Origin of the sequence: Cupriavidus gilardii, from assembly GCF_008801915.1 — a bacterium.
Classification (GTDB): domain Bacteria; phylum Pseudomonadota; class Gammaproteobacteria; order Burkholderiales; family Burkholderiaceae; genus Cupriavidus; species Cupriavidus gilardii.
In genome coordinates, this window is sequence record NZ_VZOV01000029.1 from 1 (window position 1) to 50142 (window position 50142).

At 66.9% G+C, this 50142-nt stretch carries 37 protein-coding genes, 2 tRNA genes and 1 pseudogene; 27 read left to right on the forward strand and 13 right to left on the reverse strand.

Annotated features, from left to right (window positions below; translation table 11 throughout):
* Together F7Q96_RS23090 and aceE are read right to left on the reverse strand one after the other, a co-directional pair.
* Positions 1-332, reverse strand: a 332-nt coding sequence (locus F7Q96_RS23090) for a biotin/lipoyl-containing protein (RefSeq protein ID WP_322789919.1), incomplete at its 3' end; no start/stop codon positions are given.
* Positions 333-508: 176 nt separating this feature from the next.
* Complete coding sequence (gene aceE / locus F7Q96_RS23095; protein WP_053821994.1) at positions 509-3196, reverse strand: pyruvate dehydrogenase (acetyl-transferring), homodimeric type; 2688 nt, start codon at positions 3194-3196, stop codon at positions 509-511.
* A 446-nt stretch (positions 3197-3642) separates the two neighbouring features.
* Between aceE and F7Q96_RS23100 the strand changes: the two genes are divergently transcribed.
* The 6 genes from F7Q96_RS23100 (at position 3643) to F7Q96_RS23125 (ending at position 13289) form a co-directional block, all read left to right on the forward strand.
* Positions 3643-6222 (forward strand): PAS domain S-box protein, encoded by a 2580-nt coding sequence (locus tag F7Q96_RS23100; RefSeq protein ID WP_390885698.1) that lies wholly within the window; start codon positions 3643-3645, stop codon positions 6220-6222.
* A gap of 122 nt (positions 6223-6344) precedes the next feature.
* The gene (locus F7Q96_RS23105; protein ID WP_006578226.1) at positions 6345-6977 is read left to right on the forward strand and encodes a response regulator transcription factor; all 633 of its coding nucleotides are present in this window, start codon (positions 6345-6347) and stop codon (positions 6975-6977) included.
* Positions 6978-7235: 258 nt separating this feature from the next.
* Positions 7236-8087: a bifunctional methylenetetrahydrofolate dehydrogenase/methenyltetrahydrofolate cyclohydrolase FolD gene (gene folD, locus F7Q96_RS23110; RefSeq protein WP_053821996.1), complete on the forward strand. Its 852-nt coding sequence runs from the start codon at positions 7236-7238 to the stop codon at positions 8085-8087.
* A gap of 146 nt (positions 8088-8233) precedes the next feature.
* Positions 8234-10321 carry a M3 family metallopeptidase gene (locus F7Q96_RS23115; protein ID WP_053821997.1) on the forward strand — a complete coding sequence of 696 codons (2088 nt, stop codon included), beginning with the start codon at positions 8234-8236 and terminating at the stop codon, positions 10319-10321.
* A 104-nt stretch (positions 10322-10425) separates the two neighbouring features.
* Entirely contained in the window at positions 10426-11223 is a 798-nt protein-coding gene (gene xth / locus F7Q96_RS23120) for an exodeoxyribonuclease III (protein ID WP_053823120.1), read from the forward strand.
* 335 nt (positions 11224-11558) lie between these two features.
* The gene (locus F7Q96_RS23125) at positions 11559-13289 is read left to right on the forward strand and encodes a SulP family inorganic anion transporter (RefSeq protein WP_151023374.1); all 1731 of its coding nucleotides are present in this window, start codon (positions 11559-11561) and stop codon (positions 13287-13289) included.
* Between the two features lie 102 nt (positions 13290-13391).
* Here the strand turns inward: F7Q96_RS23125 and F7Q96_RS23130 are convergent, their stop codons facing one another.
* Entirely contained in the window at positions 13392-13655 is a 264-nt protein-coding gene (locus F7Q96_RS23130) for a DUF1488 family protein (protein ID WP_006579010.1), read from the reverse strand.
* Between the two features lie 214 nt (positions 13656-13869).
* Between F7Q96_RS23130 and F7Q96_RS23135 the strand changes: the two genes are divergently transcribed.
* Positions 13870-13945 (forward strand) — tRNA-Lys (locus tag F7Q96_RS23135).
* A gap of 141 nt (positions 13946-14086) precedes the next feature.
* On the opposite strand, the pseudogene F7Q96_RS23140 reads toward F7Q96_RS23135, so the two are convergent.
* Together F7Q96_RS23140 and F7Q96_RS23145 are read right to left on the reverse strand one after the other, a co-directional pair.
* Positions 14087-15464 (reverse strand): annotated as a pseudogene (locus tag F7Q96_RS23140) (8-oxoguanine deaminase).
* A 155-nt stretch (positions 15465-15619) separates the two neighbouring features.
* The gene (locus F7Q96_RS23145) at positions 15620-16531 is read right to left on the reverse strand and encodes a LysR family transcriptional regulator (RefSeq protein ID WP_053821998.1); all 912 of its coding nucleotides are present in this window, start codon (positions 16529-16531) and stop codon (positions 15620-15622) included.
* A 154-nt stretch (positions 16532-16685) separates the two neighbouring features.
* Between F7Q96_RS23145 and F7Q96_RS23150 the strand changes: the two genes are divergently transcribed.
* From F7Q96_RS23150 to F7Q96_RS23170, 5 genes are all read left to right on the forward strand, one after another.
* Positions 16686-16761: transfer RNA gene (locus F7Q96_RS23150), tRNA-Lys, on the forward strand.
* Between the two features lie 236 nt (positions 16762-16997).
* Positions 16998-17990, forward strand: a complete 993-nt coding sequence (locus F7Q96_RS23155; RefSeq protein ID WP_390885690.1) for a Bug family tripartite tricarboxylate transporter substrate binding protein — start codon at positions 16998-17000, stop codon at positions 17988-17990.
* Between the two features lie 398 nt (positions 17991-18388).
* Positions 18389-23248, forward strand: a complete 4860-nt coding sequence (locus F7Q96_RS23160) for an NAD-glutamate dehydrogenase (protein WP_053821999.1) — start codon at positions 18389-18391, stop codon at positions 23246-23248.
* Positions 23249-23460: 212 nt separating this feature from the next.
* Positions 23461-25293 carry an FAD-dependent oxidoreductase gene (locus tag F7Q96_RS23165; protein ID WP_144425812.1) on the forward strand — a complete coding sequence of 611 codons (1833 nt, stop codon included), beginning with the start codon at positions 23461-23463 and terminating at the stop codon, positions 25291-25293.
* Positions 25290-26279, forward strand: coding sequence for an aldo/keto reductase (locus F7Q96_RS23170; protein WP_144425813.1), 990 nt, complete (start codon positions 25290-25292; stop codon positions 26277-26279). The genes F7Q96_RS23165 and F7Q96_RS23170 overlap by 4 nt, the downstream gene beginning before the upstream one ends.
* Positions 26280-26339: 60 nt before the next feature.
* Here F7Q96_RS23170 and F7Q96_RS23175 read toward each other — a convergent pair whose 3' ends face one another.
* Complete coding sequence (locus F7Q96_RS23175; protein ID WP_006576038.1) at positions 26340-26618, reverse strand: hypothetical protein; 279 nt, start codon at positions 26616-26618, stop codon at positions 26340-26342.
* A gap of 114 nt (positions 26619-26732) precedes the next feature.
* On the opposite strand from F7Q96_RS23175, the gene F7Q96_RS23180 reads away from it, so the two are divergent.
* From F7Q96_RS23180 to F7Q96_RS23210, 7 genes are all read left to right on the forward strand, one after another.
* Complete coding sequence (locus F7Q96_RS23180) at positions 26733-27113, forward strand: YkvA family protein (protein WP_151023356.1); 381 nt, start codon at positions 26733-26735, stop codon at positions 27111-27113.
* A 141-nt stretch (positions 27114-27254) separates the two neighbouring features.
* Positions 27255-27479 carry a DUF2188 domain-containing protein gene (locus F7Q96_RS23185; protein ID WP_151023358.1) on the forward strand — a complete coding sequence of 75 codons (225 nt, stop codon included), beginning with the start codon at positions 27255-27257 and terminating at the stop codon, positions 27477-27479.
* A gap of 76 nt (positions 27480-27555) precedes the next feature.
* Positions 27556-27765, forward strand: coding sequence for a DUF2188 domain-containing protein (locus F7Q96_RS26905; RefSeq protein ID WP_006576036.1), 210 nt, complete (start codon positions 27556-27558; stop codon positions 27763-27765).
* Between the two features lie 56 nt (positions 27766-27821).
* Complete coding sequence (locus tag F7Q96_RS23195; protein WP_151023362.1) at positions 27822-28109, forward strand: DUF2188 domain-containing protein; 288 nt, start codon at positions 27822-27824, stop codon at positions 28107-28109.
* Between the two features lie 87 nt (positions 28110-28196).
* Positions 28197-28829: a sugar O-acetyltransferase gene (locus F7Q96_RS27420; RefSeq protein WP_151023364.1), complete on the forward strand. Its 633-nt coding sequence runs from the start codon at positions 28197-28199 to the stop codon at positions 28827-28829.
* Positions 28813-29421 carry a GNAT family N-acetyltransferase gene (locus F7Q96_RS23205; protein ID WP_211923520.1) on the forward strand — a complete coding sequence of 203 codons (609 nt, stop codon included), beginning with the start codon at positions 28813-28815 and terminating at the stop codon, positions 29419-29421. The genes F7Q96_RS27420 and F7Q96_RS23205 overlap by 17 nt, the downstream gene beginning before the upstream one ends.
* A gap of 33 nt (positions 29422-29454) precedes the next feature.
* Positions 29455-29889 (forward strand): DUF930 domain-containing protein, encoded by a 435-nt coding sequence (locus tag F7Q96_RS23210; RefSeq protein WP_151023366.1) that lies wholly within the window; start codon positions 29455-29457, stop codon positions 29887-29889.
* Between the two features lie 17 nt (positions 29890-29906).
* Here F7Q96_RS23210 and F7Q96_RS23215 read toward each other — a convergent pair whose 3' ends face one another.
* On the reverse strand, positions 29907-30632 hold the full coding sequence (locus F7Q96_RS23215; RefSeq protein WP_170265958.1) for an acyltransferase: 726 nt from the start codon (positions 30630-30632) through the stop codon (positions 29907-29909).
* A 420-nt stretch (positions 30633-31052) separates the two neighbouring features.
* On the opposite strand from F7Q96_RS23215, the gene F7Q96_RS23220 reads away from it, so the two are divergent.
* From F7Q96_RS23220 to F7Q96_RS23235, 4 genes are all read left to right on the forward strand, one after another.
* Positions 31053-32006 carry a glycosyltransferase family 2 protein gene (locus tag F7Q96_RS23220; protein ID WP_053822003.1) on the forward strand — a complete coding sequence of 318 codons (954 nt, stop codon included), beginning with the start codon at positions 31053-31055 and terminating at the stop codon, positions 32004-32006.
* Positions 31996-32397, forward strand: a complete 402-nt coding sequence (locus F7Q96_RS23225; RefSeq protein WP_053822004.1) for a GtrA family protein — start codon at positions 31996-31998, stop codon at positions 32395-32397. The genes F7Q96_RS23220 and F7Q96_RS23225 overlap by 11 nt, the downstream gene beginning before the upstream one ends.
* Positions 32390-34456, forward strand: coding sequence for a DUF6311 domain-containing protein (locus tag F7Q96_RS23230; protein WP_151023369.1), 2067 nt, complete (start codon positions 32390-32392; stop codon positions 34454-34456). The genes F7Q96_RS23225 and F7Q96_RS23230 overlap by 8 nt, the downstream gene beginning before the upstream one ends.
* A gap of 71 nt (positions 34457-34527) precedes the next feature.
* The gene (locus F7Q96_RS23235) at positions 34528-35757 is read left to right on the forward strand and encodes an FkbM family methyltransferase (protein WP_053822006.1); all 1230 of its coding nucleotides are present in this window, start codon (positions 34528-34530) and stop codon (positions 35755-35757) included.
* Positions 35758-35857: 100 nt separating this feature from the next.
* On the opposite strand, the gene typA is transcribed toward F7Q96_RS23235, so the two are convergent.
* On the reverse strand, positions 35858-37678 hold the full coding sequence (gene typA, locus F7Q96_RS23240; RefSeq protein ID WP_053822007.1) for a translational GTPase TypA: 1821 nt from the start codon (positions 37676-37678) through the stop codon (positions 35858-35860).
* A 210-nt stretch (positions 37679-37888) separates the two neighbouring features.
* Between typA and F7Q96_RS23245 the strand changes: the two genes are divergently transcribed.
* From F7Q96_RS23245 to F7Q96_RS23260, 4 genes are all read left to right on the forward strand, one after another.
* On the forward strand, positions 37889-38362 hold the full coding sequence (locus F7Q96_RS23245; protein WP_053822008.1) for a MarR family winged helix-turn-helix transcriptional regulator: 474 nt from the start codon (positions 37889-37891) through the stop codon (positions 38360-38362).
* Positions 38363-38455: 93 nt separating this feature from the next.
* A complete protein-coding gene (locus tag F7Q96_RS23250) occupies positions 38456-40012 on the forward strand; it encodes an AdeC/AdeK/OprM family multidrug efflux complex outer membrane factor (RefSeq protein ID WP_151023371.1) in 1557 nt (518 codons plus the stop codon).
* 72 nt (positions 40013-40084) lie between these two features.
* Entirely contained in the window at positions 40085-41368 is a 1284-nt protein-coding gene (locus F7Q96_RS23255) for an HlyD family secretion protein (protein ID WP_053822009.1), read from the forward strand.
* Between the two features lie 2 nt (positions 41369-41370).
* A complete protein-coding gene (locus F7Q96_RS23260; protein WP_151023373.1) occupies positions 41371-42984 on the forward strand; it encodes a DHA2 family efflux MFS transporter permease subunit in 1614 nt (537 codons plus the stop codon).
* A gap of 249 nt (positions 42985-43233) precedes the next feature.
* On the opposite strand, the gene truB is transcribed toward F7Q96_RS23260, so the two are convergent.
* The 5 genes from truB to rimP form a co-directional block, all read right to left on the reverse strand.
* A complete protein-coding gene (truB, locus tag F7Q96_RS23265) occupies positions 43234-44205 on the reverse strand; it encodes a tRNA pseudouridine(55) synthase TruB (protein WP_053822011.1) in 972 nt (323 codons plus the stop codon).
* Positions 44206-44280: 75 nt separating this feature from the next.
* Positions 44281-44649, reverse strand: a complete 369-nt coding sequence (gene rbfA / locus F7Q96_RS23270; RefSeq protein WP_053822012.1) for a 30S ribosome-binding factor RbfA — start codon at positions 44647-44649, stop codon at positions 44281-44283.
* Positions 44650-44756: 107 nt separating this feature from the next.
* Positions 44757-47633, reverse strand: a complete 2877-nt coding sequence (infB, locus tag F7Q96_RS23275) for a translation initiation factor IF-2 (protein WP_053822013.1) — start codon at positions 47631-47633, stop codon at positions 44757-44759.
* Positions 47634-47708: 75 nt separating this feature from the next.
* Positions 47709-49184: a transcription termination factor NusA gene (gene nusA / locus F7Q96_RS23280; protein WP_053822014.1), complete on the reverse strand. Its 1476-nt coding sequence runs from the start codon at positions 49182-49184 to the stop codon at positions 47709-47711.
* Positions 49181-49669 (reverse strand): ribosome maturation factor RimP, encoded by a 489-nt coding sequence (gene rimP, locus F7Q96_RS23285; protein WP_053822015.1) that lies wholly within the window; start codon positions 49667-49669, stop codon positions 49181-49183. The genes nusA and rimP overlap by 4 nt, the downstream gene beginning before the upstream one ends.
* Positions 49670-50142 lie beyond the last annotated feature (473 nt).

Below are 50142 nucleotides of genomic sequence, written 5' to 3' on the forward strand. Positions count from 1 at the left end.
GCGGCGGCCGGAGCCGGTGCCGGGGACGGTGCCGCGGCGGGCGCCGGGGCCGGGGCAGCCGCCGCCGGAGCCGGTGCGGGAGCGGCGGCGCCCGCGGGTTCGAGCATCACCAGCACCGAGCCTTCGGCCACGTTGTCGCCGACCTTGACCTTGACTTCCTTGACGGTACCGCCCTGCGGCGACGGCACGTCCATCGTCGCCTTGTCCGATTCCAGCGTGACCAGCGCATCTTCGGCGTTGATCGTGTCGCCCGGCTTCACGTGGACTTCGATGACGGGAACGGCGTCGTAGTCGCCGATATCCGGCACCTTGATTTCAATCGCTTGACTCATTCAGTGTCTCCTGGACAGGACGGCGCGCGTGACAACGAAGCGTCGAGATTACTTTGACGCACGTGCCTTGTCACGCCGCGGCGCCCCGGCCATTTACTGGACAACGCCCAGGCAAGGCCCGGGCGACCCGGGCACGGCACTGCCATGCCCAGGGGTTCGCGGGAGTGACAGCCGGATCAGACCGTCATCGGGTTCGGCTTGTTCGGATCGAGGTTGTACTTCTTGATGGCCTCGGCGACCTTGTCGCGCGCAATGGCGCCTTCGTCGGCGAGCGCCTTCAGCGCGGCCAGCGTGACCCAGTGGCGGTCCACCTCGAAAAAGTGGCGCAGCTTCTCGCGGGTATCCGAGCGGCCGAAGCCGTCGGTGCCCAGTACCACGTAGCGGCGCGGCACGAACGGGCGGATCTGCTCGGCGAACGCGCGCACGTAGTCGGTCGACGCGATCACCGGACCGCGCACCGACTTAAGGCACTGGGTCACGTGCGATTCGCGCGGCGTTTCGGTCGGATGCAGCAGGTTCCAGCGCTCGGCGGCCTGGCCTTCGCGGGCCAGCTCGGTGAAGCTCGGGCAGCTCCACAGATCCGACTCGACGCCCCAGTCCTTCTTCAGCAGTTCGGCGGCGGCGATCACCTCGCGGAAGATCGTGCCCGAGCCCAGCAGCTGCACGCGCGGCGCGTTGCTGTTCTCGGCGCCCTTGCGGAACGCGTACATGCCCTTGACGATGTCCTTCTCCACGCCAGCCGGCATTTCCGGATGCTCGTAGTTCTCGTTCATCACCGTCAGGTAGTAGTAGACGTCCTCCTGCTCCGCGTACATGCGGCGCAGGCCGTCCTGCATGATCACCGCCAGCTCGTACTGGAAGGTCGGGTCGTACGAGATGCAGTTCGGGATCACCGCGTGGAACACGTGCGAGTGGCCGTCCTCGTGCTGCAGGCCTTCGCCGTTCAGCGTGGTGCGGCCCGAGGTGCCGCCCAGCAGGAAGCCGCGCGAACGCATGTCGGCGGCGGCCCAGCACAGATCGCCGATCCGCTGGATGCCGAACATCGAGTAGTAGATGTAGAACGGGATCATCTGCACGCCGTGCGTCGAGTACGACGTGGCGGCCGCGATCCAGTCGCACATCGCGCCGGCTTCGTTGATGCCTTCCTGCAGCACCTGGCCAGTCTGCGATTCCTTGTAGAACATCAGCTGGTCGTGGTCTTCCGGCACATACTTCTGGCCCTGCTGGTTCCAGATGCCGATCTGGCGGAACAGGCCTTCCATGCCGAAGGTGCGCGACTCGTCCGGGACGATGGGCACCACATGCTTGCCGATCTGCTTGTCCTTGAGCAGCGTGTTCAGGATCCGCACGAAGGCCATCGTGGTCGAGACCTCGCGGCCCTCGCCGGTGGCCTTGAGCAGCGCCGAGAACGCCGACAGGTCGGGCACCGGCAGCGGATCGGCCTTCTGGCGGCGCGTCGGCAGATAGCCGCCGAGCTCCATGCGGCGGGCGCGCATGTATTCGAGTTCCTTCGAGCCTTCCTCGAAGGTCAGGTACGGGACCTCTTCCAGCTTGTCGTCCGGCACCGGCAGATTGAACTGGTCGCGGAAGCGGCGGATCGCCTCGACCGGCATCTTCTTCTGCTGGTGGGTGATGTTCATCGCCTGGCCGGCATCGCCCATGCCGTAGCCCTTGATGGTCTTGGCCAGAATCAGCGTCGGCTGGCCCTTGTGCTCGGTGGCGGCCTTGTAGGCGGCGTAGATCTTGTGCGGATCGTGGCCGCCGCGGTTCAGGCGCCAGATGTCGTCATCGGACCAGTCGGCCACCATCGCCTTGAGCTCGGGCGTATTGAAGAAATGCTCGCGCACATAGGCGCCGTCCTTGGCCTTGAAGGTCTGGTACTCGCCGTCGACGCATTCCATCATGCGCTTCATCAGCAGGCCCTTGGTATCGCGTGCCAGCAGCGAATCCCAGCGGCTGCCCCAGATCACCTTGATCACGTTCCAGCCGGCGCCGCGGAACTCCGACTCCAGCTCCTGGATGATCTTGCCGTTGCCGCGCACCGGACCGTCCAGGCGCTGCAGGTTGCAGTTGATGACGAAGACCAGGTTGTCCAGCTGCTCGCGGCCGGCCATGCCGATCGCGCCCAGCGATTCCGGCTCGTCGGTCTCGCCGTCGCCGAGGAAGGCCCAGACCTTGCGGCCTTCGGTATTGACCAGGCCGCGGCTCTGCAGGTACTTCATGAAGCGGGCCTGGTAGATCGCCATGATCGGGCCCAGGCCCATCGATACGGTCGGGAACTGCCAGAAGTCCGGCATCAGCCACGGATGCGGGTACGACGAGATGCCCTTGCCGTCGACTTCCTGGCGGAAGTTGTCGAGCTGCTCGGTGGTCAGCCGGCCCAGCAGGAAGGCGCGCGAATAGACGCCCGGCGCCGAGTGGCCCTGCACGAAGACCAGGTCGCCGCCGTGCTTGTCCGACGGGGCATGCCAGAAGTGGTTGTAGCCGACGTCGTACAGCGTGGCCGCCGACGCGTAGGACGAAATGTGGCCGCCGACGTTGGTGTGCTTGTTGGCCCGCAGCACCATCGCCATCGCGTTCCAGCGCGAGTACGAACGGATGCGGTGCTCGATGTCCTGGTCGCCCGGGATGCGCGCCTGCTGCTCGACCGGGATCGTGTTGATGTACGGGGTTTCCGCGTGGAACGGCTGGGTCACGCCGTTGACGCGGGCATATTCGATCTGCTTGTCGATCAGGAAGGCCGCGCGCTCGCTACCTTCCGCGCCGATCACGCCCTGCAGGGCCTCCAGCCATTCTTGGGTTTCCTGCGGGTCGGCGTCGTTGGCGCCGGCTGCGCCGAGGATCTGCTCTGGTACGGCTGACATGGATCGTCTCCTGTGGAATGCGTGCGCCAGCAACGGCCGCTTTCGTGGGTGGCTGGCCTGGCGCTGTCTGACGGGGGTGCGGAGCGAAGCGTGGATGGGCGGATGGGCTGGCCTGTCACCGGCACCCGGACAAGGTCCGACCGCCTTCCTCCCGCATCGTTCGGTCGGCACCGATTCTATGGAAGGCCATTTCCCAGCACAAGCGAAATTTTCAAATTACGGTATCGTTTCTCATGATGCGAAATATTGCGGCGACGCACCACGAACCCGCCAGCCGCGCCACCATGCGGCCTGCGGGCAAACGGCCGGCGGCGCGTGCCGCATAGGCGCTTTCCCCAAGCGACGCACTGCAACAATCGAGCTACACTGCCCGGTCAGTCGTCAATCCCATCATGCTGTCCATCCACCGCCTCGTCCGCCGGCTGCTGCCGGCCCTCCGCCTGCCGATGATCCCCCCCTCCGCCGATGCCTCCCGCGATGCCGGCGGCGCCGGTATCGGCGGCGGCAGCCACGGCGCGATCGACCAGTTGAGCGCGCTGACGCCGCTGGATGCGCTCGAGGGGCTCGGCCCCGCCGACGAGGCCGCCGACGGCCGCCCCTTCACCGGTCCGCCGCGCGGACTGTGGTGGCTGCGCTGGCGCAACCTGGTCGCGACCAGCTGGTTCATGTTCATTCCGCTGGTCGCGATCGTGCTGTTCTCGGGCGCGATGGGCGTGATCCTGTGGTCGCTGCACGAGACCGAGCGCCAGCAGCAGCGCGACGCGCTGTATCGCGACGCCGCCTGGGCGCAGCAACGCGTGCGGCTGTCGCTGCTGAGCAATCAGGACCAGCTGGCTTCGCTGGCGCGCGACATCGCCGCCGCGCAGCTGGACCAGCGCGCCTATCGCACCGCCGCGCAGGAGGTGCTGCGCGAAAACCCGGAAATCGTCTTCATCAACTGGCTCGACGCCACGCGCCGCGCGCGCTGGTCGCTGCCGTCCACGTCGGAGTTCGCGGCGCGGCTGCGCGAGACGCCGGAGCAGCCGCTCGAGCCGGAGGTGCTCGACACCTTCGACACCGCGCGCGAGACCCAGCGCGTCGTCTATTCGCGTCCGCTGGTCAACGAGCGCGGCGACAGCTTCATGCTGATGCAGGTGCCGATCGTGCGCGACAACGAGTTCCTCGGCACGCTGGGCGCGCTCTATTCGATCAACGGCATCCTGACCCATCTGCTGCCGCCCGAGCTGACCGAGCGCTACCGCTTCTCGCTGATCGACAAGAACAACCAGTTGCGCGCCAGCACCTCGCTGCGGCCGGTGCCCGCCACCGCGCTGTCCTATGAGGTGTTGCTCGACCCGCCGGGGCACTCGCTGTCGCTGCGCGCCGATGCCTATCCGCCCGCATCGAACCTGCCCAACAACATGCTGCTGTGGCTGGTGGTCGGGCTGTCGTGCTTCCTGCTGTGGAGCCTGTGGAGCATGTGGCGGCATACCAGCCGCCGCTCCGAGGCGCAGCGCGCGCTGCTCGCCGAGACGTCGTTCCGCCGCGCGATGGAAAACTCGATGCTGATCGGCCTGCGCGCGCTGGACCTGAACGGCCGCATCACCTATGTGAACCCGGCCTTCTGCCGCATGACCGGCTGGCAGGAACACGATCTGGTCGGCCGCGTGCCGCCCTTCCCCTACTGGCCGCCCAACGACCAGCAGGAAATGCAGCGCCAGATCGATCTGACGCTGCAGGGCAAGTCGCCCACCGGCGGCTACGAGATGCGCGTGATGCGCCGCGACGGCACCAGCTTCTTCGCCCGCATGTACGTGTCGCCGCTGATCGACAGCCGCGGCCGCCATACCGGCTGGATGAGCTCGATGACCGATATCACCGAGCCCAAGCGCGCGCGCGAGGAACTGGCCGCCGCGCACGACCGCTTCACCACCGTGCTGGAGAGTCTCGACGCCGCGGTGTCGGTGCTCGCCACCGACAAGCCGGAACTGCTGTTCGCCAACCGCTACTACCGACAGCTGTTCGGCTGGGAACCCGAGGGCCATCTGAAGCTGGCCGGCGGCGAGGTCGAGCAGGAGCAGGTGACCAGCGACCATACCGATTTCGTCGACGCCTATGCCGGCCTGCCCGCCTCCGAGCTGATGCCGTACGCATCGGACGCGCGCGAGATCTTCGTGCCGGACATGCAGAAGTGGTTCGAGGTGCGGCGCCGCTATATCCAGTGGGTCGACGGCCATCTGGCGCAGATGCAGATCGCCACCGACATCACCGTACGCAAGGCGGCCGAGGAAATGGCCCGCCAGCACGAGGAACGCCTGCAGTTCACCAGCCGCCTGACCACGATGGGCGAGATGGCGTCGTCGCTGGCGCACGAGCTGAACCAGCCGCTGGCGGCCATCAACAACTACTGCATGGGCGCGGTGGCGCGGCTGCGCTCGGGCCGCAGCACGCCCGAGGACCTGATGCCGATCCTGGAGAAGACGTCGGCCCAGGCCGTGCGCGCCGGCACGATCATCAGCCGCATCCGCGGCTTCGTCAAACGCAGCCAGCCGCAGCGGCGCGAGACTGCGCTGCACGATATCGTCGCCGACGCGGTGGGCCTGGCCGATATCGAGGCGACGCGCCGCCGCGTGACGATCCTGACCCGGCTGCCGCCCCCGCCGGTCATGCTCTATGTCGACCCGGTACTGATCGAGCAGGTGCTGGTCAATCTGCTGAAGAACGCGGTCGAGGCGATGTCGGGCCTGCCGGCGATGCGCGCGGCCGGCGTGGTGAGGCTGCACGCCCGCATCGACCAGGGCGAGCTCGGCCAGACCGTCTGCATCGACGTGATCGACCAGGGGCCGGGCGTGGACGAGGCCACCAAGGAACGGCTGTTCGAGCCGTTCTTCAGCACCAAGTCCGACGGCATGGGCATGGGCCTGAATATCTGCCGCTCGATCATCGAGTCGCACCAGGGCCGGCTGTGGGTCGAAAACAATGCGGACGGCATCGGCTGTACGTTTAAAATCATGCTGCCGCTGGAGCCGGAGGTTGCCGATCAGTGAGGCCCGCCGATGAGGGCCGATCGCCAGGCAACCGCTCCGCTGCCCCCGCCGTGGCGGGTGTGCGGCGCAGGCGGCCGGAGTTACACTAGCCGAATCGCACAGACGCAGCATCAGGAGACTTCATGACCGTAGCGCCAAACCCCACTCCCCACCGCGGTGAGACCGTCTTCATCGTCGATGACGATGAAGCGATGCGCGACTCGCTGACCTGGCTGCTGGAGGGCAATGGCTACCAGGTTCGCAGTTTCGCCAGCGCCGAGCAGTTCCTGGCCGCCTACGATGCCAACCAGGTCTCCTGCCTGATCCTGGACGTGCGGATGCCGGGCATGAGCGGTCCGGAACTGCAGGAGCGCATGATCGCGGAGAACATTCACCTGCCGATCGTCTTCATCACCGGCCATGGCGACGTGCCGATGGCGGTATCGACGATGAAGAAAGGCGCGATCGACTTCATCGAGAAGCCGTTCGACGAATCCGAGCTGCGGGCGCTGGTCGAGCGCATGCTGCAGAAGGCCCGGGCCGACCACTCGGCCGCGCGCGAGCAGCGCGCCGCGCAGGACCTGCTGGGCAAGCTGACCACGCGCGAACAGCAGGTGCTCGAGCGCATCGTCGCCGGACGGCTGAACAAGCAGATCGCCGACGACCTGGGCATCTCGATCAAGACGGTCGAGGCGCATCGCGCCAACATCATGGAAAAGCTCAACGTCAACACCGTGGCCGACCTGCTGCGGCTCGCGCTGTCGCGCAACAGCTGATCCGCGGGGACAGGCCGGCTCGCGCCTGCCGCGTCCCGCGTTTGCTCTTCTTCGCAACCGATCCCATCTGGCCAGCGGCCGGCTTCTCGCCGGCGCTGGCCAGTTCGTTTTGCACCGCGCCTTGACGCCGTCCGCGGGTGCCGCCGCGGCGCGACACCTTATAATGTCACCCCTGCGACCCGGCCGGCCCTTCCCCGATGCGTCGGCCGATGGCGTCGCACCCGATTTCCATCTCCCAGCCGCTCTGCGTCCCCGCCCATGCCTGCCCAATTGATCGACGGCAACGCCCTTGCCAAGCAAATCCGTTCCGAAGCCGCCCAGCGCGCCGCCCGCCTGACCGAACGCGGTCACCAGCCCGGGCTCGCCGTGGTCCTGGTCGGCGAGGACCCGGCCAGCCAGGTCTATGTCCGCAACAAGGTCAAGGCGTGCGAGGACAACGGCTTCTTCTCGTCGCTGGACCGCTACCCGGCCGATCTGTCCGAGGCCGACCTGCTGGCCCGCATCGACGAACTCAATCGCGATCCGAAGATCCACGGCATCCTGGTGCAGCTGCCGCTGCCGAAACACATCGACAGCCACAAGGTGCTGGAGGCGATCGCCCCGGAGAAGGATGTCGACGGCTTCCACGTCGCCAACGCGGGCGCGCTGATGACCGGCGCCCCGCTGTTTCGTCCCTGCACGCCCTATGGCTGCATGAAGATGCTCGAGTCGATCCAGTATCCGCTGCGCGGCGCGCACGCGGTGGTGGTCGGCGCCTCCAATATCGTCGGCAAGCCGATGGCGATGCTGCTGCTGCAGGCCGGCGCGACCGTGACGATCTGCAACAGCAAGACGCGCGATCTCGGCGCCCATACGCGCCAGGCCGACGTGATCGTCGCCGCGGTGGGCCGCCGCAACCTGATCACGGCCGACATGGTCAAGCCCGGTGCGGTGGTGATCGATGTCGGCATGAACCGCGATGACGCCGGCAAGCTGTGCGGCGACGTCGATTTCGCCGGCGTACGCGAAGTGGCAGGCTATATCACGCCGGTGCCGGGCGGCGTCGGTCCGATGACGATCACCATGCTGCTGGTCAATACGCTCGAGGCGGCCGAGCGCGCGGCGGGCTGAGGCGAGCGCCGGTACACTCAGCGCAGAGCGCGCCGGGAAGCTGCCGGCAAGCCGTCGGGAAACCGCTGGAAAATCGCGGATATGCCCCAAGTTGCGGAATATCCGAACGTCAACGCGAACGTCAACGCCACGCCAACGAGAAAGCCATGGATCAAGCCGACAAGAACGCCGCCAACCCGTTGCTGGACTTCAGCGACCTGCCCCGCTTCGCCGAGATCCGCCCCGAACATATCGGCCCGGCGCTGGACGTGCTGCTCGAAGCGGCGCAACGCGCCGTCGCGCTGGTCGAGGATCCGGCCCGGCCCGCCACGTGGGCCGACACCGTCGACACGCTGGAGCAGGCCACCGAGCCGCTGGGCCGCGCCTGGGGCGTAGTCGGCCACCTGAGCTCGGTCGCCGACACGCCGGCGCTGCGTCAGGCCCACGCCGAAAACCTGCCGCGCATGACCGAGTTCTGGTCCTCGCTGGGCCAGAACCTGGCGCTCTACGAAAAGTACAAGGCGCTGGCTGCCAGTCCCGAGTACGCGACGCTGAGCCCCGCGCGCAAGCAGCTGCTCGACAACGAGCTGCGCGGTTTCCGCCTCGGCGGCGCCGAACTGCCGGAGGCGCAGAAGCCGCGCTTTGCCGAGATCCAGGAGCAGCAGGCCCAGCTGGGCAAGGCCTTCTCGGACCACGTGCTGGACGCGACCAACGCCTATTCGCTGGTGATCGATGACCCGGCGCGCCTGGCGGGCCTGCCGCCCGACACGCTGGAAGCGGCGCGCGAGGCCGCGGCCAAGGATGGCAAGGAAGGCTGGAAGTTCACGCTGCATTTCCCCTCGTATTTCCCGGTGCTGCAGTACGCCGACGACCGCGCGCTGCGCCGGACGCTGTACGAGGCCAACGTCACGCGCGCTTCCGAACTGAGCCCGCAGTACGGCACCGGCCAGGCCGACTGGGACAACACCGGCAATATGCGCGAGCAGCTGGCGCTGCGCCGCGAGGAGGCCCGCATGCTGGGCTATGGCTCGTACGGCGAGGTGTCGCTGGTGCCCAAGATGGCCGATTCGCCCGCGGAAGTACTGCGCTTCCTCGACGAACTCGCCGCCAAGGCGCGCCCCTATGCCGAGCGCGACTGGGCCGAGCTGCGCGAATTCGCCGCCAAGGAGCTCGGTCTGGCCGAACTCGCGCCGTGGGACGTCGCCTATGCGTCCGAGAAGCTGCGCCAGCAGCGCTATGCCTTCTCGGAACACGAGGTCAAGCAATACTTCCCCGAGCCCAAGGTGCTCGAAGGCCTGTTCGGCGTCGTGCAGAAGCTGTTCTCGGTGCGCATCGCACCGGACGAGGCGCAGACCTGGCACAAGGACGTGCGCTTCTATCGCGTGACCAGCCCGGACGGCACGCTGCTCGCGCAGTTCTACCTGGACCTGTACGCGCGCGAAGGCAAGCGCGGCGGCGCCTGGATGGACGACGCGCGCGGCCGCCGCGAGCGCGGCGACGGCACCGTGCAGACACCGGTCGCCTACCTGACCTGCAACTTCTCGGCGCCGGTCGGCGACAAGCCGGCGCTGTTCACGCACGACGAGGTCATCACGCTGTTCCATGAGTTCGGCCACGGCCTGCACCATATGCTGACCCAGGTCGGCGAGCTCGGCGTGTCCGGCATCAACGGCGTCGAATGGGATGCGGTCGAGCTGCCCTCGCAGTTCATGGAGAACTTCTGCTGGGAATACGAGGTGCTGGCCGACATGACCCGCCACGTCGATACCGGCGAGCCGCTGCCGCGCGCGCTGTTCGAGCGGATGCTGGCCGCGAAGAATTTCCAGAACGGCATGATGACGCTGCGCCAGATCGTGTTCTCGGCGTTCGACATGCATCTGCACACGGACTTCGATCCGGACGGCGACAAGTCGGTACTCGAACTGTCGCGCGAGATCAACGACCGCATCCACGTGGTGCCGCAGTACCCGCTGTCGCGCTGGCCCAATACCTTCAGCCATATCTTCGCCGGCGGCTATGCGGCGGGCTACTACAGCTACAAGTGGGCGGAGGTGCTGTCGGCCGATGTCTACGCCGCCTTCGAGGAAGCGGCGCAGCTGACCGGCAGCGTGCTCGACAGCGAGACCGGCGCGCGTTATCACCGCGAGATCCTGTCGGTCGGCGGCAGCCGCCCGGCGATGGAATCGTTCACCGCGTTCCGCGGCCGGCCGCCGCAGATCGATGCGCTGCTGCGCCACGGCGGGATGGCGGCATGAGCGGCGCGCCCGACGACCTGCTGGCCGGCATCGACGGCGCCGGCGCGGTGCCGGCCCCGGGCAGCACGCTGCCGCCACCGCTGCCCGCCACCGCGCCGGCCACGCTGCGGATCGCCTCGTGGAACGTCAACTCGCTGAAGATCCGGCTGCCGCAGGTGCTCGACTGGCTGATCGCGCAGGAAAACGCCGACACGCCGATCGACGCGCTGTGCCTGCAGGAACTGAAGCTGCCCGAGGACAAGTACCCGCTCGCGGAACTGGAGAGTGCCGGATTCCACAGCATCTTCGTCGGCCAGAAGACCTATAACGGCGTGGCGATCCTGGCGCGCAATACCACGATGCCGCCCGCCGCCGACGTGGTGCGCAATATCCCGGGCTTCGAGGACGAGCAGCAACGCGTGGTCGCCGGCACCTATGGCGACGTGCGCCTGGTCTGCGCCTATTTCCCCAACGGCCAGGCGCCCGACAGCGACAAGTTCGCCTACAAGCTGCGCTGGCTCGAGGCGCTGACCGCGTGGCTGCGCGAGGAACTGCAGCGCTATCCGAAGCTGGCGCTGCTGGGCGACTTCAATATCGCGCCCGAGGATCGCGATGTGCACGACCCGGCCAAGTGGGAAGGCCAGAACCTGGTCTCCCCGCCGGAGCGCGCCGCCTTCCAGCGGCTGCTGGAACTGGGCTTCGCCGATGCCTTCCGGCTGTTCGAACAGCCCGAGAAGAGCTTCTCGTGGTGGGACTACCGGATGCTGGCGTTCCGCCGCAATGCCGGCCTGCGGATCGACCATATCCTGCTGTCGCCGGCGCTGCGCGAGCGCTGCACCGACTGCACGATCGACCGCACGCCGCGCAAATGGGAGCAGCCGTCGGACCATACGCCGGTCGTCGCCACGATGCGGCTCGGCTGAGCTTCATCGCTTAGAGCACATCGCCCGCCCGGGCGATGTTTTTCGAATGGCGGCGGCATCGCTTATCATGCGGGGCAGAGACACTACCGACGCGCCGGACCACGAGCCGGCGCGCAGCCCCTCGGGCCCGCCATGCAAGCCGTGCAACCGTTCCCTTCCTTCGCCTTTGTTCCCGCCCGCCTGACGACCGTCGCCGGCGCCACTGACCTGCCGCGGGACGCCGTTCCCGCGACCATCCGGTGACCGCGCCGGCGGCAAGCCGCCCCGTCCGCGGCTGGCAACGGCTGCTGCCGGCCTGGCGCCATCGCGTCAGCGCGGCGACGCTGCGCGCCGACATGCTGGCCGGGCTGCTCGGCGCGGTGCTGGTGCTGCCGCAGGGCGTGGCCTTCGCCACGCTGGCCGGGCTGCCGCCGCAGTACGGCATCTACGCGGCGGTGGTGCCCTGCATCGTTGCCGCGCTGTTCGGCTCGAGCTGGCACGTGATGTCCGGCCCGACCAATGCCAATTCGCTGGCGCTGTTCGCGATGCTCAGCCCGATCGCGTTCGCCGGCAGTCCCGAATACATCAATCTGGCGCTGGTCGTCACGATCCTGGTCGGCGTGCTGCAGTTGGCGGTCGGCACGCTGCGGCTCGGCTCGCTGGCCAACTTCATCTCGCCGTCGGTGCTGCTCGGCTTCACCTGCGGCGCGGCGTCGCTGATCGCGCTGTATGCGCTGAAGGATCTGTTCGGGCTGCAGGTGCCGACCGGCACCAGCGCCTTCGGCGTCGTGCGTCACCTGTTCGAGCAGGCCGCCACGATCAACTGGAGCGCCGCGGCGGTCGGCGCCGTGACGCTGGCCGTCACGCTGGCGGCCAAGCGCGTGTCCCGCCGGCTGCCGTTCATGCTGCTGGGGCTGCTGGCCGGCTTCCTGTGCGCCTGGCTGCTGAATCGCAGCGGCTGGGGCGGCGCCCATCATGTCGACGTAGTCGGTCCGATTCCCGCCGCGGTGCCGCCCTTGCGCATTCCGGATATTCCCTGGGACCGGCTGTCCGATCTGCTCGGCATCGCGTCGGCGCTGACCATCGTCGCGCTCGGCCAATCGATCTCGATCGCGAAGGCTGTCGCGCTGCGCTCGGGCCAGCACATCGACGCCAATCGCGAATTCATCGGCCAGGGGCTGTCGAACATCGCCGGCGGCTTCTTCTCGGCCTATATCTCCTGCGGCTCGCTGAACCGCTCGATGCCGAATTTCGAGGCCGGCGCGCAGACGCCGCTCGCCAGTGTGTTCTCCGCCGTGCTGCTGGTCGCGCTGGTCGCGGTCAGCGCGCCGCTGCTGGCGCAGATTCCGCTGGCGGCGATCGCCGCGATGCTGCTGCTGGTGGCCTGGGGCCTGTTCGATTTCGCCCGGCTGCGCCGCATCGCGCGGCTCTCGCGCACCGAGTTCGCGATCGCGCTCGGCACCTTCGCCGCCACGCTGGTAATCCGGCTGGAAATGGCGGTGCTGCTCGGCACCGTGCTGTCGCTGGTCGCCTATCTGTACCGCACCTCGCGGCCGGCCGTGCGCACGCTGGTGCCCGACGCCGACGATCCCGACCGCCGCTTCACGCCGCTGGACGAACTGCGCCGCCCGCAGCCGGAATGCCCGCAGCTGAAACTGATCCGGATGGAAGGCGCGATCTTCTTCGGCGCGGTGCAGTACGTGACCGACCGGCTGCACGAGGCGCGCGCGCAGATGCCGACGCAGACGCGGCTGCTGGCGATGACCAAGAGCATGAACTTCATCGACCTGGCCGGCGCGGAAATGTGGGAGACGGAACTGGCCGAGCGCCGCGCGCTGGGGGGCGACCTCTATTTCCATCGCCCGCGCTCGCAGGTGCTGCAGACCTGGGCGCAGACCGGCTTTATCGCCAAGCTCGGCGAGGACCATATCTTCGCCACCAAGCGGCACGCCTTGCACAGCATCGTGCCGACGCTCGACCCGAAGATCTGCGCCACATGTACGGTGCGGGTGTTCGAGGAATGTCCGCATGAGCCCGCGGCTGGCGCGGTGGAAGCGGGGAAGGCAGTGGAAGCGGTGAAGCGGTGAAGCGCAAATGAAAAACGCCGGCATGAAACCGGCGCCAGACTGGGTCCAGCCGCAGCGCGCCCTGTTGCCCGGACCGTAGCGGCCCGGTGCGGGCGCCCCTGCTCAGACGGGCGCCACGTGCGCGCGCTTGACCACGATGGGCTGCGGCACGCCCTGTTCGATCAACACGACTGCGGCGCGTTCGATGGTATCGCGACCGGCGCGGAATGCCTCTTCGAGCGACAGCACCTGGTCGGCGCTGAACCCTTCCCACAATGCCTCGCGCGTGACCACGCAGGTCACCTTCTGGCCGTCGACAATGGCATGAAACAGCAAGCCTTCGTTATTGATGTCATAACGATCTTGCTCCTGGAATTTGATCTCCATCGGTACAGCCCTCCATTGCAAGTGAGTGGGCATCCTAACATGGGTCCCGCCGACGCCGCAGAAAAGTCCTTTGCGAAGATCGGTCATCTGCCGAGACTGCCGCGCTCATGCCGAGTTCCGTCGGCGCGCGCAAATTTCGTCACGGGCAACGAAGCGAGTTTCCGTGCCGGCATTTGACAACTTCTCAAATGATGCTAGAATCTCGGACTTCGTTGGGGCGTTAGCTCAGTTGGTAGAGCAGCGGACTCTTAATCCGTAGGTCGAGTGTTCGAGTCACTCACGCCCCACCAGCGAATATTGTAGAAAAGGCCGGGCTGCTTCGCAGCGCCGGCCTTTTTGTTTGGGCTCGCATCGTGCAGCGATTCGCAGCCCTTGGCATCGGCTTCAGACAGTAGCCGCGCGATAGCCAGCGTTGGATATTCGACGCCAATTCAACGCCTCGCCGCGGCCAGTTCCCGCGCCAGGCGCCGATGCTCGGTCAGCACCGTCGGCAGATCGGCGCTCAGCAGCACGCCGTCGCGCACCACTATCCTGCCGTTGATCACGCTGGCCGACACCGTGCCGGGCGTGCAGAACACCAGCGCGGCGACCGGATCGTGCCCGGCGCCGGCATAGCCGACCGCCGACATGTCGAAGGCGACGAAGTCGGCCGACATGCCCGGCGCAAGCGCGCCGATATCGTCGCGGTTCAGCACCTTCGCGCCGCCCAGCGTGGCGATCTCCAGCGCCTCGCGCGCCCATCGCCGCGGGCCCATAGCCGACCCGTTGCAGCAGCATGGCCTGGCGCGCCTCGCCCAGCATGTGGGCGCCATCGTTCGATGCGCTGCCGTCCACGCCAAGCCCGACCGGCACGCCGGCGTCGCGCATGGCACGCACCGGCGCAATGCCCGAAGCCAGACGCATGTTCGAACAGGGGCAGTGCGCGACGCCAGTGCCGGTGCGTGCGAACAGCGCGATGCCATCTGCGTCGAGCTTGACGCAGTGCGCGTGCCAGACGTCGTGTCCGACCCAGCCCAGGTCCTCGGCATACTGGGCAGGCGTCATGCCGAAGCGCTCCAGCGAATAGGCGACGTCATTGTCGTTCTCGGCCAGATGGGTATGCAGGGAGACGCCATAGTGGCGCGCCATCGTGGCCGACTCGCGCATCAGCTCGCGCGACACCGAGAACGGCGAGCACGGGGCCAGCACCACGCGCAGCATCGCGTGGCGCGAGGCATCGTGGTACTGCTCGATCAGCCGCTGGCTGTCGCGCAGGATCGCCTCCTCCTGCTCGACCACCGCATCGGGCGGCAGCCCGCCCTTGCTGCGGCCGACGCTCATCGAGCCACGCGCCGCATGGAAACGCATGCCCATCTGCGCCGCCGCCTCGATCGCGTCGTCCAGCCGCGAGCCGTTCGGATACAGATAGAGGTGGTCGCTGGTGGTGGTGCAGCCCGACAGCATCAGCTCGGCCATCGCGGTGCGGGTCGACGCGGCGATCATGCGCGGCGTCAGGTTGGCCCACAGCATGTACAGCTCGCCGAGCCAGCCGAACAGTTCGGCATCCTGCGCGGCGGGCACCGCGCGCGTCAGGCTCTGGTACATGTGGTGGTGCGTGTTGATCAGGCCGGGCAGCACGACATGGCCTCGCATGTCGAGGACCTGCGCGCTGCCATCGTCGATGCGCGCGCGCCAGTCGGCCGGCAGGTCGGCGGTCGCGCCGACCCACTGGATCGCCGGCCCTTCGGCGACCAGCGCGCCGTCGGCGATCTCGCGGCGGTTTGCGTCCATCGTCACCAGGACGTCGGCATGGATCAGGATCAGCGTCATAGCGGGGGTCTCCGTGGCGAATCAGACAGCGGGCGCCAGTCTACTGGCCACCCGCCGGGCCGCGATAGCGCCGATTTGCGCCCACGGTGTGCACATTGCGCGCACACCGGCGAGGATCGGGCCCCGGCGACGCCTTCGCCGACCGCAAGCCAACGTCAACGCTGCGCCCCGCCGGACAGCGCCTTCAGCGCGGCCCCGATCCGCTCGGCCATCAGCGCCGCCGCCGACTCCAGCTGGCCGCGTGCCCGCGCGCACAGCGTGAGCCGTTGCAACGGCAAGGCCGGATCGCGCAACGGCACGAACACCAGCGTGCCGGCCTCCAGCTCCTCGATCGCGTCGAGCGGATTGAGCAGCGCGATGCCGGCGCCCAGCATCACGAGCCGGCGCATCAGTACGGTGGAACCGGCCTCGACGGCCGGCGGCACGGGAATCGCGGCACGGACGAAGGCGTCGTCGAGCAGGCCGCGGATCGACATCGTCGCGACCGGCAGGATCAGCGGATAGCCGACGCACTCGGCCAGCAACGCCGACGATTGCTCGGCCAGCGGATGCCCGGGCGCGACCACCGCGCCGATCGGCCATTCCCCCGCGGCCAGTGTCGCGAACGCCGGCGTCGGCGCCAGGTCGTAGCCCAGCCCGAGGTCGGCGTCGCCCTCGGCCAGCGCGGCAACGATCTCGGCGACCGGCAGGTCGAGCACGCGCACCACGATGCCGGGATGGCGGCGGCGGAAATCGTGAATCAGCGTAGGCAGCAGCGAGCCGGCCAGCCCGGCGGTGGTTGCCACCGTGACGATGCCCTGCTGCCCCGCGTTGTACGCCACGATCCGCTCGCGCAGCGCGTCATGCTCGCGCAACGTCTGCCGCACGTGGGCCAGCACCATCTCGCCCAGCGGCGTCAGCCGCAGCCGGCGCTGGATCCGCTCGAACAGCGGCGCGCCCAGCTCCGCCTCCAGATCGAGAATCTGCCGGTTGATCGCGGTCGGCGCGACGTGCAGCGCTTCGGCCGCCTTGCGGATCGAACCGCGGCGGACCACTTCATCGAGATAGCGCAACACGCGGGCATGCATCGGACCAGGTCTCCGGGATACGGCGGCGCGGCGGGGGCCGCGGGACAGCGGGGCATTGTAGCCGCGGAGCCGCGGAGACCCGCGCCAGGCGCTGCCGGCATCGCTTCGGCACTTGCAAACCCGAAAGGCCCACGCTAGAATAGCGGACTTCGTTGGGGCGTTAGCTCAGTTGGTAGAGCAGCGGACTCTTAATCCGTAGGTCGAGTGTTCGAGTCACTCACGCCCCACCACCGAATTCCAGACAAGGCCGGACTGCATCGCAGCCCGGCCTTTTTGTTTGCCTCCGTCCTTCCGTCGTCCCTCCCTGGTACGCAGCCCTTGTTACGGGTTGTTACGGATATCCCCGCCACGCCTTTCCGGGTTGAATGCCGGTCCGGGCATATTACGAAACCAAGTTCCGCAATACGGAACCATGCCCGCCCCGACCGGCGCCCCGCCCTTCGCGGCGCGCCGGCCAACGCAACAGATGGAGGCATTCTTGAAATCCGCATTGACCGCCAGCGTGGCAGCCTGCCTGGCCGCATTCGGCCTGACCCATGGCGCCGCGCATGCCCAGGGCAACTATCCCAACAAGCCGGTGCGGCTGATCGTCCCGTTCGCCGCCGGCGGCACCACCGATATCGTGGCCCGCGCCGTGTCCGACGCGCTGGGCCGCGCGCTGGGCCAGGTCGTGGTGGTGGAGAACCGGGGTGGCGGCGGTGGCGCGATCGGCGCCGACGCGCTGGCCAAGTCGGCTCCCGACGGCTACACGATCGGCATCGCCACGGTCAGCACGATGGCGACCAACCCCGCCACCAATCCGAAGAACCCATACGATCCGCTGAAGGACTTCGCGCCGATCACCAACCTGGTCAACGTGCCGAACGTGCTGACGGTCAATCCGAAGGTCCCCGCCAGGAACCTGAAGGAGTTCATCGCGCTGCTGCGCGCCGAGCCCGGCAAGTACAGCTACGCGTCGGCCGGCAAGGGCAGCATCTCCCATCTGGACGGCGAGCTGTTCAAGCTGACCACCAGGACCGACATGGTTCACGTGCCGTACCGCGGCTCGGGCCCGGCGCTGAACGACACGCTGGCCGGCCAGGTCAGCGGCCAGTTCGACAACCTGCCGTCGTCGATGCCGCATATCCAGGCCGGCAAGCTGCGCGCGCTGGCGGTGGCGGCGCCCAAGCGCGTCGAGGGCCTTCCCGATGTGCCGACCTTCGCCGAAGAAGGCATGAAGGACAACAACAATATGGCATGGTACGGCCTGGTCGCGCCGGCCGGCACGCCGCCGGCGATCGTCGCGCGCCTGCACGAGGCCGCGGTCAAGGCCCTGCAGGATCCGGCCGCCAAGCGCCGGCTGACCGAGAGCGGCGCCTATCCGGACGGCAACACGCCGCAGCAGTTCGCCGCGCAGATCAAGCGCGAACTGGAACTGCGCAAGAAGATCGCGCAGGAGCAGAAGATCACGCTCGAGTGATTCCGTACTGAACGTGCTGGCGGACCGCCCCACTCGGCGGCGGTCCGCCTGCGGTTGCACTATTCCCGCCCCCCCTTCACGCAGCCCCTTCACGCGGCCCCGTCACGCGGCCCCTTCACGCAGCCTCTTCACGCGGCCTCATCAGGCTGCTCAAGACACGCCGCACGCTGGGTGACCACGCTGCCGCCCTGCCGCCCTACAGCCCTCTTGCCGCGCCAGCGCCGGCCACGCCGGCCCCTCCGCTCTCCTCCCGCTCTCCCCCCGCTCTCCCCCCTTTCCCGCCACCGCTGTGTTTTTGCTCTACATTAAGAGCAGGCACCGGCACTCGCTTCGCCCTGCGACTCGGCGCGGCGCATCGCACCGATACGACGGGCGGCGGCTTTGCCCAAGGAGAGATCATGCAAGCGGACAGCGAAGAACGCGTCGAACAACGACTGGCCGATCTGGTGGAGTTCGCGCGGGCCCGCCTGCCCGAGGCCACGTTCGCCACCGCACAACCGCTGCTGCGCCACTACTACGACGTGTCCGATGCCGAGGACCTGGCCGAGCGCGATATCGCCGATCTGTACGGCGCGGCGATGGCGCACTGGCAGACCGCGCAGCGCTTCGTGCCCGGCAGCGCCCGGATCCGCGTCTACAACCCGAATCTCGAACAGCACGGCTGGCATTCCGACCACACCGTGATCGAGATGGTCAACGACGACATGCCGTTCCTGGTCGACTCGGTGACGATGGAGATCAACCGGCATGGGCTGACGCTGCATTCGGCCTTTCATCCGGTGTTCCGCGTCTGGCGCGGTCCGGACGGCGGCATCGCGCGCATCGCGCTGGGCGGCGACAAGGCGCCCGACCCCGAATCGCGGCTCGAATCGTTCATCCACTTCGAGGTCGATCGCTGCAGCGAGCCGGCGCAACTGGAAGCCCTGCGGGCCGGCATCACGCGCATCCTCGGGGATGTGCGCGCGGCGGTCGAGGACTGGCCGAAGATGCTGGACATCGCGCGCGCCAGCATCGCCGATCTGCAGCGGCTGCCAGGCGGCAACGAGGGCGACACGGCCGAAGCGTGCGCGCTGCTGCAGTGGATGGTCGACGACCATTTCTGCTTTCTTGGCCATCGCGACTACCAGCTGGTCGAGCAGGATGGACGCTTCTTCCTGCGCGGCGTGGCGGGCTCGGGCGCAGGCATCCTGCGCGAGAGCCGGCGCGCGCCCACTGCCGACGAGCTGACGCCGCTGCCCCCTGCGGCCACCGCGATCATCCAGGGCGAATCGCCGATCTTCCTGACCAAGGCCAACTCGCGCTCGACCGTGCACCGGCCCGGTTATCTGGACTACATCGGCATCAAGCTGGTCGATGCCGACGGCAAGCTGTTCGGCGAGCGGCGCTTTCTCGGGCTCTATACCTCGACGACCTATATGGTGTCGACCAGCGAGATTCCGCTGGTGCGCCGCAAGTGCGCCCATATCCTGGCGCGCGCCGGCTTTCTGCAACGCGGCCATCTGTACAAGTCGCTGGTCACGATCCTCGAGCAGTATCCGCGCGACGAACTGTTCCAGGCCAGCGAGGACGAGCTGTTCGATATCGCGCTGGGCATCCTGCGGCTGCAGGAACATCAGCGCATCCGGCTGTTCGTGCGGCGCGACCGTTTCGACCGCTTCGTCTCCTGCCTGGTATTCGTGCCGCGCGACAAGTACAACACCGATCTGCGCCAGCGCATCCAGAAGCTGCTGATGCAGGCGTTCGGCGGCACCAGCTGCGAGTTCACGCCGCAGCTGTCCGAATCGCCGCTGGCACGGATCCACCTGACCGTGCGGGGCGAGCCCGGCACCATGCCCGAGGTCGACACGCGGGCGCTGGAGGAACGCATCGTCGCGGCGACGCGCCGCTGGCAGGACGACCTCGCGGTGGCGCTGCTGGACAAGGCCGGCGAGGAACAGGGCAACCGGCTGCTGCGCCGCTACGGCGACTCCTTTCCGGCCGGCTATCGCGAGGACTATCCCGCGCGCACCGCGGTCCGCGATATCGAGCTGATGGAGCAGGCGCGCCGGCGCAACGGTCTGTCGATGAATCTGTACCGGCCGATCGAGGCGCCGCCGCGCGCGTTCCGCTTCAAGGTCTACCGCGCCGGCGAACCGATCGCGCTGTCGCACAGCCTGCCGATGCTCGAGCATCTGGGCGTGCGCGTGCATGAGGAACGCCCCTATCGGATCGAGCCCGACGAGGGCGCACCGCTGTGGGTCCATGACTTCGGCCTCGAACTGGTCGGCGGCGCCGAACTCGACATGGCGCGCGCGAAGGACCTGTTCGAGGACGCCTTCGCCCGCGCCTGGGATGGCGCGATCGAGAACGACGACCTGAACCGGCTGGTATTGCTGGCCGAGATGCCGGCGCGCGACGTGACGATCCTGCGCGCCTACGCCAGGTACCTGCGGCAGGTCGGCTCGACCTTCAGCGACGCCTATATCGAGCGCGCGCTGACCGGCAATCCGCGCATCGCGGCGCTGCTGGTGGCGCTGTTCGCCGCGCGCTTCGATCCGGCGATCGATCCCGGCTCGACTCCGGCGCGCGAGGCGCGCTGCGCGCAGCTGCTGGAGGCGATCGGCACCGCGCTCGACCAGGTGCCCAATCTGGACGAGGACCGCATCCTGCGGCAGTTCCTCGGCGTGATTCAGGCCACCACGCGTACCAACTGCTTCCGCCAGAGCGCGGACGGCACGCCGCGTCCCTGCCTGTCGTTCAAGCTCGATCCGGCGCGCATCGCCGGCCTGCCCGAGCCGCGGCCGATGTTCGAGATCTGGGTCTATTCGCCGCGCGTCGAGGGCGTGCATCTGCGCGGCGGCCGCGTCGCGCGCGGGGGCCTGCGCTGGTCCGACCGGCGCGAAGATTTCCGCACCGAGGTGCTGGGGCTGATGAAGGCGCAGATGGTGAAGAACACCGTGATCGTGCCGGTCGGCTCCAAGGGCGGCTTCGTCGTCAAGCGGCCGCCCTCGCCCGCCGATCGCGATGCCTGGATGGCCGAAGGGGTGGCCTGCTATCAGACCTTCCTGCGCGGCCTGCTCGATGTCACCGACAACCTCGCCGCCGGCGCGGTGGTGCCGCCGCCGCAGGTGGTGCGCCACGATGACGACGACCCCTATCTCGTGGTCGCCGCCGACAAGGGGACTGCCAGCTTCTCCGACTATGCCAACGCAATCTCCGCGGAATACGGCTTCTGGCTCGGCGACGCCTTCGCCTCGGGCGGCTCGGTCGGCTACGACCACAAGAAGATGGCGATCACCGCGCGCGGCGCCTGGGAATCGGTCAAGCGGCATTTCCGCGAGCTCGGCACCGACATCCAGTCGACCGACTTCACCGTCGTGGGTATCGGCGACATGTCCGGCGACGTGTTCGGCAACGGCATGTTGCTGTCGCCCCATATCCGGCTGCTCGCCGCGTTCGATCACCGCCATATCTTCCTGGATCCGGACCCGGATCCGGCCGTCAGCCTGGAAGAACGGCGGCGGCTGTTCGCGCTGCCGCGCTCGAGCTGGGCCGACTACGATGCAGGCAAGATCTCGGCCGGAGGCGGCGTGCATCCGCGCAGCGCCAAGACCATCGCGCTGACGCCGCAGGTGCGCGCCGCGCTCGGCATCGAAGCCACCGCGCTGACGCCGGCCGAGCTGATCCAGGCGATCCTGACCGCGCCGGTCGACCTGCTGTACAACGGCGGCATCGGCACCTACGTGAAGGCCAGCGACGAGACCCACCAGCAGGTCGGCGACCGGGCCAACGACGCCGTGCGCGTCAATGGCGCGGCGCTGCGCTGCAAGGTGGTCGGCGAAGGCGGCAACCTCGGCTTCACGCAGCTGGGCCGCATCGAATACGCGCGCGCCGGCGGCCGCATCCATACCGACGCGATCGACAATTCGGCCGGCGTCGACTGCTCCGACCATGAGGTCAACATCAAGATCCTGCTCGGGCTGGTGGTCGCAGACGGCGAGATGACCGACAAGCAGCGCAACAAGCTGCTGGCCGAGATGACCGACGAAGTCGCGGCGCTGGTGCTGCAGGACAACTACTACCAGACCCAGGCGCTGTCGATCGCCAACCGCCGCGCCGCCGAGCTGCTCGATGTCGAGGCGCGGCTGATGCGCGCGCTCGAACGCGCGGGACGGCTCAATCGCGCGCTGGAATTCCTGCCGCCCGACGACGAGATCGTCGAACGCAAGGCCGCCGGGCTCGGGCTGACCTCGCCCGAACGCGCGGTGCTGCTCGCGTACAGCAAGATGTGGCTGTACGACGCGCTGCTCGCCTCCGACGTGCCGGAAGACGCGACGGTGGCCGGCCTGCTGGCCGACTACTTTCCGCAGCCGCTGCGCGCACGTTACGCCGAGACGATGCAGCGGCACCCGCTGCGGCGCGAAATCCTTGCCACCTATCTGACCAACACGCTGGTCAACCGCGTCGGCCCCACCTTCGTGCACCGGATGATGGAGGAGACCGATGCGCGGCCCGCCGATATCGTGCGCGCCTGCCTGACCGCGCGCGACGTCTTCGGACTGCCCGGGTTGTGGCACGCCATCGACGCGCTCGACAACCGCGTCGCCGACGAGGTGCAGGCCGGCATGTTCGGCGGGCTGGCCCGGCTGCTGGAGGGCGCCACGCTATGGCTGCTGCGCCGACGCCCGACCAACGGCGCGCCGGCCGGCGTGCGCCCCGACTACGCCGCCGCGGCAGCCTGGCTGACGCCGCGGCTGCCGACGCTGCTGGCCGAGCACGAGGCCGCCGCGCTGGCCCAGCGGCGCGAGTCGCTGACCGCGCTCGGCATCGACGACGCGCTGGCGCTGCAGGTCGCGGCCGGCGATATCGCGGTCGCCGCGCTCGATATCGCGGAGGTGGCCTCGGGCTGCGAGCGCAGCCTGGCGCAGGTCGCCGATGTCTATTTCGCGCTGGACCGGCATCTGAGCTTCGGCTGGCTGCGCGAACGCGCTCAGGCGCTGCCGGCCGACACGCATTGGGACCTGCTGGCCCGCACCACCACGCTCGACGACCTGGACCGGCTCAAGCGCGCGCTGACGGTCAGCGTGCTGCAGCAGACCGGCTCCACCGCGCGCGACGAAGGCGCCGATGGCCTGATCGAGCGCTGGCGCGAGGCCCGGCAGGCGCCGCTGGAGCGCTTCGGCCGCATGCTGGCGGACCAGCGCGCGGCCGGCGCCACCGGGCTGTCGATGCTGTCGGTCGCCACGCGCGAGATCGGCATGCTCGAACACGCAGGCTGAGGCGATCGGCCAGCAGCATGGCGGACACCGCCTCGACGTGCTGGCACGCCCTGTTGCGCAGCGCAACACTGCGTGTGGCAACGCACGGACGTTCGACAACCCGAACCATAGATTGGGCGTGTCGAACCGGCCCATGCCTCTCGCGCCTCACCCGGGCGCGCGGCAGGCCGTCCCGCGTCATCCCGCGATCGCCAGGCTGCCGGAGAACCCCCATGGTACTGCGTCCCCCCTCGCACCCAGCGAGCTTGCGTACGACCGTCTGCGTGGTCGGCTCAGGGCCGGCCGGCATCACCTGCGCAAGGGAGCTGGCGCGGCGCGGCATCGCCGTGATGCTGGTCGAAAGCGGCGGTGAGACCTTCGAGGACCAGGCGCAGGCGATGTGCGACGCCGAGATCGCCGATGCGCGCCGCCATGCCACGATGCAGGACGCCGTGCGGCGCGCGTTCGGCGGTACGTCGTGGCTCTGGGGCGGGCGCTGCATCCCCTTCGATCCGATCGACTTCGAGCCGCGCGACTACGCGCCCGGCACCGCCTGGCCGATCCGCTACGAAGAGCTGTCGCCCTACTATGCGCGCGCCTGCGAGTACGCCAACTGCGGCGAGCCCGCCTTCACGCTCGATTGCCTCGCCGCCGAATCGGCGAGCCGGCCCATCACCGCGCGTTTCCAGCCGGGCGACGTGATCGCCTCCGATCTGGAGCGCTGGAGCGGCGAGCCGAATTTCGCCCGCCGCTATCGCGACTGGTTCGAGCGCGATCCCACCGTGCAGCTGCTGCTGGGCGCGACCTGCGTCGATATCGAACCCGACGGGAGCCGCGAGCATGTCGCCAGCATCGTGGTGGCCCGCGGCTCGGCGCGCACGCGCATCGTCGCCGACCATTTCGTGCTGGCCTGCGGCGGGCTGGAAGCGACCCGGCTGCTGCTGAACGTCAACGCGCGGCGCGGGGACCGGCTGGGCAACCGCAGCGGCCTGCTGGGCCGGCATTACATGGGCCACATCTCCGGCAAGATCGCCAGCGTGCGGTTCGACTCCGAGGCGGCGCGCACCATCTATCATTTCGAGCGCGACGCGCAGGGCTTCTATGCGCGCCGGCGCTTCACCGTGCCGGCGCGTGTGCAGCGCGAGCAGCGGCTGCTCAATACCGCGATGTGGCTGGACAACCATCCGCCGGCCGATCCCGCGCACGGCAACGGCATCCTGTCGTTCGCCTACCTGGCGCTGTGCACGCCGGTGATCAGCCGCTTGCTGGCGCCGCCAGCGATCGCCAGGCTGGTCGCCAACGCCAGCGCGCGCAAGGACCGCGGCGCCCATGTCCGCAATGTCTGCAAGGACCTCATCAAGATCGCGACGTTCGTGCCGCCGTTCGTCTATCGGCGCTATTTCGCGCGGCCGCGGCTGCCGGGCTTCTTTCTGCCCAGCCCGAACAATGTCTACGCGCTGCACTACCATGCCGAGCAGTTGCCCTCGCGCGAGAGCCGCGTGACGCTGGCCGACAGCACCGACTGCCACGGCATGCGGCGGCTGCGGATCGATCTGCGCTATCAGCAGGCGGACGCCGATTCGGTGGTGCGCTGCCATGCGTTGCTGGACCGGCATCTGCGCAAGACCGGTGCCGGGCGGCTCGAATACTGGATGCCGGAAGCCGAGCGCATCGATGCGGTGCTCTCGCAGGCCGCCGACGGCTTTCACCAGATCGGCACCGCGCGCATGGCGGCGCACTGGCGCGACGGCGTGGTCGACCCGCGCTGCCGCGTGTTCGGCACCGACAATCTGTATGTCGCCAGCAGCGCGGTATTCCCGTCTTCGGGGCAGGCCAACCCGACGCTGACCATCGTCGCGCTGTCGGCGCGCATTGCCGACGACATCGCGGCACGGCTTGCCAACGATGCAACAAGCGATACAGCACGCGATGCCGCGAACCGAAACGACGCCTGCATGACTAACGACATGGCGACCGACGCCACGCCCGTGGCGGACCGGATGCCCCCGTCCGTCGAACCGATCGACGAGCCCGTTGCCGTAGCCACCGCAGGAGCGCCAAGGTGAGTGAGCATTCCCAGGAACTGTCGGGCCGATTGGGCTTTGGTTGTGCGCCCATGCTGGGCCGGGTGGGCAGGAAGGAATCGCTGCGGGCGCTGGCGATCGCGTATGACAACGGCATTCGCCATTTCGACGTCGCCCGCTCCTACGGCTTCGGCGAGGCGGAGGCGCTGCTCGGCGAGTTCCTCGCGGGCAAGCGCCAGCACGTGACCGTCACCAGCAAGTTCGGCGTGGTGCCGCCGCGCAATACGCGCGCGCTCAGTTTTGCCAAGAGCCTCGCGCGAGGCTGGATCAAGCGCATGCCCGGTGGCCGGCGCATGGTGCATGCGGCCTCGCGTGTCGCGCTGTCGCAGCGCAACTATGAGGTCGCCTATGCGCGCAGTTGCCTCGAACAATCGCTGCGCCAACTGCGCAGCGAGCGCATCGACTACTACCTGATCCACGAACCGCCTTCGCCCGAGGTGCTGACCGACGAACTGCAGCGCTTCCTCGACGGCGCACAGCGCGACGGCAAGATCGGGCAATGGGGCGTGACCATCGATGCGCCGGAGATCATGGCGTCGCCGCTCGCCCAGCAGGCGCCGGCATGGCTGTTCGAGGCAAACCTGAACGTGCTCGACCGCCTGCATCCTGGCATCGGCGCCGGACGGCAGCGCTTTCTGTCGCGGCCCTACGGCGGCGGGCCGGACAGCCTCGCAGCCGGCGCGGCCAGCCGGCCCGTGCGCGAGGCCGTCGACAAGCTCGGGCTCGACGGCCTGAGCGAGCAGGAACTGGCGATGCATTTCGCGCTGAGCCTTGCCGGCGAGCACGGCATCGTGATCACGTCGATGTTTTCCGAGCAGCATATCCGCCAGAACCTGGCGCTGCTCGAGCGGTATCGCGCGCTCGGCGAGCTCGGACGGGCGCTGGCGCCCACCATCCTGGGCGAGGGTTCGGCGCGGCCATGCCGCAATGGGCCTTGCAACGATATGCCGGAGCGCCAGCCGGCATGAGGCGGCGATCGCGCGCTGGCTCGCCGCGGGTGCGCCGGCGGTGTGCAGCCGGCGCGCCGATCAGGAGGCCGGTGCGAACGGGTCCTGCGGCGCCGCGGGATTGTCGGACAAATCGAACTCGTCGCGCACCTTGTCGACCACGGCGCGGATCGCGCGCTCATGGCCGCGAACATGGCCGAAGCCCTGCATATCCCAATTGCGGCCGCGCGCATCGCGCGGATGCGGCTGCGGCACCGGCACCCGCACCTTCAAACCCTCGTCCACGATCTCGTCCAGCCGCTGGATGCGCCGGCTGACTTCGTCCTGCAGCGCACGTGCGGGCCGTTCGCGCTTGGCCATGATGTTCTCTCCCGTGACCTGGATCGGGCCATGCTAGCATGCGCGCTGCCTTGCCAACGTGCGCTATCCGATCCAGCGCTTGTTGTTCCCGCCATCCCGCCGGACCCTTCCGCCATGTTCGACGCCTTGCGCGCGTGGGCCGCACGACTGCGGCGCGACGTGCTGACGCTGTGGTTCGCCTGCCGGCATCCGGCGACGCCGTGGCTGACGCGCGCCCTGTGCGCGTTGATCGTCGCCTATGCGTTCAGCCCGATCGATCTGATTCCCGATTTCGTGCCGGTACTGGGCTATCTCGACGAAATCGTGCTGCTGCCTGCGCTGATCTGGTGCGCGCTGCGCACGCTGCCGGCGCCCCTGGCCGCGTCCTGCCGCGAGCAGGCTCATCGCTGGATCGAGCAGCGGCGCGGCAAGCCTCGCAGCTATTGGGGCGCCGCGATCGTCGTGGCCCTGTGGCTGGCGGCGGCGCTGCTCGCGTGGCGATGGTGGCTGAGCTGACGCGTGCTGCCATGCGCAGCATCCACGCTGCATGACCTGGCGGTGCCGTCCATCGTCCGGCCCACTGTCGGACAGCCACCGATACCACGCACCCCGCCCCCGCTCTAGAAAGGAAGAAAGTCCCGATCAAGAGGTGCCACCATGGCAGCACGCAATATCCATGTGACGCCGCATGGCAATGGCTGGAACGTCAGCCGCGAAGGCGAACCGGTCGCCAGCTCGCATCACGACACGCAGGAAGAAGCGATCGAGGTCGCCACCGACGCGGCACGGCGCGACCGCGTCGAATTGCTGGTCCACGGCCGCGATGGGCAGATCCGCATGCGCAACAGCTTCGGCCACGATCCCGCGGCATCGAAGGGCTGACGTAGGACTAACTCGCATACAGGGCGACATCCCGATGCACTACGATGCAGGTTCCCTCCGCTCTCGACCGAAGACCATGCCGCGCAACTTCGTATTGAAAGCCACCCATACCGGATGGGAATTGACCGTCGAAGGCCAGGCACAATCGATCCTGCGCTACGACGCCCGCGATGACGCGCTGCAGCTCGCCATGGCCGCTGCCCGGCGGCGCGGCGTCGGCCTGCTGGTCCAGGAGGCCGACGGCGAAATCCGCCGGCTGACCGAACAGGAAAGCCTCGCAGCCTGATCCCGGGCAGCACGGCGGCGCTGTGCCGCCGGCCGCTGCCGCAATGGAAGACGACCATGAACCGTACCGTCCACGTGCTGCCCTCCGACCGCGGCTGGGCGGTGACCGTCGAAGACACCGACGGCGCCACCTCGCACTACCCTTCACAGGAAGAAGCCGTCGCGGCCGGACGCGAAAAGGCCAGCAAGGACCAGGTCGAACTGGTGATTCACGGCCCGGATGGGCAGGTTCAGCAGCGCACGCGCCATGACCGTGGCGATGGTCACGGCCATGATGGCGATGCGGGGGACGGCAGCGGTGATGGTGGCGGTGGGGACGGCGGCGGTGGGGACGGCGGCGATTGACTCGCTTGCTGCTCGGCGAAGCCGGCAGAGTCGGCAACCGACGTCCTGATATGATCGGCCGCGCGACAACGAACCATCAGCATCCCCATGTCGAGTACCGACACCGAAACCGACGCCGACTCCGATAAGATCGACCATCGCAGCCAGAAGGAAAGAATGCTTGCCGGCGATCTCTATATCGCCGAAGACCGCGAATTGCAGGCCGCATCGCGCCGCGCGTATCGCCTGTCTCGCGAATACGAGACGCGCTATGCCGTCGATCTCGACAGCGCGCAGCAGGTCCTGCATCAAATGCTTGGCGCCGTCGGACCGGACGTCAATATCAAGCCACCGCTTTACGTCGACTACGGCAAGTACATCACGGTCGGCGCGCGGACCTTCGTCAACTACGGATTGATGGCGCTCGACGTCGCGCCGATCACGATCGGCGAAGACGTGCAGATCGGGCCCAACGTCCAATTGCTGACGCCGACTCATCCGATCGATCCGGAGCTGCGGCGGCAGAAATACGAAGCCGCCAAGCCCATCGTCATCGGCAACAACGTCTGGCTCGGCGGCGGCGCCATCGTGCTGGCGGGCGTCACGATCGGCGAGAACAGCGTGATCGGTGCCGGCGCGGTCGTCACGCGCGATATTCCGCCGAACGTGGTGGCGGCAGGCAATCCGGCGCGTGTGATTCGGGAGATCGCGCAGACGCCGGACGATGGCGCCGACGCATGATGCGCTCGCGCGCTCGCGGCATGTACCGGCAATGGCGGCGCTGATCCGGCTCGCAGACCGCAGCGACGCCGCATCGCTGCCGGACATCGAACGCTCCGCCGCCGAGCTGTTCCGCAGCGTGCCGGCATTGGCGTGGATCGCAGACGACGACGTGCTGGCCCCCGAAGTCCACCTGCGCTTCATTGCCGCGGGCACGGCCTGGGTCGCCGTCGACGACACCGGCAAGGTGCGGGGCTTCCTCAGCGCCGAGCGCTTCGGCCAGGCGCTGCATATCTGGGAGCTCGCCGTCCATCGCGATTGGCAGGGCCAGGGCTGCGGCCGCGCGCTGGTCTCGCAGGCCATCGAACATGCCCGGCGGCAACGGCTGTCCGCCGTCACGCTGACAACCTTCCGCGACCTGCCCTGGAACGAGCCCTTCTACCGCCGGCTGGGATTCGACGCGATAGAAGGCGATGCACTGGACGAACGGCTTACCGCGGTACTTCAGCACGAACGCGAACTCGGTTTGCCGGTGCATCTGCGCTGCGCGATGCGGCTGGTGCTGGACGTGCCGCGCTCCGGCACCGAGGCCGCTCCGCCGGCGTCGCCGTAGAATCGCCGATATTCCAACCCGACGGGACTTCGTATGGCACGCTTGATCCGACCGCATCGCGCCCTGCTCGCCGCCCTGTTCGCGACCGCGGCCTGCGCCGCCATCGCGCAGGACAACAGCCCGCTGACCGACTCCCAACGTCAGGCACTCGACCGCGCCATCGGCACCCTGCGCACGCCCGCTGACCGCAACGTCGCGAGCCAATGGAGCGACGCCAAGAAAGTCGCCGAGGTGATGTGCCGCCCGCTGGCCCTGCAGGAATTGAAGCGCACCGACGCCAAGGTCGACCGCGTCTTCCTCGGCGACGACACGCCGCAAAGCCTGACGCTGAAAGGCAATACCGTGCTGGAAGGAAAGGGCCAGGCCCGCGGCCGCAAGGGCTGGCGTAATTTCACGTTTACCTGCGCGCTCGACGCGGAAACGGCTCGGGCCACGGCGTTCCAGGCAACGTTCGCAGACGCCAGGTAAGGGCCCGCGCCACGGGACTACGGCGCGATCACGGGTTCCTGGTCCAGGTGCGACAAGGCATCGACGGACCAGGAGATGCCGGTCCTGACAACGCGTGCCGGGTTGCCAACCGCTACGCACGATGCGGGGATATCGCGCGTGACGATCGAACCCACGCCGATCACGCTGCCTTCCCCAATGGTCACGCCTTTGAGAATACGAACGTCGGAGCCGACCCACACCTTTTCGGCAAGCCTGACCGGTGCCGGCATATTGATCCGCCGCCCGCTTTCGATATCGAAGATCGGATGCCAGTCGCTGGTGCGGATTTCGATGTTCCACGAGAACAGGCACCACGGCCCGATTTCGATGCGACTGTGTCGTTCGACGGCGAACAGCTTCGCTTCAATGATGTTTGTCCCTTCGCCGATTTCCACCGAGACGCAGTCGCCACCGAGAATGATCTGTCCCTGGGAGTATTGAACGCCCCGTCCGATACGCGTACGCGTCAGCTTCACCGCATTGCGGCCGGCGCGATCCACCCAGGCCTTGATGATGGCGTTCGTTACACAGCAATCTTCGTCGAACTCGATCACATTGTCGTCGCCGTGGATCTCGATGACGACATTGCTCAGGCAGGACCGCCCCATTCGAACGGTGTTTCCATTGCCGACGAATGTGATTTTTACGTTATCAAGGATGGCGTCGTCAGGATGCTCAATGCTGTTGCCTTGTCCGTCGCTCTGGAGGTCAATGCCGGTCATGCGTGGGCCTGGTCTTGAGTAGACGACATGATACTCCGTTCGCGTGCTCTGCCACATTGAATGTCTTCTACATCACAATTAAAGCGATAACCTACCGCCGTAGGTTGACCGATGCCAACAAAGAAGCACAATTCTCTTCTTTCTGCCAGTCGGTAAATCGACGGTCATTTTTCCTCTGCTACGATCCGGACACCACGAGAAAATCCGCCCGATCGGACACGGCCTGATACAAACAGGGGCAAACAAGCCGGATATGCCAATTGGCAGTCGGGTTGGCCAAAAAACGATTCAGGTCCCTGCCGTGGCGCGAACAACGTCTGCGGCATAGGGACAGCAGTCCGTTCGTCGGCAGGCATCCACTGCAGCAAGATGGCCTCGCGACTCGCGAGTGTGCACAACGCAATAGTCAATTCTCGGAATATGTCGATCCCTTTATTGTCTTTGGTAGTGCCATTCTTTAACGAGGAAGAAGCAATTCCCGAATTCTTTCGGCGTGTCATTCCGTGCCTGGAAGCGCTCGACAGTATCGACTTTGAAATTGTGTGCATCAATGACGGAAGCACCGATCGCACGCTCGAGCGCCTGATTTCTGCCGCAGATACCGACGAGCGCGTGCGGGTCATCGACTTGTCGCGAAATTTCGGCAAGGAGGCGGCCATGTCCGCCGGGCTGGCCGAAGCGCAAGGCGACATCGTTGTACCGTTCGACGCCGACCTGCAGGATCCGCCGGAAGTCATTGGCCAGCTGGTGGCCAAGTGGCGGGAGGGATATGACGTGGTACTGGCCCGACGGGTGGACCGTACGACCGATACCTTCCTCAAGCGTTTCTCGGCCTCGAACTTCTATCGGCTTCACAACAAGCTTGCCGATGTCAAGATCCCCGACAACGTCGGCGATTTCCGCTTGATGACGCGCGAGGTCACCGATGCGGTCAATTCCCTTCCGGAATCGCGCCGTTTCATGAAAGGCCTGTTCGCGTGGGTCGGATTCCGGACTGCGGTGATCCCGTACTCGCGCGACCGCAGGGTGGCCGGCACGACCAAGTTTTCGGGCTGGAAGCTATGGAACTTCGCACTGGAAGGCATCACCAGCTTCAGCAGTCTCCCGTTGCGTATCTGGACCTACTTCGGCCTGCTTGTTTCGGCATTGTCCTTCCTGTATGCGGCATACCTTGTGGTCCGCACCCTCGTGCATGGCATCGATGTACCGGGCTACGCTTCGATCTTCGTTTCGATCCTGTTTTTCAGCGGCATACAGCTGATCGGCATCGGCATCCTCGGCGAATACATCGGGCGCATCTACATGGAATCGAAACGGCGCCCGCTGTACCTGATCCGGGCGCAGTACGGCAGAAAGGTCAAGCATGCCCGGTAGTGCGACGCTGCAACGGCTGGTCAAGTACACGATCATCGGCGCTGCCGGCACCGCCGCCCACTATGTCGTTCTGATCGGGCTGATCGAATCCAGCCTGCTGGCCAGCCCCGTCGTGGCCTCTTCGGTTGGCGCAGTGGTCGGCGCGCTCATCAACTACTTCCTCAATTACAGGTTCACCTTTCAAGCCACGAGCAGCCACCGGTCCACGCTTCCCAAATTCTTCCTCATTGCAGGAGCGGGCGTAGTGCTCAACGGTGTCGTCATGGCGATACTGACGCATCTGACAAGCTGGCTCTATATCGTCAACCAGTTGATCGCCACTGCCGTGACGCTGTTGTTTACCTTCGCCGTCAACTCCGCCTGGACGTTCAAAGAAAAAAGACATGGCTAAGCTACCAAGAACGGGAGATTCATGGATTGCCGTACTGATCGGCCTGACGATCTTTTTCGCATTCAGCGGCGGAAAAATCGTCAATCCGGCCAATGTCGACTGGATCATGGCAAGCGGCGGCGACCCGATTCAGCACTACATCGGCTGGAATTTCTTCCGTCACGGCGATTTATTGCAATTCCCGATCGGGTTGAACACCAAATACGGCGAAACCATCGGCAGTTCCATCGTATTTTCCGACTCGATCCCGTTGCTGGCGATCCCGTTCAAGTATCTCCGCGCCCTGCTGACGCCGCAGTTTCAATATTTCGGCATCTGGATCGCCCTGTGTTTCGCACTTCAGGCCTTTTTTGCCTGGCGCATCCTGTCACTGTTTTCCGAGGGCATGCTCGTACGCGCCATCGGTGCCGCACTGCTGACACTATCTCCGCCAATGCTGTGGCGGCTGCTGGAGCACGAGGCACTGATCGGGCACTGGATCCTGCTGGCGGGTCTCTACCTGTATCTGCGAGGCCTTGCCACGCCCTTCCAGTGGATTGTGCTGCTGTGCGTGGCGGCGCTGGTCCACCCCTATTTGCTGGCCATGAGCCTGGGCCTCTGGACCGCGGATCGGTGGCGCGCCTGGCAGGCGCGGGAAGTGACCGCGACATCGCTGACGATGGAAATCGGTCTTGCCTTCCTGTTGCTGGCCGGCACCGCGATTTCGGTGGGCTATTTTGCGGTGCGGGGGGTCGGGTCGGAGGGATACGGGTACTACCGCTTCAACATCACGTCGCCCCTGCATCCGCTCGACATCTGGTCCATCTGGCGGCAAACGCCATATGTCGGCGGCAATTACGAAGGCTTCAGCTACCCGGGTGCGGGCATGTTTGTCCTTGCTCTGCTGGTGGCGGCCCTGCTGGCTTTCCGATGGCGGCATGTCGAGTTCGCGTGGCGCCCGGCGTTCCCGCTTATCGCAGTCTGTGCGATCTTCTATGTCTATGCGCTCTCCAATCGCATAGCGTTTGGCGGACACGAACTGATCCAGTTTCAGGTACCGGCCATTTTCGAGAAGGTCGTATCGACGTTCCGCTCCACTGGCAGATTCATCTGGCCGGTCGTCTATGCCGTGGAGATACTCTTGCTGGTGCTCCTGCTGCGGCTGTCGCCGAAACGGCTGCTGGTGCCGGCGCTCGCCGTGATCCTGCTTTTCCAGGCCACCGACCTGTTGAATGCGTCCGCCTTTTTCCGGGCCCGATGGGCGCAGCGTTGGGACAATCCGCTGAAGTCGGCGTTCTGGAACGATGTCCCGAAGCAGTACAAACGCATTGCATTCGTGCTTCCGCTGGACGGCGGCGAGCGATACGCTCCCATTGCGTTCCTGGCCTCCAATGCGCGAATGAGCATCAATGGCGGGTATTTCGCCCGCGTCGACTTCGACAAGCTGAAAGCGGTGGAAGACGAACTGCTTGCCGCCATTGAGACCGGCAATTTCAGGGAGGACACGCTCTATATCTTCAACAAGGAAACGCACTGGGACAAGGCGCGCGGCAACCTTGGGGGCAAGGGCTTCGCGGGGTATGTGGACGGGTTTCGCGTGCTGGCGCCCGCATGGCGCGGGTGTACGCAGACATGCGCGTTCCGCTCCGAAATTGCCCGTATCGATTTCAGGAACACCGCCAGCGAGCGCTATCTGAAGCGAGGCTGGTCGACGACGGCCGGCGAAGGCGGCCGCTGGACCGATGGGCACGAAGCAGCGCTGTCGATTCCGCTGGGGAGCGAATCCGCGCAGGAACTCTCGGTCCGCCTGCGTTTTGTTCCGTTCATCAAGCCGGGGCAGGAACAGCAACAAGTCATCGTCGTTGTCGCCGGGAAAGAGATCCAGCGCTGGCGGCTCACAAGGGAACAGGTCGAGACACGCGAGTTCCGCGTACCGGCCTCGCTGCTGACGTCCGCACGGGGATCCCTCGATGTCAGACTCGAGTTCCCCGACGCGCGCGCGCCGGCCGAGCTCGGTATCAGCGGCGATACGCGTGTACTGGCACTGAATGTCGATTCGATGGAGATCTATGGGCGGTAGTCGGCGGTAGAACCGTGCACGCGTCAACGCCCGACCTTTGTATTGAAACAATATGAAAGGAGACGTCAACCGTGCCCAACGCCTTACCGTATTCCACGCTGGGACAGCTGATCGCTTCCGGCATCGTGACGATCGATTACGAGAAGCTGCTGGAATCCCACTACAAGAAATGGCTGCGTCCCGGCGACGTGGTGGTCGATATCGGGGCCCATAGTGGCCGGCACCTGCGGCACTTCCTGACTTCGGTCGCCAATACGGGCCGCGTATTCGGCTTCGAGCCGCTGCCGGATCAATACGCAAGCCTGGCCAAACGATTCGATGTCGATAACGCCAAGCTGCACAATATGGCGCTATCGAACTGCTCGGGCACGGCGGAATTCACATACGCGGAAGGCTCGCCGCAGGAAAGCGGTCTGCGCCAGCGGATCTACAACGATCCGGAATCGGCACGCCCACGCACGATCGTCGTTGCGGTCGAAAGGCTCGATACCTTCGCGGACCAACTGGAAGGGTTGAGCTTCATCAAGATCGACATTGAAGGCGCCGAAATCGATTGCCTGCAGGGCGCACGGGCCGTTCTCGACAAGTACCGGCCCTTGATCAGCGTCGAATACGGCATGCAGGGTTATAGCGTCTATGGCAACACCAGGTGGACACTGTTCGAGTTTTGCCGCGCACACGACTACGTGCTGTACGACATGTTTCTGAACCGTCTTGCCTCGCGGCAGGCCTGGAACGCTGCCGTCGACAGTATCTACTGGGATTACTTCATGGTGCCGCGGGAAAAGGAGGACGCCTTTCTCTCCCGCCTTCGCCCCCAAGACAGGACGAGGCCCGATGGGTATTCCTTGATCACGTCCCAATCACTGACGATTGCGGCCGCGCCGGCTCTTACGCTTCTACAGGGATTCTCGAGCCCCGAACCGTGGGGATATTGGACCGATGGCTGGCATTCGTCCCTGCGCCTGACCCTGCCGGATCCCCCAGACAACGATCTGCTCCTCGTCATCGAGGCGCACGGCTTTGTCCACGCGCATCATCCCGAAACCGAGGCCACGGTCTCCGTCAATGGCATCGAGGTCGGCAATCTGGCGTTCGCGTTCAGCGGGCCCAAGTCGGACGCCGACATCTTCGAATTCACGGTGCCGATTCAGTTTTGCCGGGTAAACGCGCTCGTGATCGATTTCCAGATTCCCAAGCCTTGTTCGCCTTCGCAATTGGGAATATCCGAAGATCCGCGGCATCTCGGCATCGGGCTCCACCAGATCTCCCTCTACGAACGACTCGGCGTGCACGATTGAGCCGATGTTTCGCTCGCCGGCGTCCACCAATGAAAAGGCCGAGCCCCGTTCACCACAGGACTCGGCCCTTCCCGCTTCCGGGGCAGCGTATCGCTGACGCTTACGCGCCTTCGCGTGCCGCGCGCTTGCGCTCGTGTTCCTTCAGGAAGCGCTTGCGCAGGCGGATGCTCTTCGGCGTGATTTCGACCAGTTCGTCGTCGGCGATGAACTCCACCGCGTATTCGAGCGTCATCTGGATCGGCGGTACCAGGCGTACCGCTTCATCGGTGCCGGAGGCGCGCACGTTGGTCAGCTGCTTGCCCTTGATCGGATTGACGACCAGGTCGTTGTCGCGGCTGTGGATGCCGATGATCATGCCCTCGTACAGCGGGTCGCCCGGCTTGACGAACATGCGGCCGCGATCCTGCAGCTTCCACAGCGCGTAGGCCACGGCCTCGCCGTCGTCCTGCGAGATCAGCACACCGTTGTGGCGCTCGCCCAGGCCGCCCTCGCGCACCGGCGCGTAGTCATCGAAGATGTGCGAAATCAGGCCGGTGCCGCGCGTCAGCGTCAGGAACTCGCCCTGGAAGCCGATCAGGCCGCGCGCCGGAATGCGGTATTCCAGGCGGGTGCGGCCCTTGCCGTCCGACGCCATGTCGAGCAGTTCGCCCTTGCGGCGGCCCAGCTCTTCCATCACGGCGCCCTGGTGGCCATCCTCGACGTCCACGGTCAGCAGCTCGTACGGCTCGTGCTTGACGCCGTCGATTTCCTTGAACACCACGCGCGGGCGCGACACGGCCAGCTCGTAGCCTTCGCGGCGCATGTTTTCCAGCAGGATCGTCAGATGCAGTTCGCCGCGGCCCGACACTTCGAACACCGTGTCGTCGCCGGTTTCGGCCACGCGCAGCGCGACGTTGGACTTCAGTTCGCGGTCCAGGCGCTCGCGCAGCTGGCGGCTGGTAACGAACTTGCCTTCGCGACCGGCCAACGGCGAGGTGTTGACGCAGAAGTTCATCGTCAGCGTCGGCTCGTCGACCTTCAGCATCGGCAGCGCGTCCTGCGCGTCGGGCGCGCAGACGGTGCAGCCGATACCGAGCTCTTCGATGCCGTTGATCAGCACGATGTCGCCAGCCTCGGCCTCGGGCACGATCTCGCGCTCCAGGCCGCGGAACTTCAGCACCTGGTTGATGCGGCCCTTGATCGGGTTGCCCTCGGGACCGAACTTGACGACCACGTCCTGCAGCGGACGCGCGCGGCCGCGGGAAATACGGCCGACGCCGATCTTGCCGACGTAGCTCGAGTAGTCCAGCGAGATGATCTGCAGCTGCAGCGGACCGTCCGGGTCGTCGTTACGGACCGGCACCTTGTCGAGCACAGTCTCGAACAGCGGCTTCATGTCGCCGTCGCGCACGTCCTCGGTCAGGCCGGCGTAGCCGTTCAGGCCCGAGGCGTAGATCACCGGGAAGTCGAGCTGCTCATCGGTCGCGCCCAGCTTGTCGAACAGGTCGAAGGTCTGGTTGATCACCCAGTCCGGACGGGCGCCGGGGCGGTCGATCTTGTTGATCACGACGATCGGCTTCAGGCCCAGCGCCAGCGCCTTGCGCGTGACGAAGCGGGTCTGCGGCATCGGGCCTTCGACAGCATCGACCAGCAGCAGCACGCCGTCGACCATCGACAGCACGCGCTCGACCTCGCCGCCGAAGTCGGCGTGGCCCGGGGTGTCGACGATATTGATATGGGTGCCGTTGTACTCGACCGCACAGTTCTTCGCCAGGATGGTGATCCCGCGTTCCTTTTCCAGGTCGTTCGAGTCCATCACCCGCTCCGCAACCTGCTGGTTCTCACGGAAGGTGCCTGCCTGGCGCAGGAGTTGGTCCACCAGGGTGGTCTTGCCATGATCGACGTGGGCGATGATGGCGATATTGCGGATTGCGCGGGTCATTGCGGCTCTCGCTTGCAGCTGGGCATCAAAAATTCAACCCGCCATTCTAGCATGTTGCGACGCAAAACAGCGGAGCACGGCTCGGACTGTCTTTCGCCTTGCTGCAAGGCCTTGCGGCGCACTATTTCGGAATCAGAAATGACGAATTGACGTTCTTGCTGTTCTCTCAATCGCCGCATATATTTGCCACGACAAAGATTGCATAGGCAAATGATGAACAGCACCGGCACCGGCGATACCTTCCCCTTCGATCCCGCCTCCTATCGGATTTGCGACAGCGTCGGCTATCTGATGGCGCGGGCCAAGGGCGAGGTGTCGCGCGACGTCGAGCAGGAGGTCGGCGCGCTCGATATCACGCACGCCCAGGCCTCGTGCCTCGTGATGCTGGCTCACGACCGCGCCCGTACGGTGACCGACCTGGGCCGCGAACTGAATACCGATATCGGCTCGGTCACACGCCTGATCAGCCGCATGGAGAAGCGCGGGCTGGTCGAGCGCCAACGCAGCGACGCCGACCGGCGCATCGTCGATCTGCGTGTCACGCCGGCCGGCCTGGCGCTGGTCGAGCAGTTGCCCACGATCTTCTGCCGGGTGCTGAACCGGCGCTTTCGCGGCTTCTCGGAGGCGGAGATCGCCCAGTTCCGCGACATGCTGCAACGGGTGATCGCCAACAACTCCGGATAGCGGCGCCCCCGCACTCCAATCGTCCCCGATCCATCGGCGGCCCGTGCCCTGCGGCACCGGACCGCGGCATCCGTCTTTCGTTGTCGCCAACCCATGAACCACCAACTTTCGACTTCCCGCCGCGCCGTGGCACGGCAACCGGCCCGCCGCCTCGGCACCTTCGCGCTGAGCGCGCTGGCCGCCGCCGCGCTGGCCGGCTGCGCCGCCTTCGGCAACTCGCACACCACCCAGGTCATGACCGAACCCGCACAGCTCGCCACCGCGCAGACGCTGCCCGGCCAGCATGGCCAATGGCCGTCGCAGGACTGGGTCGACCAGTTCGGCGATCCGCAACTGCGCGCACTGGTCGACGAGGCCGTGCAGAGCAGTCCGAATCTGCAGGCGGCGCTGGCGCGCGTGCAGGCCTCGCGTGCGATGGCCGATGCCACCCGCAGCGCGCTGTATCCGCATATCGACTTCGATGCGTCGCTGACGCGTCAGCGCTTCTCGGAGACCGATCTGTATGAGGGCACGCCGCGCGCCGGCTCGTGGCAGAACCTGTCGCGGATGCAGGCCGGCCTGTCCTGGGACCTCGATTTCTGGGGCAGGAACCGCTCGGCGCTGGAAGCGGCGCTGTCCGACGACCGCGCCGCCGAAGCCGAAAGCCAGGCCTCGCGGCTGCTGCTGACCACCGCGGTGGCGCGCAACTACGCGCGGCTGGCCGCGCTGTTCGCGCAGCGCGATGTGGCCGAGCGCGCGATCGCCCAGCGCGGCGACCTGACCGAGCTGTCGCGCCAGCGCCTGTCGGCCGGTCTCGACACCCAGGTCGAAACCACACAGGCGCGCGCGACGGTGGCCTCGGCCCGCACCGATCTGCAGCGGATCGACGAAGAGATCGCGCTGGCCCGCAACCAGATCGCCGCGCTGCTGGGCAAGGGTCCGGACCGTGGCCTGGCCATCCAGCGGCCGACGCTGCTGGCGCATGCGACCCCAACGCTGCCGGACAACCTGGCGATCGACCTGCTCGGCCGCCGGCCCGACCTGGTGGCGGCGCGCTGGCGCGTCGAGGCTTCGTCCAAGGACATCGACGTCGCGCGCGCCGAGTTCCTGCCCAATGTCACGCTGAGCGCCTTCGCGGGCCTCGCCTCGCTCGATCCGTCCAACCTGCTGCTCGGCATCAGCCGCCAGTTCGGCTTCGGGCCGGCGGTGCGCCTGCCGATCTTCGAGGGCGGGCGGCTGCGCGCGAACCTGAAGGGCAAGCATGCGCAATACGACCTGGCGGTGGCCAACTACAACCAGACGCTGGTCAATGCGCTGCGCGAGACCGCCGATACGGTGACCAGCATCCGCAGCGTCGATCAGCAGATCCAGACGCAGCGCGAGGCACTGGAGCTGGCCGAGCACGCCTATGCGCTGGCCACCACCCGCTACAAGGCGGGCCTGGGCACGCAGCTGACCGTGCTGAACGCCGAAAGCAATGTGCTGCAGCAGCGGCGCCTGGCCACCGATCTGCAGGCGCGGCGACTGGATCTGCAGATGGCGCTGGTCAAGGCGCTCGGCGGCGGCTATCGGCAAGCCGGCGAGCCGGGCGATTCCGGGCCGGCACAGGCCGGGGGGGCCGCGGCGCCGGCGCCCTCCTCCGCCGCGACTCGTGCCGCGGCGCACGGCTGAGGCGCCCGAGCACCAACCACCCGACATCGAAGAACAACGACAACGTCCGAACCGTTTTTAGCGACCGACATCATGAGCGACCAACAACAGAACGCGGCGACCCGCACGCAACCCTCCGACAACAACAACGGCAAGCGCAAGCGCCTGCTGCTCTCGCTGACCGCCGCCGTGGTGGTCGCGGGGCTGGCCTACGGCGGCTACTGGGCCCTGTACGCGCGGCATTTCGAGAGCACCGACGACGCCTACGTCGCGGGCAACGTGGTCCAGGTGACCCCGCTGGTGCCCGGCACGGTGGTGGCGATCGGCGCCGACGATACGCAGCTGGTCAACGCCGGCCAGCCGCTGATCCAGCTCGACCGCGCCGACAGCGAGGTCGCGCTGGCCCAGGCCGAGGCCCAGCTGGCACAGGCGGTGCGCGAGGTGCGCACGCTGTATGTCAACAACGGCTCGCTGGCGGCCAACGTGGCGCTGCGCCAGGCCGATGTCGCGCGCGCCCGCGAAGACCTGAAGCGCCGCCAGGCGATCGCGGGTTCGGGCGCGGTCTCGTCGGAAGAACTCGCGCATGCGCGCACCACGCTGCAGGCGGCCGAGTCGGCGCTGCAGGCCGCGCGCGAACAGCTCGCGTCGAACAAGGCGCTGACCGACCAGACCACCGTCGAAAAGCATCCGAACGTGCAGCGCGCCGCCGCCAACGTGCGCGCCGCCTATCTGAGCTATGCGCGCTCGCAGCTGCCGGCACCGGTGACCGGCTATGTCGCCAAGCGTTCGGTGCAGGTGGGCCAGCGCGTCAACGCCGGCGCGCCGCTGATGGCGGTGGTGCCGCTCGATCAGGTCTGGGTCGACGCGAACTTCAAGGAGGTCCAGATCACGCATATGCGGATCGGCCAGCCGGTCACGCTGCATGCGGACGTCTACGGTTCCGACGTCGAATACCACGGCAAGGTGGCCGGCTTCTCGGCCGGCACCGGCTCGGCGTTCTCGCTGCTGCCGGCGCAGAACGCCACCGGCAACTGGATCAAGGTGGTGCAGCGGCTGCCGGTGCGTATCGCGCTCGATCCGCAGCAACTGAAGGACCATCCGCTGCGCATTGGCCTGTCGATGAACGTGACCGTCGACGTGCGCAAGACCGAGGGCGCGGCGATGACGACGACGACCGCCAGCAAGCCGATGCAGACCGATGTCTATGACAAGGTCGGCCACGATGCCGATGCGCTGATCGCGCGCATCATCGCGACCAACAGCGGCCGCCAGGGCGCCGAGCCGGCGGTGTCCGCGCCGGCATCCGCGGCCCGGGCATCGACTGCCAAGCCCGCCGCCACCGCGAAAGCGACTGTGAAAGCAACCACGCACGCCTGATCATGGCCGATACGCTGACCGCCCGCGAGGGCGCCGAACCCGCGCCGGCACCGCGGCCCGCGGCCCCGGCCCGCCCCGCGCACCAGGAACCGCTGACGGGCGGCAAGCTGATCGTCGGCACGATCGCGCTGTCGCTGGCCACGTTCATGAACGTGCTCGACTCGTCGATCGCCAACGTGTCGATTCCCGCGATCTCGGGCGACCTCGGCGTGTCGCCGAACCAGGGCACCTGGGTCATCACGTCGTTCGCGGTCGCCAACGCGATCTCGGTGCCGCTGACCGGCTGGCTGACCACGCGCTTCGGCGCGGTGCGGCTGTTTGTCACGTCGATCCTGCTGTTCGTGCTGTCGTCGTGGCTGTGCGGCGTCGCGCCGAACCTGGAAGTGCTGCTGGCCGCGCGGATCCTGCAGGGTGCGGTCGCCGGGCCGATGATTCCGCTGTCGCAATCGCTGCTGCTGTCGAGCTATCCGCCGCACAAGAGCACGATGGCGCTGGCGCTATGGGGCATGACCACGCTCGTCGCGCCGATCATGGGGCCGCTGCTGGGCGGCTGGATCTCGGACAACATGACGTGGCCGTGGATCTTCTACATCAATATCCCGGTCGGCATCCTGGCGGCGTACGCGACCTGGGTCATCTATCGCGACCGCGAGACGCCCAAGCGCGTGCTGCCGATCGATACCATCGGGCTGGCGCTGCTGGTGATCTGGGTCGGCGCGATGCAGCTGATGCTGGACAAGGGCAAGGAGCTCGACTGGTTCCATTCGACCGAGATCGTCACGCTGACGGTGGTGGCGGTGGTCGGCTTCCTGTTCTTCCTCGCGTGGGAGCGCTACGAGAAGCATCCGATCGTCGATATCAGCCTGTTCAACGGCCGCAACTTCAGCGCGGGCGTGGTCGCGATCTCGGTCGCCTACGGGCTGTTCTTCGGCAATCTGGTGATCCTGCCGCTGTGGCTGCAGACCATCGTCGGCTATACCGCGACCGATGCCGGCATCGTGATGGCGCCGGTGGGCATCTTCGCGATCCTGCTGTCCCCGGTGATCGGGCGCAATCTGCCGAAGATGGACCCGCGCTGGGTCGCCACCGCGGCCTTCGTCACGTTCGGCATCGTCAGCCTGATGCGTTCGCGGTTCACGATCGACGTGGACACCACCACGCTGATGATTCCGACGCTGATCCAGGGCGCGGCGATGGCGATGTTCTTCATCCCGCTGACGTCGATCATCCTGTCGGGACAGCCGCCCGACAAGATTCCGGCGGCCTCGGGCCTGTCGAACTTCGTGCGGATCACGTTCGGCGCGATCGGCGCCTCGGTGTCGACCACCGTGTGGGAGAACCGCTCGGCGATGCACCATGCGCACCTGGTCGAACAGGCCAATCCGTACAACCCGATCTACAACGCCCAGGTCGAACACCTGATGCAGCAGGGCATGAGCCATCAGCAGGCGGTCGGCATGATCGAGCGCACCATCTCCCAACAGGCGTCGATGCTGGGCGCCAACGATATCTTCTGGATCTCGGGGGTGATGTTCTTCGCGTTGATCGTGTTCGTCTGGCTGACCAGGCCGAAGAGCGGCGGAGGCGGGTCGGCGGATGCGATGGGGGCGCATTGAGGGCTCGCGCAATGGCGCACGCCGCCTGCCCTCTCCCCCGCCCCTCTGCCGCAGGCGGGAGAGGGAAGAAAACACGCTGCAATCCGGACGCTTCGCACGCGTAGAGGACCGACGGTGCTTTCCCTCTCCGGTTTGCGGGAGAGGGAGAAAACCCACTGCAATCCAGACTCTTCGCACCAGTAGAGAACCGACGGGGTTCTCCCTCTCCCGCTTGCGGGAGAGGGCCGGGGAGAGGGAAATCCGCCCTGATCAGTCCGCGGGAGTCAATCTCACCAGCCGCTCCGGCCGCAGCGCGCCTTCGCGCCATCTGGCCACGCCCAGCAGCCGCGGCGGTTCGCCGCCATAGACGCGCGCCAGCGTGTCTTGCTGCGATCCCAGACCTTCGAACGCCTGTGCCGGCAGATCGCGCCCGGCGATCCGTTGTCCCTGCAGAAAACGCTGCGTCGCGGCGGCGTCGAGCGTCACCGGCACGCAGCGCTGCAGCAGCGCGTCGACCGGCGCCAGCAAGGCCGGCCGTGCCGCGTCATCGTGCTCGCCCAGCTGTTCCAGCGTGACCGCGCCGTCCAGCGTCAGATCGCCGACCGCGGTGCGCCGCAGCGCGGTCAGATGCGCGCCGCAGCCGAGCGCCTCGCCGATGTCCTCGGCAAGCGTCCGGATATAGGTACCCTTGCTGCACGTCACGCGCATCGCGAACACCGGCGCGGCGGGCAGCTCGCAGCCGAGCAATGCGATGTCATGGATCGTCACGCGGCGCGCCGCGCGCTCGACGGTCTGCCCGGCGCGCGCGTACTCGTACAGCGGCCGGCCGTCCTTCTTCAGCGCCGAATGCATCGGCGGCACCTGCTCGATCGCACCGACGAAACGCGCCAGCGCTTCGTTCAGCGCCGCGGCATCGCAGCCGACCGGGCGTTCGGCGATCACCTCGCCTTCCGCATCGCCGGTCGAGGTCCGCTGCCCCAACCGCACCGTCGCCTCATAGGTCTTGTCGGCATCGAGCAGATCCTGTGAGAACTTGGTCGCCTCGCCGAAACACAGCGGCAGCAGCCCGGTCGCCAGCGGGTCCAGCGTGCCGGTGTGGCCCGCCTTGTTGGCGCGCAGCAGCCGCTTGGCGCGGATCAGCGCATCGTTCGACGACAACCCGAGCGGCTTGTCGAGCAGCAGCACGCCATGCACGTCGCGGCGCGGCAGCCGGGGCGGACGTGGAGCGTTGGAATCGGTCATGGAAGAGGAAACGGCGGGGAGCGGTGCCTTGCTCGGGAGAACGACGACGACGCAGGACGCGCCGGCGCCGCGGACTTACTCGTCCTTGGCGCGCGTGGCGTTGGCCTGGTCGATCAGCTTCGACATCTCGATCGCGTGTTCGACCGAGGTATCGTGGACGAAGCGAAGCGTCGGCACGGTATGGATATGCAGCCGCTTGAACAGCAGCGAATGCAGGTAGCCGGCCTTCTCGTTGAGGATCGCCTCGGCGTCGGCCGGTTCGGCGCCCAGCACCGTGAAGTGGACCTTGGCGTGCGCGTAGTCGGGCGTCAGCGACACCGATTGCAGCGTGACCAGGCCCAGGCGCGGGTCGCGCAGTTCGCGCTGGATCATCTCGGCCAGATCCTTCTGGATCTGATCGGACAGGCGCAGGTTACGGGAGGAAATATTGCCTTTCTTGGCCATGCGATACGACTTTGCCAGCGGCGTCGCCGGCGAAGGCGATGGGACCGACGGCGTGGATGGGCCGGCGGCGGCGGACCGGTGAAGGCCCGCCGCCGCGGCGCGCCGCCTTACAGCGTGCGCGCGACCTCGGTGATTTCATACACTTCGAGCTGGTCGCCTTCCTGAACGTCGTTGAAGTTCTTGATCGACAGACCGCACTCGAAGCCCTGCTTGACTTCCTTGACATCGTCCTTGAAGCGCTTGAGCGAATCGAGCTCGCCCGAGAACACCACGACGTTGTTGCGCAGCACGCGCACGAAGGCGCCACGCTTGACCAGACCGTCGGTGACCATACAGCCGGCCACCGCACCGATCTTCGGCACGCGGAACACCTGGCGCACCTCGACCTGGCCGATCGTCACTTCGCGCTTCTCCGGCGCCAGCATGCCCGACATCGCCGCCTTGATCTCGTCTACCGCATCGTAAATGATGTTGTAGTAGCGGATGTCGATGCCGTTGCTCTCGGCCAGCTTGCGCGCGCCGGCGTCGGCACGCACGTTGAAGCCGATGATGACCGCCTTCGATGCCGTCGCCAGGTTGACGTCCGATTCGGTGATGCCGCCCACCGCGCCGTGCACGATCTGCACGCGCACTTCGTCGGTCGACAGTTTCTGCAGCGACTGCACCAGCGCTTCCTGCGAACCCTGCACGTCGGCCTTGACGATCAACGGCAGCGTCTGCACTTCGCCCTCGGTCATCTGCTCCAGCATGGTCTCGAGCTTGGCCGCCTGCTGCTTGGCCAGCTTGACGTCGCGGAACTTGCCCTGACGGAACAGCGCGATTTCGCGCGCCTTGCGCTCGTCGGGCAGCACCAGCACTTCCTCGCCGGCCGCCGGCACCTCGGACAGGCCCTGGATCTCGACCGGAATCGACGGGCCGGCCTCCTTGGTCGGCTTGCCGTTCTCGTCGAGCATCGCCCGGACGCGGCCGTAGGCGCTGCCTGCCAGCACGACGTCGCCACGCTTGAGCGTCCCGCTGTTGACCAGCACGGTTGCCACCGGGCCCTTGCCCTTGTCCAGCTGCGCTTCGACGACCAGGCCCTTGGCCGGCGCGTCGACCGGCGCCTTCAGCTCCAGGATTTCAGCCTGCAGCGACACCTGCTCCAGCAGTTCTTCGACGCCAGCGCCGGTCTTGGCCGACACCGGCACGAACGGCGAATCGCCGCCGTACTCTTCCGGCACGACCTGCTCGGCCACCAGTTCCTGCTTGACGCGGTCCGGGTTGGCTTCGGGCTTGTCGATCTTGTTGATCGCCACCACGATCGGCACACCGGCCGCCTTGGCGTGGGCGATCGCCTCCTTGGTCTGCGGCATCACGCCGTCATCGGCGGCCACCACCAGGATCACGATATCGGTCGCCTTGGCGCCGCGCGCACGCATCGCCGTGAAGGCCTCGTGGCCCGGCGTATCGAGGAAGGTGATCACGCCGCGATCGGTTTCCACATGGTAGGCACCGATATGCTGCGTAATGCCGCCCGCTTCGCCGGCCGCGACCTTGGTGCGGCGGATGTAGTCCAGCAGCGAGGTCTTGCCGTGGTCGACGTGACCCATCACGGTGACGACCGGCGGACGCGGCAGCTGCTCGGCGTCCGACTGGTCCTCGCCGCCTTCGATCAGCAGCGCTTCCGGATCGTCCAGCTTGGCCGCCAGCGCCTTGTGGCCCATTTCCTCGACCACGATCATCGCGGTCTCCTGGTCCAGCACCTGGTTGATGGTGACCATCTGGCCGAGCTTCATCATCTGCTTGATGACCTCGGAGGCCTTGACGGCCATCTTGTGGGCCAGGTCCGCAACCGAGATGGTCTCGGGCACATGGACCTCGCGCACCACCGGCTCGACCGGTGCCTGGAAGCCGCTGCGGTCGTCCTGCTGATGCTTGCCGCCACGGCCGCGCGGGCCGCCGCGCCAGCCGCCGACACCGCCCGACGAATCGCCGCGGGTCTTCAGGCCACCGCCCTTCTTGCGCGAACCCTCGTCCTGCCAGGTCGACGAGCCCTTGACCACCTTGCCGGTCTTCTTGTCGACCGTCGTGGCAGCCACCGCGGGCTTCTTGTCGTCCTTCTTGGCCTCGACCGTGCCGGCCGGCTTGACCGGCTTGTGCAGCGTGCCGCTCTGCTCGGCCTTCTTTTCCTCGGCCTTGCGCTCGGACGGTGCCTTCAGCACGCGCGCCGGCGCATTGAGCATCTGCTGGATCGCGCGGGCCTCGGCCTCGGCGGCCTCGCGGCGCTTGCGGGCCGCGTCCTGCTCGGCGCGCACCTTGTCGGCGGCGGCCTTGGCATCGTCGGCGGCCTTCTGCGCGGCGGCGCGTTCGGCCGCCAGACGCGTCTTGTCGTCCTCGGCCTTCTTGCGGTCCGCATCCTCGTTGGCCTCGCTCGCGGCGCGCGTCGCCGCGGCCTCTTCCTCGGCCTTGCGGGCGGCCAGCTCGGCCTGGCGGCGCTCTTCCGCCTCCAGCGCTTCCTGGCGTGCGCGGCGCTCGGCTTCCTCGCGTTCGGCCGCCTCCTGGCGGGCCTTCAGCTCGGCTTCCTGGCGCGCCAGCAATTCGGCCTGGCGGCGTTCCTCTTCGGCGCGGCGCGCCAGCTCGGCCTGGTCGACCACCGGCTCGGACACTTCCTGGCCGTCGGCCGCGCCATCGGCGGGCGTCTCGTCGCGCTTGATCAGCACGCGCTTCTTGCGCACCTCGACCTGCACCGTGCGCGTCTTCCCGGTCGCATCCGCCTGGCGGATCTCCGAGGTTTCGCGCTTGGTCAGCGTGATCTTCTTGCGCGAGCCGTCATCGGCCTGACCGTGCGAACGCTTCAGGTAGTCCAGCAACCTGGCCTTGTCGGTCTCGGTGACCACGTCCTCAGGCTTGGACTTGCCCACCCCAGCTGCCTGCAATTGTTCCAGCAGGGCAGCTGCGCTGCGACTCAGTTCTGCGGCCAGTTGGGCAACTGTTGTGCTTGCCATTCAAACCCTTTCAATGCTCGGTTTCTACGTCGGGACAGTCTTGTGCGGAAAGCGCGCTCTATGCGAACGTGTCCCTCAGTTGAACCAGTGTTCCCGTGCTTTCATGATCAGCGCCTTGGCTTCTTCTTCGCTGACCCCGGTCATCTCGACCAGTTCGTCGACCGCCAGTTCGGCGAGGTCGTCACGCGTGTGGATGTCGCCCTCGGCCAGCTTGCCGATCAGCTCCGGCGTCAGGCCGTCCAGCGAGCGCAGATCCTGCGACACCGACTCGACCTTCTCTTCGCGGGCCAGCTCCATCGTCAGCAGCGCATCGCGGGCGCGATTGCGCAGCTCGTTGACGGTGTCCTCGTCGAAGGCCTCGATCTCCATCATCTCGCTGATCGGCACGTAGGCGACTTCCTCGAGCGAGGAGAAGCCTTCCTCGATCAGGATGTCGGCCACTTCCTGGTCCACGTCCAGCTTGGACATGAACAGGCGCCGCACCACTTCGCTTTCCTCGGCCTGCTTCTGCGCCGATTCTTCCTGCGTCATGATGTTGATCTGCCAGCCGGTCAGCTCGGACGCCAGGCGCACGTTCTGTCCGCTGCGGCCGATCGCGACGGCGAGGTTTTCCTCGTCGACCACGACATCCATGCTGTGCTTCTCTTCATCGACGACGATCGACTGCACTTGCGCCGGCGCCAGCGCGCCGATCACGAACTGCGCCGGATCTTCCGACCACAGCACGATGTCGACCGCTTCGCCGCCGATCTCGTTGCGCACCGCGGTGACGCGGGTGCCGCGCACGCCGACGCAGGTGCCGATCGGATCGATGCGCTTGTCGTGCGCCACCACCGCGATCTTCGCGCGCACGCCCGGGTCGCGGGCGGCGGCCTTGATCTCCAGCAGGCCCTGCTCCATCTCGGGCACTTCGTTCTCGAACAGCTTGATCAGGAACTGCGGCGAGGTGCGCGACAGCTCGATCTGCGGGCCACGCGCGGTGCGGTCCACATTCAGGATATACGCTCGAACGCGGTCGCCGGTACGCAGATTTTCCTTCGGAATGATCTGATCGCGCGCCAGCAACGCCTCGACACGGCCGGACTCGACGATCAGGCCCTTCTTGTCGGCGCGCTTGACCGTGCCGGTCATGATCTTCTCGCCACGCTCCAGGTAATCGTTGAGGATCTGCTCGCGCTCGGCGTCGCGGATCTTCTGCAGGATCACCTGCTTGGCGGCCTGCGCGCCGATGCGGCCGAATTCGACCGATTCGATCTGCTCCTCGACGAATTCGCCCAGTTCGATATTGGCATCCTGCTCACGGGCTTCGAACAGCAGGATCTGCTTGTCCGGCTCCTGCAGGCCCTGCTCGTCGGGCACCACCAGCCAGCGGCGGAAAGTCTCGTGCTCGCCGGATTCCCGATCGATGTGCACACGGATATCGACGTCTTCCTCGAAACGCTTCTTGGTGGCCGAAGCGAGAGCCGCTTCGAGCGCACCGAATACCACATCCTTGTCGACGTTCTTCTCGCGCGCAAGCGCATCGACGAGCAACAGAACTTCGCGGCTCATTGCTTGTTCCCTTTTCTCTGATTTCCTTTGAAGTCGATTACCGGCACCAGGCGCGCCTTGTCGACATCGGATACGGTAAATTCCAGCAGCGCCGGGCCATCCTTGCCCTCGAATTCCAGGCCGATCTTCTCGGCGCCGGGCTCGCCGGTGGGCGGCTGCAGGATGCCGACGAAGTTCTTGCGGCCGTCGATCGGCAGGCGCAGCGTCACGCGCGCCTCCTCGCCGGCAAAGCGAACATAGTCGGCCAGTTTTTTCAGCGGACGGTCCAGTCCCGGAGAGGAGACCTCGAGCCGTTCGTAATCGACGTTCTCGACGGTCAGCACGTGAGTCAGCTGGCGGCTGACCTTCTCGCAATCCTCGATGGCAATGCCGGTGTCAGGCTGATCGATATAGACGCGCAGCAACCCGCCTGGGGCGCGTTCGAGTTCGACCAGCTCATACCCCATGCCGGTCAATGTGGTTTCGATCAAATCTGCCAGATGCACTGTCGTTCCGAAAAATGGCCATCAAACTACCGGGCGAGGCCGCGGCGAATGGCCGGCTGCCTGCCGTCATCTCCGGCGGAGCCCCACATCGCGATTTTCCGCGTGTTCGGACGATCGGACGAACCAAAAAAAAATGGGCGGAACGCCCATCATTCGCCCATCCCCTTGGAGGATGACTTTTTGAATAGACTCGCATTATACGCGCTAGGGCCACAAAAGGCAAAGCCGAGCGAAGTGGGCACGGAATGTGCCCGCCCTCGCCCCGTTGCGCCTCGCGGCCGGGCGCGCCTGCGCCTCAGCGTTTGCCGCCGCGCGGGCGTCCGCGGCCGGGACCGCTCGGCTTGCCAGCCTTGGGCATCACATTGCCGTTCGGTTCGCCGCCGCGCCGCTGCGCCCGTCCCTGGCCCTGGCCGCCCTGTCCCTGCGCGCCGCGCGCACCGCCACGCGGACCGCCGCGGCCGCCGCCGGCCGGG

What these genes read in the sequence shown, in the direction of transcription:
- F7Q96_RS23220 (WP_053822003.1), top strand. Translation starts at nt 31,053, where the DNA reads ATGTCGATCCCTTTATTGTCTTTGGTAGTGCCATTCTTTAACGAGGAA.
- F7Q96_RS23175 (WP_006576038.1), bottom strand. Translation starts at nt 26,618, where the DNA reads ATGGCCAAGCGCGAACGGCCCGCACGTGCGCTGCAGGACGAAGTCAGC.
- F7Q96_RS23245 (WP_053822008.1), top strand. Translation starts at nt 37,889, where the DNA reads ATGATGAACAGCACCGGCACCGGCGATACCTTCCCCTTCGATCCCGCC.
- F7Q96_RS23225 (WP_053822004.1), top strand. Translation starts at nt 31,996, where the DNA reads ATGCCCGGTAGTGCGACGCTGCAACGGCTGGTCAAGTACACGATCATC.
- F7Q96_RS23130 (WP_006579010.1), bottom strand. Translation starts at nt 13,655, where the DNA reads ATGGAGATCAAATTCCAGGAGCAAGATCGTTATGACATCAATAACGAA.
- F7Q96_RS23230 (WP_151023369.1), top strand. Translation starts at nt 32,390, where the DNA reads ATGGCTAAGCTACCAAGAACGGGAGATTCATGGATTGCCGTACTGATC.
- F7Q96_RS23115 (WP_053821997.1), top strand. Translation starts at nt 8,234, where the DNA reads ATGGATCAAGCCGACAAGAACGCCGCCAACCCGTTGCTGGACTTCAGC.
- F7Q96_RS23210 (WP_151023366.1), top strand. Translation starts at nt 29,455, where the DNA reads ATGGCACGCTTGATCCGACCGCATCGCGCCCTGCTCGCCGCCCTGTTC.
- F7Q96_RS23260 (WP_151023373.1), top strand. Translation starts at nt 41,371, where the DNA reads ATGGCCGATACGCTGACCGCCCGCGAGGGCGCCGAACCCGCGCCGGCA.
- F7Q96_RS23255 (WP_053822009.1), top strand. Translation starts at nt 40,085, where the DNA reads ATGAGCGACCAACAACAGAACGCGGCGACCCGCACGCAACCCTCCGAC.
- nusA (WP_053822014.1), bottom strand. Translation starts at nt 49,184, where the DNA reads ATGAGCCGCGAAGTTCTGTTGCTCGTCGATGCGCTTGCGCGCGAGAAG.
- F7Q96_RS23145 (WP_053821998.1), bottom strand. Translation starts at nt 16,531, where the DNA reads ATGCATGCCCGCGTGTTGCGCTATCTCGATGAAGTGGTCCGCCGCGGT.
- aceE (WP_053821994.1), bottom strand. Translation starts at nt 3,196, where the DNA reads ATGTCAGCCGTACCAGAGCAGATCCTCGGCGCAGCCGGCGCCAACGAC.
- F7Q96_RS23100 (WP_390885698.1), top strand. Translation starts at nt 3,643, where the DNA reads ATGATCCCCCCCTCCGCCGATGCCTCCCGCGATGCCGGCGGCGCCGGT.
- typA (WP_053822007.1), bottom strand. Translation starts at nt 37,678, where the DNA reads ATGACCCGCGCAATCCGCAATATCGCCATCATCGCCCACGTCGATCAT.
- F7Q96_RS23185 (WP_151023358.1), top strand. Translation starts at nt 27,255, where the DNA reads ATGGCAGCACGCAATATCCATGTGACGCCGCATGGCAATGGCTGGAAC.
- F7Q96_RS27420 (WP_151023364.1), top strand. Translation starts at nt 28,197, where the DNA reads ATGTCGAGTACCGACACCGAAACCGACGCCGACTCCGATAAGATCGAC.
- F7Q96_RS23160 (WP_053821999.1), top strand. Translation starts at nt 18,389, where the DNA reads ATGCAAGCGGACAGCGAAGAACGCGTCGAACAACGACTGGCCGATCTG.
- rbfA (WP_053822012.1), bottom strand. Translation starts at nt 44,649, where the DNA reads ATGGCCAAGAAAGGCAATATTTCCTCCCGTAACCTGCGCCTGTCCGAT.
- F7Q96_RS23180 (WP_151023356.1), top strand. Translation starts at nt 26,733, where the DNA reads ATGTTCGACGCCTTGCGCGCGTGGGCCGCACGACTGCGGCGCGACGTG.
- F7Q96_RS26905 (WP_006576036.1), top strand. Translation starts at nt 27,556, where the DNA reads ATGCCGCGCAACTTCGTATTGAAAGCCACCCATACCGGATGGGAATTG.
- folD (WP_053821996.1), top strand. Translation starts at nt 7,236, where the DNA reads ATGCCTGCCCAATTGATCGACGGCAACGCCCTTGCCAAGCAAATCCGT.
- truB (WP_053822011.1), bottom strand. Translation starts at nt 44,205, where the DNA reads ATGACCGATTCCAACGCTCCACGTCCGCCCCGGCTGCCGCGCCGCGAC.
- F7Q96_RS23125 (WP_151023374.1), top strand. Translation starts at nt 11,559, where the DNA reads ATGCTGGCCGGGCTGCTCGGCGCGGTGCTGGTGCTGCCGCAGGGCGTG.
- F7Q96_RS23205 (WP_211923520.1), top strand. Translation starts at nt 28,813, where the DNA reads ATGGCGCCGACGCATGATGCGCTCGCGCGCTCGCGGCATGTACCGGCA.
- F7Q96_RS23195 (WP_151023362.1), top strand. Translation starts at nt 27,822, where the DNA reads ATGAACCGTACCGTCCACGTGCTGCCCTCCGACCGCGGCTGGGCGGTG.
- F7Q96_RS23215 (WP_170265958.1), bottom strand. Translation starts at nt 30,632, where the DNA reads ATGACCGGCATTGACCTCCAGAGCGACGGACAAGGCAACAGCATTGAG.
- F7Q96_RS23250 (WP_151023371.1), top strand. Translation starts at nt 38,456, where the DNA reads ATGAACCACCAACTTTCGACTTCCCGCCGCGCCGTGGCACGGCAACCG.
- F7Q96_RS23155 (WP_390885690.1), top strand. Translation starts at nt 16,998, where the DNA reads ATGGAGGCATTCTTGAAATCCGCATTGACCGCCAGCGTGGCAGCCTGC.
- F7Q96_RS23105 (WP_006578226.1), top strand. Translation starts at nt 6,345, where the DNA reads ATGACCGTAGCGCCAAACCCCACTCCCCACCGCGGTGAGACCGTCTTC.
- infB (WP_053822013.1), bottom strand. Translation starts at nt 47,633, where the DNA reads ATGGCAAGCACAACAGTTGCCCAACTGGCCGCAGAACTGAGTCGCAGC.
- F7Q96_RS23165 (WP_144425812.1), top strand. Translation starts at nt 23,461, where the DNA reads ATGGTACTGCGTCCCCCCTCGCACCCAGCGAGCTTGCGTACGACCGTC.